This is a genomic window from Leptolyngbya sp. FACHB-60 (assembly GCF_014695775.1).
In the GTDB taxonomy this organism is placed as follows: domain Bacteria; phylum Cyanobacteriota; class Cyanobacteriia; order Phormidesmidales; family Phormidesmidaceae; genus Nodosilinea.
The window spans coordinates 1-57671 of record NZ_JACJOX010000030.1 but is presented as its reverse complement, the minus strand read 5'-3'; the positions used below and the strand labels follow the sequence as shown (position 1 = coordinate 57671).

Genomic DNA, 57671 nt, shown 5'->3' with positions numbered 1-57671 from the left:
GCCGCACAGTGCCTCGAAAGAACACTCGGTCTTCGGGGGGACGACGAAAGCGCAGCCCTTGAACCAGTTCCTCGTCACGAAGCGGGGTTTGAAACTTGAGGATAACGGCTTGATCGACGCCCCGATTATTGTAGAAAGGGAGCTTGAGGCTATAACGCACGCCGTAGTTGCCGTGGGCGCGGTAAGCCGTATCGGGGTAGCGGGCCACCATGGGAGCGCTCTGAATTTGCCCGGTGCCAAAGGTATTGCGATCGACGGAGCTAATCACGTAGGAGAAGGCATTGCCGGGAGCCGGAATCGTCAATACGTCGGTGTCAGGGGAGTCGGTGAGAGTAGCCTTCCAACTGGCACCCTTGGCAACGCCAGCCACTCGACCATAGTAAAACCGCCCAAACCGATAGGTCTCGGGGTCAGAGGGGGGAATATCGCGGGGGCCGGCTAGGTTGCCCTGCTTGAGCACCTGAAGCCAGTCTTGCAGGGTGGGCACACGCTCGTTGCCGTTGGGCATGACATCGGCATAGCGCGCCAGGCTGGCCACATGCACCGGGCCGCTGCTGGAGAGATACATCATGGCCGTGCGACCATTGCTGGGAATCGGGCGCGGTGCTAGGGGGCGGGGTAGTGCAGCAGCGCCATTTTCGCCAGTTTCAGGACTGATTTGAGCATCGGCGGCGGTCAGCGTAACGGGGCGCACGGGCGGCTTGGGAATCATGCTTCCCTGGGGATGGCTACCGTTGACCGGTACAGTGAGCTGCCGCAGCGGGATGGGGGTGTTCATCAGCAGTTGCACATGGCCAGGGGGCACTGTGATGCGATCGGGCCAGTGGGACTGGTTAGCCCCGCGCAAAATGTCGGTCGTGGTGCGGCTGCCAGGGCCAGCGTAGACATTGCCGTTAGAGCTGAGGCGAACGTCGGGCAGATTGATGAAGGGGGCCTCTTGGCTGAGGTAGCTGACTCCCTGGTGGATGGTGATGTCAATCGGTTCGCTGCCGGGGTTATATACCAAAACACCCATAAACAGAGTGCGGCGATCGTCAGCGTTTACCCCTCGGGCAATGTGGTGGGCAAAGAGATCAAATCGGCCGTTAAAGGCGTAGTTGAGATGGGCATCGGGGGATGTCATGCCATCTTTAGGAAAGGTGGACAGCAGAATGCCGTTCTGCTGCACAACTTCGGGGCTGTTGCTGTTGAACACAGGGGTTTCGTCTAGGCTGCCGGGAAGAGGGCGCACTTCCTGATAACGAATCACCTCGGCGTAGCTGCCATCGCGGGGAATGACGACGGTTTTAGCCTCGGGGGCTGGGGTAGTTGCACCCGGCGGTAGTTGAGCAAACAGCGGGGAAAGAGTGAAAGCGACTAACGCACTCAGCATGGATAACCCGTGGAACGACCAAAATACTAGTGAATTCAGTGTGCCCAGGTAAAACAGGCCTGAAGCAGTAGACGACCCTGGCAATGATCAACATTGGTAGTGGAGAGCAGTGTAGCCAACGCTGGGGTTGCCGGAAGTCTAAACAAAGGACAACGATCTATAGGCAACGGTGACAATGGCTATATTGCCCGATCCACAATAGCACCTTGGGGGGTGGGGTATTTCGCCACGTTTTTGGGAAAATCATTGAATCTTCATAGATCGGGATCGGGCCTATTGACCCCGCAGAGGGGCGTCTAGCACCTTAACGATGCGATCGCCCGCATCCTCTAGGTAGGCCAGGGTTGCCATATCGAGCCGCTGAGTGTGGCGGTTGAGGTGACGGGCGATCGCCTCTTGAAGCTGCCGCAGCTGATAGCGAGCCAACACCCGAGCTTCTTCAGGGGCACCAAAGGTGGCCTCTTGGGCGATAAAGCCCAAAAAGTCGGTGACGCCTTCGCCAGAGCCGTGGTTGCGCAGCACCAAGCTGGTGAGGGTGTTGAGGTGGTGGCGCTGTAGCCCCTGCCGCAGGCTAGGAATGGGCGTTGCCTCGGCGGGTGGATTTAGCACCTCGGCCCAAACTGTCTGGCTGAGGGTGTCGAATAGCTCAGCCAGAGTAAAGGGATCTGGCCCCCGCTGTTTGAGTTCGCTGTCGCGCAGGCGCAGCAGCCGATAGCCCTCCAGCAAATTGCTAAGCGTGAAGGCCTGGGTAGAGACGATGCGATCGTAAATCGGGTAATCGATGCGATCGCTAGACGGATCTTCTCCCCAGTGCCACCAGCGATCGGAAGCCAGGCGATTGACCAATTCGGGCGATAGGCTGAGGGCGTTGGGGGCAAATACCTGCTGGCTGAGGGTGGCTAGGGCGCGCCGCTGTTCCGTTGCCGGCACAAGTTCAAATGGGGGTTGCCCCCGCGAACTCCAGGGGTCGGTGCGAGTAAACCGCTGGCCACCGATGTAGTTGGCGATGGTATCGGCCTGACTACCGTAGTAGAAAAACACTAAATCCACCCGCTGGCGCAGCTGGCCGTAGCCCTCGCCGGGGTTCACCGAAAACCAGTCAAGACGCTCCCAAATGGCCTTGGCGATCGCTAGCTGACCCTCGGCGTAGCCCAGAGGGTCGTTGCTCATGTCCCAGGCGTTGGCCTTGGGGTCGACCCTGGTGTAGGCATCTTCATCGGTAGCGTAGGCCAGGGCGGGGTCTACCGCGCGATCGGCAATAGCCTGTAGCTCACGCTGGGCGGTGGCCCGACTAGTGAGCGGGCGATAGCCATACTCAATGGCCCAGCGATCATAGGGGCCGAGCCGGGTGGAAAAGTAGTCGCCCTGGGGCTGACCGATAGGGGCCAGGTTGGGAGGCAAATAGTCCATGACGGAGCTGGTCATGCCCTGAGCCTGGGTGATGGCTGGGTTGTTGAGGTCGGCGGGAGCTAGCAGAGTGCTGCCCAAAAAGTTGTGCCGCAGCCCCAGCACGTGGCCCACTTCATGGGCGGTCAGCACGCGCAGATATTGCGCTAGGTAAGCCGCCTTGGCTTCGCGGGTCGAAAACGGTGGCGCTAGGGTAGCGATCGCCAAAGGCCCAAAGGCATTGGTCTGGGAGGCTCGCAGGCTGGCGCAGTAGTCCAGGGTGCCAAACTGGGATGAAGCGGAGCGTCCAGCGTCCTGGGTAGCGAGCCGAGCCATCAGGCGATCGCCCAGGGGATGGCCGCACAGCGCCATTTCACCACTGGCGATCGCCCCCCGATCGGCTAGCGTGTCGTACTCCAGGGCCATGTCGCGCACAACGCTGGCGTCCAGCACAACGTCGGCATCGAGAATTTCGCCGGTCAGGGGGTTGACCCGCGAAGGCCCAAATCCGCTGGCCCAGGGATAGAGCGAGTCTGACCAGCGAATCACGTTGTAGCGCACATCGGCGGGGTCCCAATCGGCGTTGGCGGGCATTTGGCGCACCTCGATCGCCTGGGTAAAGCCAGCCTGCTCGAAGGCGGAATTCCACCACTCGATGCCGTCGCGAATGGCCGATCGGTATTCCTCAGGCGTGGTGTTCTCAATCCAGAAAACCAGCGGCGTTTTAGGCGGGGAGAGGGCAGCGGTAGGGTCTTGTTTTTCTAACTGCCAGCGTTGAATGTAGCGGACAAATGGGTCTGAGCTGCCAGGTCGGGTGGGGGCTCGGTAGGCGGTGATGAAGTAACCCACTCGCTCGTCAGCCAGACGAGGCTGAAAGGCGGGGTGAGCGGGAATGGCCGACAGACTGTAGCGCACCCGCAGGTTGAATCCCCGCCCGTCGGGAATGCTGCTGAGGGCCAAGGCAAAGGGGTCTGCACTACTGCTGCCGCCTGAGAAGCCCAGCACAGTCTCTAGCTCAACATTTTCGGCAAAGGCTTTGACCGGCCCCAGGTAGGAGGCATCGGCGTTGAGGGCGTAGCTGCCCAACACCCAGGGGAATTGGCCGGCTAGGTTAGCGGGGTCGCGGGCGATGAGAAAGTCTTTAAGGTCGATGAGCAGTTCACCCGTTTCACCGTGAATGGCCTGAATGGGTAGCGTCGTCAGCACCGAATCGCTAAAGGATTCTCGCAGCAGCCGCTGGGCTTGGGGCTGCGGATCGCGAAAAAACGCGTTGGGAATCGCCACCTGCAACCGGTTGTCGGGAATCTGGCGAAACTGCACCATAAAATCGTTTACAGGCCAGCCGCGAAACAGCCCGGCCTCACCCACTCCTGACTCTAGGGTGGCGATGAACAGCAGGTTTTGGTTGAGCTGGCTGGGCTTTAGCCCGAGAAAGGCTCGATTGCGCGGCAGGTCGTGGTAGACCGCAAACAACCCTTGCGAAACCGTCAGCCCCTTGACCGTATCCTCAAACGGCTTTAGGGTGGTGGGCTCTTGCAGTGTGGCCGAGGTGTCTGACTCGACGCTGGGGGTGAGATCGCCGGGGGGTGGCTCGCTCACTTGGGCGAAAAGTCTATCAGTGGTTGGGCCACCTGCCAAACCCTTGGGGGTCGCCCCCTGACTAGTTGAGCCTAGGGAAAGGGTCACCGCGATCGCCAGGCCCCAGAGAAAGACCAGTCCTAGCCGTATGCTCTGCTTCACCAACCGCGCTCCTTCGCCCCTAAGGTAGGGGTTTTTTATGTTGTCATATGATAGACCCGATTTCCCCGTTTCTTGAGGCCATGCCAGAGACTGCCCCTGCCCTGATTTCACCGCCGCTGCCCGAACCCTGGCCCCGGTTTGAGCAGCCCCTCAAGCTGGGGGTTATGGCCTCGGGCAACGGCAGCAACCTAGAAGCGATCGCCCAGGCCATCGAGCAGGGCGATCTGCACGCCCAAGTTCAGGTAGTGGTGTACAACAACCCTAAGGCTGGGGTGGCCGAGCGAGCAGACCGGTTGGGGCTGCCCACCGTGCTGCTCAACCATCGCCAGTACCCCAGCCGCGAAGCCTTGGACAACGATATTGTGGAAACTCTCCGCGCCCACGGTGCTGATTGGGTAATTATGGCGGGCTGGATGCGCTGCGTGACATCGGTATTAATTGACGCGTTTCCCCAGCGGGTGCTGAACATTCACCCCAGCCTGCTGCCCAGCTTTCCGGGGCTGCGAGCCGTAGAGCAGGCGCTGGCGGCGGGGGTAAAGGTGGCGGGCTGCACAGTACACCAGGTCGAGCTTGCGGTAGACAGCGGCCCGATGATTATGCAGGCAGTGGTGCCGGTGCAGCCCGGCGATACGCCCGCGATGCTCCAGGCTCGCATTCAGCAGCAGGAGCACCGCATCTATCCAGCGGCGATCGCCCTAGCGGCCCTGGGATGCAATGGTCACGACCAGTCCTGATGCCGCAGCCAAAAGTACCCGCTCGGGTGACGGCGACCCTAGGGCGTAAATTCCACAATGGGCCTAACCCCAACCATCAAAGGCACCTCCTTCTGGCAGGTGCGTAGGCCGCTGGGGCAAGCCGTATTTTTTGGTGAAATCAAGCTATGGAAATTACTACCTTTGAACTGCTGGTCAAGCGCATCGCCCCGCCCCCAGCCGACCCTACCGTGGCCCGCCGCGTGGTGCAGGGATATTTTCTGACCATTGCTAACTTAGAAGACCGCGACTTTACCTATCAGCTTGAGTTTCACGTCAGCCGCCCCACGCCGGTAGACCCCGATCGCACGCTAGCGGGCAACGCTGTAGTCGCCTTTGATATTGCCGGAACAAACACCCCGCTGGCTTTGACTGCGGTCAACCCCAGTCCGGTTACTCCCGTCTTCACCACCCGGTTTAGACTACCGGCGAAGCAGACTGCCTCGGTGCAACTGCTGCCTGACCTGACGCGGCCCGGCCTGCTTGGTGAGGCCAACCCCGATGTCGAAATTCGTGGCTTTGTGCGCCTGCGTCTACCCGCCCTGCGTCAGGGGGTGTTCCTAAGACCCCAGAGCAATAGCCCAGTCAAGGTTCTGCTCAACCCCGAGGTACGCGGCACCTTTTTGCCCAACGACCTCACGGCTCGCAGCGGCGACTTTGACCAGATCAACTATCCGCTAGAACTCGCCAGCGGTAAGGGCCTCAATGAGGTGGAGCCCGATCGCGGCTTCTTCCCCATCGATCCCGTCATCGTGGCTGAGGTGGCCAGCGATCGCCCGGTGCTGCCCGACCTGATCAATCCCCCCATGATTGACCTATCGCTGCTCAGCCCCACGGCTCGGGCCGAGGTTTTGGCCGAAACCCTGGCCCAGGTAGACCCCAGCGCCGAAAACCTGAGCACCGTCAGCGACCTGCTCTCCAAGCTGGAAATTCCTATCCGCATGGAGCCGACCAATCGGTAGGTGCCGCCTAATTCTGATGCCCTCAGCCCTGGTAGCTTTGCCTGCCTGCGGCTGAGGAACGCTATGGAAAATTGCCGTAACGCTAAGTATTTAATGAAACCTTTTACCTTTCAGCCGGTTTCCTTTAGCTGGGTGGCGCTGCATCCCCAGCCCAAAGGGGTGATTCAGTTTATTGGTGGAGCGTTTTTTGGCTCGTTGCCGACCCTGTGCTATCGCCACCTGCTGCGCGAGCTGTATGATGCTGGCTACACCATCGTAGCTATGCCCTTCCGCTTCAGCTTTCGCCACTGGGGCATTGCCCTCAGCCTGCTGGAGGAACAGCGACGACTACAAACCTATCTGCCGCAGTTTGCTGCCGAGGTTGGGTACGACACTGAGGTGTATAACCAGAGCGATCGCTACGCTTGGCTGGGCCACAGTCTGGGCTGCAAATACATTGCCCTGCTAGAACTGCTGTGCGGTGTCGAGCTAGACCCAGTGGATACTACCCTTGATGAGGTGATTGGCGTTAGGAATGCCCAGTGGTTGCGCGATCGCCTGGCGGCTTCCCCCAGCATCTGGAACCAACCCGCTCAGCTCTTGGCTCCCGACATTAGCGATACCACCAACGCAGTGCCGCTCAAATCGTTGGCGCACCTGCTCGATCGCTTAGGCCTGGGAGTACAGCCCACCCGCCAACAAACCCTCGATCTGATCGATCGCAGTCGCCTCTTTAACCTGACGGCCATGGTTTCCTTCACCTGCGATACCGTAGCGGGAAGCATACAAGACCCTTGCCCCGCCACCAGCGATGTCCTCTGGCTTTACCAACATTTGCAAGCCAAACAGCTGATCCATGCCGAACTGGCAGGCAAGCACCTCGAACCTCTGGGGGTAAAGGTTGGGCCTTGGCTGGTGGATCTCAACCCGCTAGACAAGTTTGTTAAGCCGCTGGCTTGCTGGGCTACCGGAAAAACCGTGCTGAAGTTTTTTCATCAGCTCCAGCATCACGAAACTGAGTCAGAGACAGTTTTAGAGGATCTAAAACCAGCCCTAATCGAACGTTAGAGCCTTGATCGGAACCAGGACTGTTCAGCGCTGAGCCATCGGGTTTAGCAATTGATTCGCCGGAAACCGAGGGTCAAGTTGAAGCACAATCTGGCGCTGGTCAATAGTTAGCCAGCCTTCGACCTTAAAGTCTTTCAGGAGGCGAGTCACGGTGACGCGGGTAGTGCCGATGGCGGTGGCCAACTGGTGGTGCGTCAGCCGCATGGGAATGCGAATGCCGCTTGGCTCAACATGGCCAAAGTCTTTGGCCAGCATCAGCAAAAAGTGCTTGAGGCGATCGGCCACCAGGCGCTTACCCGAGAGCGCCAGCCAGGCTTCGGCCTGCTGCATTCTTAGGGTCAAATTGCGAAACATGCCCGCCATCAGCACCGACGAGCCCTCGATTTCGACCATGGGCAGAGACAGCACATCGACATCGGTAAGGGCGGTGGCCCAGTAGGGGTCAACGGTGGTGAGGGGTAGCCCAATGGGCATCGATGGCCCAGCTAGGCCCAGCAGCGTTTCGCTGCCGTCGTGCTGAATAGTGAACAGCTGCACAATGCCCCGACAGACAATCAGCACCTCATTGCTGCGCAGGGGAATGGGCCGCCCTGCCGCAAAGGGCACGAGGGCTCGCTCACGATAGAGCTGCTCTAGAAGCTGGATAAAGGTTTGATGTTTGCGGAGATCAATGGTGGCATTGAGGGCAGCGGAGGTTGCGATTGCAGACACGGGGGTACCTAGAGTTCGCCCGGGTAGGCTGCCAGCGAGAAGAGGGGGATTAGAACGGCCCTTAGGGGCGATCGCAATATCCAAGAACCAGGCATCCTGAATGGCTGGATTCTGGCTAACGCTAGCAGCCTTCCCAGCCCCATCTTCGGCGGCTCAAATTAAGGAACCCCCCAGCCAAGGTTAAGCCCAGGCAAATAGTTCGTTAACGTTTGTGATCTACCGCACTAACCGCTGAATATTTGGCTAAGTGCAATACCTTTGTTCCAGGATTATGGATGGGTAGGGATCCCTAAAGGTCATCTATATAAAATAGGTGAGCTGTTAGACGGGCAACAAATAATCGCGCACGTCCGTCACCTGCCCGGCCAGCGCCGCCGCCGCTACCATCGCCGGACTCATCAGCAAGGTGCGGCCCGAGGCCGACCCCTGGCGTCCTTTAAAGTTGCGGTTAGAGGATGAGGCGCTAATCTGGCGGCCCTGAAGCTTGTCGGGGTTCATCGCCAGACACATAGAGCAGCCCGCCTCGCGCCACTCAAAGCCCGCAGCGGTAAACACCTGGTCGAGCCCTTCGGCCTCGGCTTGCTGCTTCACCCGCTCAGAACCGGGTACCACAAAGGCTTTGATGCCCTCGGCTACTGTCCGACCCTGAACCACTTTTGCCGCTTCCCGCAGATCGCTGATGCGTCCGTTGGTGCAGCTGCCGATGAAGCACACATCAATGGCGGTGCCCTTGAGGCTCTGGCCAGGGGTGAAATCCATATAGGCAAAGGCGTCTTGGGCCAGCACCTGCTCTTCGTCGGGCAGGCTGTCGGGCAAAGGCAGGGTTTCGTTGATGGCAATGCCCTGGCCGGGGGTGATGCCCCAAGTGACAGTGGGGGCAATGTCGGCAGCGTCGAACATCACCACATCGTCGTACTCGGCATTGGCGTCGCTGCGCAGGGTATTCCACCAGGCCACGGCCTCATCCCAGGCGGTCCCTTTGGGGGCGAAGTCGCGCCCGTTTAAATAGTCGTAGGTGATTTGGTCAGGGTTGACGTAGCCGCAGCGCGCGCCCCCTTCGATCGCCATATTACAGAGGGTCATGCGCTCTTCCATCGACATGGCCTCGATCGCACTGCCGGCAAACTCGTAGGCATAGCCCACGCCGCCTTTTACCCCAAGCTTGCGAATGATGTGCAGCACCACATCTTTGGCGTAAACGCCGGGTTGTAGGCCGCCATTGACCTCCACACGGCGCACCTTGAGCTTGCCGAGGGCCAGGGTTTGGGAAGCCAGCACGTCGCGCACCTGGCTGGTGCCAATGCCGAAGGCGATCGCCCCAAAGGCCCCGTGGGTCGAGGTATGGCTGTCGCCGCAGGCAATGGTCATGCCGGGCTGGGTCAGCCCCTGCTCGGGGGCAATCACATGCACAATGCCCTGACTACCCGAGCCAATGTTGTAAAAGCGAATGCCGTGCTCTTGGCAGTTTTGGTCTAGAGCCTGCATCATCGCCTCGGCTAGAGGGTCAGCGAAGGGGCGAGCCTGGCTTTCGGTTGGCACGATGTGGTCAACAGTGGCAACAGTGCGCTCGGGATACATCACCGTGAGCTGGCGCTCGCGCACCATGGCAAAGGCCTGGGGGCTGGTGACTTCATGCACTAGGTGCAGCCCAATAAACAGCTGGGTCTGCCCCGAGGGCAGGGTACCTACGGTATGTAAATCCCAAACTTTGTCGAACAGCGTACCCTTGCTCATAGCAGACCTGTAGGCAAAAACGGTGAAACTAAAACTGGTTGGCGGCGAAAGGGGCGGCGAATGCGTTGCCAGTGTTCTATCTTATCCCAAAGCCCCTGCCCCACAGCTGATGGAAATATCTCTGGAGGCTGAGTTAACAACTGTACCCAGCGGCCCTTGCTGTCCCCTTATCGATTCTTTACGATCACTGGGTAAGTTTCAGCGTGGTGTGGCTACTGCACAGGGTAAAACATTGAACGTTTGACCAGAGTTGGCCTGCACCAGGCAAAAAGATTCGATTTATTAGGAGATATGTCATGGGTTTTCTAGGCAAGCTGTTCGGCAAAAAAGAAGAAGAAAAAGCTAAGTCTTCCCCCAAAGTTAACGTCAAGCAGGCTGCCACTACGGCCAAAATTGACGGTGCCAAGGTGGGCATTGATGGCCAGTTCGACGAGAGCGGTCTAGCGAAGCGAGTGGCCCTAGCGTTTGATCAAGCCGGGCTATCTGACAGTGTGGGCCTGTGGGTGGCCCAAACCGGCTCCACCGTGGTGCTGAAGTACAACCCCGATGCTCAGGGTGTGCTAGAGCAAGCCAAAAAAATTGCTATGACTGTGGATGGCGCGACCAACGTCACGGCTCAGCCCAACTCGTAGAGCCATCCTCAGTACAATTGTCAACCGTTACCGGTTGACATCAACGCCAGCACCAGCGCTAAGTCCTTGGTGCTGACGTTTTTGATGCTTAGAACGAGATTCACCTAGCGCTGGCTCAATGAGACTGGCTGCGAACCCAATTGAGGCAACTTTTCGGCTAGCAGCCGAGCACTGGCGGCGGGAGACAAACCACGGATGTCAACCTGGGGAATAACCCGACGACGGCGCTCTAGATCGTGGCGGTAGGTGCGATCGTAGTAGTCCAAAATGATGGCGCAGGCGGCGCGCAGATTCCCCGACTGAATGTGCCGTACGGCAGACTGGGTGCGATCGCCTCCTAGTCGCTTCCCAATTCGCTCCGTTGCCTCCACCAAACCCTCCGTGGATGCTTCGCCATAGATCTCGACTAGCAGGTCAAGGCGTTCGTCGAGCGATCGCACCACCTCCACCGCCGCAGCCGCAGCCATCTGCGCAAACAGCTCGTCGGGAATCCGGCAGGTGCCCACCCGGCGACTTTCAGCCTCCAGCCAGATGGGGCGTTGGCCCTTTGGGGCCAGTCCTTGACTATCGCTCGGAAATCTTGCCCACTGGTCCGCCAACAAATTCTCGTAGTGCTCCGTGGAAGGCTGGGGCGGCAGCAGCAGCGACCCAAAGCTGCTGCCCCGGTGGTTGGCCAAACCTTCTAGATCTAATACTGACTCCCCCAAAGCCGCTAGCTCCTGGAGAATCAGCGTCTTACCGCTGCCCGTCATACCGCCCAAAATCACGATTGGTTTGGGCGTCGCTAGGGTCTCCCGCACCCAGTGCCGGTAAGCCTTATAGCCGCCATTGAGGAGGTGGACGGTAAACCCCGCCAATTCCAAAATCCAGCCCATGCCGCCGCTGCGCATGCCCCCCCGCCAGCAGTGAATTCGCAGGTGGCGATTAGGGGCCAATGCCTTGGCCGCACGCACAAACTCACCGCATTTAGGGCCAGCAATGTCAAAGCCCAGCTCTACCGCCGACTCTCGCCCCACCTGCTTGTAGCAGGTGCCCACCTGGGCACGCTCTGCATCGGTGAATAAGGGAAAGCTAATCGCGCCAGGGATGTGCCCCTGCTGAAATTCCCCTGGGCTGCGCACATCAAGAATCGGGCCAGAGCCTTGCAAAAAGTCATTGCTGTCGAGGGGCTTTGGCATGGGTGAATGGACAAAATTTCAGGGTTGGCTAAGGTTTTAGTGTAGCGGTTTGAGTAGGAGCGTTAACCGGAGCGGGGACGACGATATAACCCTCGGTGCGATCGCCCAGCACCCAATTTCGCTCTACGCCCCAGGTCCACCAATGAGCGGCCACGTAGGCGCAGGTGAGGCTGTCGAACTGGTCTTCTACCGCTTTTAGGGCCGCTCCAGTAAACGGAATATTGGGTAAATCGGATTCCTTGAGATCGAGGGCAGGCTCTAGCGAGGGCAGTACTGAGAGCTGATACTGCCGCAGCTTCTCTAGCTCAGGGCGGCGTTGGGCTAAGGTGCCCTTTTTATACTTGAGAATTTTGCTCAGACCAAACAGGTGCACCGTCGCTGGGTGCGGAAACACCTCTAGCTGAAACCATCCTTCTGGCTGGGGCTCGCTGTGGGGTTGGTGCCGAAAGCCCAGGGATTCGAGCGCTAGACCAAAAGCAATTAATTTTTCGGCGAAGGGGCGGCCCAGGTTGGCGGGGTAGCAGCCCGCGTCGTAGCGGCCAAAGTGCTTGTGGGCAAGACGATCGGGCGATCGCATTCCGGTTTCGTTAGGAATTAAAGTAGGGGCATCCACCGCGACGACAGCGTTGGTAGATCCCTCGGTCCAGTGAGAGATCCACGCCAGGATTTCGTCTACGGTCTGAAGGCGATCGAGCGCCACCAGCCGCAGCTTGCCCCCGTCTCCGTGCAGACAGCAGAGCCCAGTAGGCCCAGTTTGCCAGCCCAAGTCAACCCCAAGAAAACGGTAGTAGACGGAGCAGTTGGCGGGTGGATACGCGTTCGGGATTGACGCTCGAACACTAGGTGAATCGCTCATTCCGCCAAATCCACATAGTCGCGTTGGTCGCCTCGCCGGTACAGGCGGGTGTTGGCCCTGGGATAATCGCAAATGTCAAACTCCAGCCGCATGCCGCCGACCAGGTACACTAGGTCTTCCGTAAAGGGATTGCTCAGGCTGTGGGCCAGCCCGTCGGCAGCAAAGCCCATAAAATCACCGGGCCCAACCTCCACGGTCTCGTCGCCGATTTCCGCCAGCCCGCGCCCCGAGAGAATGTAGATAAACTCTTCCTCGGCCTGGTGGCGGTGGTACTGAGTCGAGTCGTGTCCCGGCTCGACCCGCACCAAGTGAACGCCAAGGTGCTCAAACCCTACGGCATCGCCCAGCGACCTGCCATGGCGGATTGCTTTAGGATTGAGGGGATGGATGAAGCGGGCCTCGGGCAGGGCAGCGATCGCAGCGGCGGTCATTAAGGGGTGAGCACGGTGCATAGGCCAAGCAAAATTTAGGGACTATTTGGAGCGCAACGGGGTTAGAACACACCATGAAGTCTACACTTGCACAACTTACCGCCCGGTTTGACCAGGCTTTGGTCACCGCCTTTGGTGCAGATCTGGCTGGCACTGACCCCATGCTTGTGGCCACCAGCAATCCCAAGTTTGGTGACTACCAGGCCAATTTGGCCATGTCGCTGGCCAAGCCGCTGAAGCAAAAGCCCCGCGACATTGCTACGCAGATTGTCGAAAAACTCGATATCAGCGACCTCTGCGAACCGCCCGAAATCGCTGGCCCCGGCTTTATCAACCTGCGCTTCAAAACCACCTATTTAGAAGATCAACTGCGGGCGATGCAGGCCGACCCCCGCCTAGGGGTAGCCCCGGCTAAAGAACCCCAAAAGGTAATTGTCGATTTCTCTAGCCCCAACATTGCTAAAGAAATGCATGTCGGGCACCTACGATCGACCATCATTGGCGACTCCATTGCTCGGGTGCAAGAGTTTATCGGCAACGACGTGCTGCGGCTCAACCACGTGGGCGACTGGGGTACCCAGTTCGGCATGCTGATCACCCATCTCAAGGAAGCCTGCCCAGAGGCATTAGAAGCTGGTTCCAAGGTCGATATTGGCGACCTAGTAGCTTTCTACAAGCAGGCTAAAAAACGCTTCGATGAAGATGACGACTTCAAAACCCGCTCCCGCGAGGCGGTAGTAGGGTTGCAGGCGGGGGATGCGATCGCCACCAAAGCCTGGAAAGCCCTTTGCGACCAGTCCCGCCACGAGTTCCAAAAACTCTACGATCGCCTCGATATCCAAATCCAAGAGCGCGGCGAATCCTTCTACAATCCCCTGCTAGCCGACGTGGTGAAGGATTTGGCATCCCTCGGGCTGCTGGTAGAAGACCAGGGGGCCAAAGTGGTCTTTGCCGACGGGTTTACCAACAAAGACGGTGACCCGCTGCCGCTGATCATTCAAAAGACCGACGGCGGCTACAACTATGCCACCACCGACTTAGCCGCCATCCGCTATCGCACCCAGCAGGACGGGGCTGAGCGAGTGCTCTACGTGGTGGATGCGGGCCAGGGCAGCCACTTCGCCCAGGTCTTTCAAGTCGCCGCCAAAGCGGGGTGGATTCCGGCGGGCGTCGAGCTGACCCATGTGCCCTTTGGCGTGGTGCAGGGCGAAGACGGCAAAAAGTTTAAAACCCGCTCCGGGGATACGGTGAAGCTGAAGGATCTGCTGGATGAAGCCGTTAGCCGCGCCCGCACCGACCTAGAAACCCGCATTCAAGCCGAAGAGCGGCAGGAAACGGAGGAATTTATTCAAGATGTGGCCGAAGCGGTGGGTATCGGGGCTGTCAAGTACGCCGATCTGAGCCAAAACCGCACCAGCAACTACATCTTTAGCTTTGACAAAATGCTGGCGCTGGCGGGCAACACTGCCCCCTACATGCTCTACGCCTATGTGCGGGTGCAGGGCATTAGCCGCAAGGGCGACATCGACTTTGACCACTTGCCCGCCGAGGCCCGCATTCACCTAGAAGACGACAGCGAGTTTGCCCTAGCCCGCCACCTGCTCCAGCTCGACGAGGTGCTGGGAGAGGTAGCACAGGATTTATACCCCAGCCGGCTCTGCCAATACCTATTTGAGCTGAGCCAGAAGTTCAACCAGTTCTACGATCGCTGCTCAGTGCTCCAGGCCGCAGAACCCCAGCGCACCTCGCGACTGCTGCTCTGCGATCTAACGGCCAAAACCCTGAAACTGGGCCTTTCGCTACTGGGCATTCGGGTGCTAGAGCGCATGTAGATTGGAGCGAGCACCGGTGGCATCTTCCTAAAGAGAGGGGGCAAACATTTCAAAACATGTTTTCCTCAAGATAGGGGCAAAGCTACGGAAGATTCGGCCTTTATGCTGAATGTATATTTTTAGGTCAAAACGATAATTTAATTCTCTATAATCAACCACTGCTTCTCTCTACGAAAGGCATGACAACCCTTAAAATTGGGGAGTTGTGGTGTGTTCATTTACTTAGCTAAAGCTCGGTTTATCGAAATTTTGCAATCCCGAAAGAATTGTGCTCTCCGACACAACAGAATGGTGAGGATACAGGGAGTTCGGGAAAGATAAAAGTGCATCTAGGCAATTCCATGTTTAGTCTTCGGTTGAAACTACCACGATGGCCTATACGGTTGTTGGTCACTACAACGCTGGTTTAGTCTGCTTGTCTTTTGGGATTGCAATTCTCGCCTCATACACCACGCTGAGTCTGGGGCAGCAGATTTTGGCCGCAACGGGATGGCGGCAGTGGCCTTGGCTGACGGGCGGTGCCCTAGCTATGGGTACCGGCATTTGGGCTACCCACTTTGTAGCCATGTTGGCCTTTGAGCTGCCGCTGCCGGTCAACTACGATCTGCTCACTACCGGTCTCTCGTTAGTGTATGCGGTGCTGGCGGCGGGGATTGCCCTGGGGTTGGTCAGCCGCGCGAGATTTAGCTGGTTGAGTCTGAGTGCAGCGGGCATTGTGATGGGGCTGTCGATCGCCTGGATGCATTACACCGGCATGGCCGCAATGGAGATGCCCGCCCACCTGAGATTTCGGTGGCCCCTGATGGGGCTATCGATAGCCGTTGCCGTCATGGCCTCGATCGTTGCCCTGGGCTTAAGCCTCCAGTCGCGCCGCCGCCCCAAGCAGGGCGATCGCTGGCTCACCCGCTTGGCAGTGCTAGTTCTGAGCTTGGGGATCGGCGGCCTGCACTATATTGGCATGGGAGGGACAGTGTTTTTAGTCAGCTCTACCCCCATAGAACCGGCTGGAGTTTGGCCAAATTTAGAGGGGCGTTGGCTGGCGTTAGCAGTCGGGTTGGGGGCCGGGCTGATTTTGCTAGGCATTCTCATCACCCTGAGAATTAACCAGCGCCTCACTCAACAGCGCCTGCAAAAGGAGGCGTTATCCCAGAGTGAACACCGCTTTCGCACCCTGATTCGCGAGATGGGGGTGGGGGCGCTGCTGCTCAATCCCAAAGCCGAAATTTTGATCAGCAACCGGGCGGCTCAACAGTTTTTGCTGCTGCCCGAAGCCAATGGTGCTCCTCTAGTATTTGGTCAAGCAGGGATAATTTGCCGCGAAAATGGCACCCCCTTTGCACCTGCCGACCTGCCGGTGCAGCAGGCTATTGCCCAAAAGGCCCCAATTGGAGACGTGATTATGGGGGTAAGCGCTGCGATCGGCAACTCACCGCGCTGGCTGCTGGTCAACGCTGACCCCCAGTTCAACGAGGTCGGCGGCATCGAACGGGTGGTCTGCACCTGTAGCGACATCACCATTCAAAAGCAAGCCGAAGACGCCGTGCGTGCGGTGGCCAACCGGGAAAAGGCGGTCATCCGCATTGTGCAGCGCATGCGCCAAACCCTCGAGCTAGAAACTATTTTTGCCGCCACTACCCAAGAGCTTAAGCAGGCGATTAGCTGCGATCGCGCCTGGATCTACCGTTTTAACGAAAACTGGAGCGGCTCTGTCGTCGCTGAAGCCCTTGCTGACCCCATGGCCCTCTCGACGGTGACTGATTCAACGACGGGTGAGTCGCTTATCGAGCGTGATGCCTGTAGTACTCGCCAGATGCAAAACAGCAGCTTTGATGAGGGCTATCTGCTGCTAGAAGACACCTACCTCCAAGAAACCCAGGCCGAAACCTTCCGCCAAGACCGCAGCTATCACCGTGTTAACGATATTTACGACGAAGGGTTCGACAGCTGCTATCTAGAGTTTTTAGAGCGTTGGCAGATCCGCGCCTACGTTATCGTGCCCATTTACGCTGGCAGTCAGCTCTGGGGGTTGCTGGGGGTTTATGCCCACCACCAGGTTCGTTCTTGGACTCGCCATGAGGTGAAAATGGTGCTCCAGGTAGGAGCGCAGTTGGGCACTGCGGTACAACAGGCCAACCTGCTGCGCAAGACGCAGCAGCAGGCCCAGGCCTTAGAAATTGCCAAGCGCGCCGCCGATGCCGCCAGCCAGGCTAAGGGCGACTTCCTGGCCAGCATGAGCCATGAACTGCGCACGCCCCTCAATGCCATTCTAGGTTTTACCCAAATCTTGCATGACGACGACGGCCTCAGCGATGACCACCGTGACTTGATTGCCATTGTGAACCGCAGTGGCAACCACCTGCTGGGGTTAATCAACAACGTGCTCTCCCTGGCCAAAATTGAGGCTAACAAAATCAGCCTTGATGAAGCGGTGTTCGATCTACACTATCTCCTCCAGTCTGTAGACGACATGCTGCAGCTCAAGGCCGAGGCCAAAGGCATTCGACTGGAAGTCATTCAACCGCCGCCGCTGACCTATCGGCTGTGGGCTGACGAGGGCAAACTGCGACAAATTCTGATCAACCTGATCAGCAACGCCATTAAATTTACGGCCCTAGGCTGCGTCACGGTGCGATCGCAGCTGCGGAGCAGTGCCCTGATGCTCGATAGCGGCAACAGCAAAACTCACTGGCTCGAGATCACGGTGCAAGACACCGGCGTTGGCATCGACGCCGACGAGCTTTCCTGCCTGTTTCAGCCGTTTGAGCAAACTCAATCGGGGCGCCACTCCGCCGAGGGTACAGGGCTAGGACTATCTCTCAGCAACAACTTTGCCCAGCTCATGGGGGGCACCATTGTGGTCACCAGCCTGCCTGGCAAGGGCTCGACCTTTACCTTAAGCATCCCCGTCGGGGCGGTTACCACGGCCCTGATCGAACCCGCCAAGCCAGAACGGTCAATTGTGCATCTAGCCTCCAATCAGCCCCATTACCGCATCTTGGTCGCCGACGACGTGGCCGAAAGCCGCCTCCTTATGCGCCACTGGTTAGAAGGGGTTGGGTTTGAAGTTCGAGAAGCCAGCCAAGGGGAAGAAGCGATCGAGTTGTGGACAAACTGGCAGCCCCACCTCATTTGCCTCGACATGCGAATGCCCGTACTCGACGGCTATGGCGTAGCTCGCCATCTGCGCCAGCTGCCCGACGGCAGCGCTACGGTAATCGTTGCCGTCACCGCTAGCGTGTTTGAAGAGCAGCAGTCTGACTGCATCGCGGCGGGCTGTAATGCTGTGTTGCCCAAGCCCCTCCAGCGCGATCAGCTGTTAGAACAAATTGGTTGCAGCCTTGGCATCATCTACCAATACGCCGAAGTCGTGCACGCCGACGATAAAACAGCCGCGGTTGGCCCACATGGCGTTAACGGACAAAGCTCAGGTAAAGACCAGCGCCCCCTTACCCAAGCCGATTTTAAGGCTTTGGCTCCCGACTGGCTGGCTCAAATTCACCAGGCAGCTCAGGCTGCCAACGATCGGCAGGTTCGTCAGCTGATTGCTCAACTTCCTGCCGAGCAGAAGGTTCTGGCTCAACGGCTAGACCGCCTAGTGAACGATTTTCGTCTCGATGTCATTATCGACCTGACGGCTGTTCCTACCGCACCCGTTCCCCTGTAGCTCCACCTATGATTACCGCCGAACCCCACGCCAACCAGGATGTAGATATTCTGCTGGTAGACGATATCCCTGACAATCTGCGGGTGTTGTCCACCATTCTTGAGATCGAAGGCTACCGCTGTCGCAAGGCTATTAGCGGGGCTTTAGCCCTCAACGCTATTGCCATTGCCCCTCCCGATCTCATTTTGCTCGACATCACCATGCCCACTATGGATGGCTTTGCCGTGTGTCGCCACCTCAAAGCCGACCCAGCCACCCAGAACATTCCAGTAATCTTTCTCACGGCTCGCGACGCGGAAGCCGAAAAAGAACAGGCCTTTCAACTGGGGGCAGCGGATTATATCGTCAAGCCTTTTATGGCCTATGAGGTACTGCTGCGGGTCAAGCATCAGCTGGCCCTGCGTCGGCAGCAGCTGATGCTTGAGGCTCAAAATCAGCAGCTCCAGGCCGAAATCAAAGAGCGCCTGCTGGCCGAGGCTGAACTGCGTCGCCAGCGCCAGCGCTCCGAAGAACTGCTGACCAACGTGCTGCCCTTTCAAATTGCTCAGCGCCTGAAGGAACGGGAGCAGGCGATCGCCGATCAGTTCGACGGTGTCACCATTCTATTTGCCGACATTGTGGACTTTAGCACCGTGGCAGCCAAACTCACCCCCTGCGAACTGGTGCAGCTGCTCAACCGCATGTTTTCTCGGTTTGACGAGCTGGCCTCCCTCCACAAGCTCGAAAAAATCAAAACCATTGGCGATGCCTACATGGTGGCAGCGGGGGTACCCACACCGCGCCCTGACCATGCCCAGGCAATCGCCCGCATGGCCCTCGATATGCAGATGACCATCCGCGACTTTTGTCGACCCGATGGTCGGCCCTTTGAGTTACGCATCGGCATCAACTCGGGCAGCGTAGTGGCCGGAGTGATCGGCATTCGCAAGTTTATCTACGACCTCTGGGGCGACACCGTCAACATCGCCAGTTTTATGGAAACCACTGGCGAAGCAGGGAAAATTCAAGTGTCAGAGCTGACCTATTCCCACCTTAAAGACCAGTTCACCTTAGAGCCACGCGGCCCTATCCGCCTCAAGAGTGGCGATAGCATGACTACTTACTGGCTGGTCAAACAAGACCAAGATATCTCCTGCGGTCCCCCGGTGGTCGCGCTAGAGTATCCCACTAGCTCAGCACTCTGCTGCGGTTAGGGCTGCCCAGTTCCACACTCCAAATGCTCTTAACCGCCCAGCGCCGATCTTCGCTATAGAACGGGTATAGCCGAGTGTCTATACCCGTTCTATAGCCCTGAATGCGGAGGCCAGAATGTTCGCCCTAATGTCGTTCACACAAGCCCACGTCATGGCCATGGCGGCAGCGCTAGGCTGATCGCCCATGACCAGCGAACCGATGATTTAACCCTCTACAGTCGCCCCAACTTCCAGCGGTGCCAGAGTGTGTGACACTGTGGTTCCAAGGGCCGCATTGACGAAGCCTAAAAACAGCGGGTGGGGGGCGCTGGGGCGCGACTGAAACTCGGGGTGAAACTGGCTAGCAATAAAGAACGGATGGCTAGGTAGCTCAATAATTTCCACCAGACGACCGTCAGGGGAGGTGCCGCTGACTTGATACCCCGATTCCAGAAATAAGTTGCGGTAGGCGTTGTTAAACTCGTAGCGGTGACGATGGCGTTCGTAGACCACCTCTTCGCCATAGAGACGGCTTGCCAAGGTGTCAGGAGCAAGACGGCAGGGGTATAGCCCCAAACGCATGGTGCCACCCAAATCAACCACGTCCTGTTGCTCAGGCAGTAGGCTAATCACCGGGTTGGAGGCCTCGGGGGAAAATTCCGAGCTGTCGGCACCTTCCAAATGGGCAACGTTGCAGGCCCACTCCACCACTGAGCACTGCATGCCCAAGCACAGCCCTAAAAAGGGAATGCCTCGCTCTCGGGCATACCGAATGGCCTGCACCTTGCCGTCAATACCCCGAGAGCCAAATCCCCCCGGCACCAAAATGCCGTTGACACCGCTCAAATGAGCATCTGGGCCATTGACCTCAATATCTTCAGAGTTGATCCAGCGCACGTTGAGGGCAGCTCGATGGGCGATCGCCGCGTGACGCAGTGCTTCCACCACCGACAGATAAGCATCGTTGAGGCTGACGTACTTGCCGACGATAGCAATATCTACCGGGCGACTGGAGCTGTAGAGCCCTTCTACTAGAGATTCCCACTGACCCAGGTGGGGCTGACGCTGGTCAAGGGCAAGAATCTTGATAGCCTGGTGGGCCAACCCCTCGTGCTCTAGCTTGAGGGGCACTTCGTAGATGCTGCTGGCATCCTGGCAGGTGATCACCGCCTCGGCGGGCACGTCACAGAACTCGGCAATTTTTTCTTTCATCGGCTGGGGCAGAGCGCATTCGCAGCGGCACACCAAAATATCGGGCTGGATGCCGATGGAGCGCAGCTCCTTCACCGAGTGCTGAGTGGGCTTGGTCTTAAGCTCTCCCGCCGAGGCAATCCAAGGTACTAGGGTAACGTGCATATAAAGCACGGCTTGACGGCCCACGTCTTTACGAAACTGGCGAATTGCTTCTAAAAAGGGCAGTGACTCAATGTCACCCACGGTGCCACCGATCTCAGTAATCACCACGTCGGGGTTGGTGTTGCGAGCCACCCGATGAACTCGCTCTTTAATCTCGTTGGTGATGTGGGGAATCACCTGCACCGTGCCCCCCTGGTAGTCGCCCCGCCGCTCGCGGTTGATCACCGCCTGGTAGATCGATCCAGTGGTGACGCTGTTTAGCCTCGACATAGCCGTGTCGGTAAAGCGTTCGTAGTGGCCTAGGTCGAGATCGGTTTCAGCCCCATCTTCAGTAACAAACACTTCCCCATGCTGAAAGGGGCTCATGGTGCCGGGGTCAACATTGATATAGGGATCGAGCTTCAAGATGGAAACGGAATAGTCGCGCGATTTGAGCAACCGCCCCAGGCTGGATGCCACAATGCCTTTGCCGATGCTCGACACCACGCCGCCGGTTACAAATACAAACTTCGTCATAGCAGCTCAACCCAGACCCCAGAAGCGTGAACCCGTTAATTGTGCCACAGGCACCAGGCACCCCGCCCACCTTTAACGCCGGATCGGGAACGTTGTTAAAGGCTAGGGGCACCGTCGCTGCTGTCAGGCTGCACTCGCCGCCGCACTGAGTCACCGTGGGAGGGGAGTCCTTCGGTTTCAGTAAGCACAGCGATCGAATCGGCCACTCCCCGCAGCGCCTCCGGCGAATACTGCATCAGGCTAGAGTGCTTCATGAAAGTTTCAGTGGATAAGGGTGAAGCATATCGGGCGGCCCCAGAAGTAGGCAGGGTATGGTTAGGCCCAGCCAGGTAGTCACCCACCGCTTCTGGGGTCGAGTGCCCTAAAAAGATTGCTCCAGCGTGGCGAATATGCTCCAGCAAATCCCAAGGTTCGGCGACCTCAAGCTGAAGGTGTTCGGGCGCAAAACCATTGGAGAGGTCAGCGGCTAGCTCCAAGCTATCGACAACGACAGCTAGACCATAGTTTGCGATCGCCTTCTCCGTCAGCGTCTGGCGCGGATGATCCATGAGCTGTCGATCTACCTCAGCCGCCACCGCCTCAGCTAAAGTAGCACTGGTAGTAATCAGAATCGCAGCGGCGATCGGGTCATGTTCAGCCTGAGCCAGCAGGTCAGCCGCCACATGGGCTGGGTTGGCGGTATGGTCAGCAATCACCAAGACTTCCGAAGGCCCTGCTAACGAGTCAATACCCACCGTCCCGAACACCAGTTTTTTAGCCAGAGTCACATAGATATTGCCGGGGCCAGTAATCACATCCACCGCCGGGATTGTCTCTGTCCCATAGGCCAGAGCCCCGATCGCCTGAGCTCCTCCAACCCGATAAATCTCTGTGATTCCAGCCTCTTGGGCCGCGACCAACACGGCTGGGTTGACCGTGCCGGTTTTGCTGGGCGGCGTCACCATAACTATTCTGGGCACCCCAGCCACCCGCGCCGGAATAGCGTTCATAATCACGGTGCTTGGGTAGGAAGCGCGCCCACCAGGCACATAAAGTCCAGCTCGGTCAATGGGGGTATAGCGCTTACCGAGTACCACCCCGTTGTCCTCAAACCGCACCCAGCTTTGAGGCACCCGCTGACGATGAAATGACTCTACATTTTTACAAGCTAGACGAATTGCATCCAGTAGACCCTTGCTGACTTGTTGGTAGGCCGTATCCAGCTCCGCTCCCGAAAAGCGCAAACCCTCGGCAGCTAGAGTAACACCGTCAAAATCCGCTGTGTACTGCAACAGCGCTTGGTCTCCCTGGCGACGAACCGCGTGCAAAATTTCTCGAACTGTTGCTTCCTTATGAACGACCTGGTCGTCGTGGGTGCGGGCACAGATGCGTTGCAGCTCTGTTCTTGCCTCAGTTAGCTGATGAGTGATGCGGAGCATTACAGCTAGGAATCCCGATAAGCCAGCAAGGTGGAATTGGCTAGGTTGGCCCTCAAAGGGAGGTAGAGTATCCCTGAAAAGCAGTCAACGCCAGTGTTCTAACATCCTAGTCGATCTAAAGACTAATTTGGCAGAAAACCAAGGCATTCAATTACACCATTAGTGCCGTTAGGTGCTAACATGTTTTATCCAGTCAATATAATCTTGTTAAGCTAGGGCGAACTGTGGCAAACATTAAGTCTGCACTGAAACGAATTGAAGTTGCCGAGCGCAATCGGCTCCATAACCGATCTTATAAATCGGCGGTTAAAACCCTAACCAAAAACTACCTCGCTGCGATCGAGGCTCATCAGGCTGACCCTAGCCCCGACTCCCTCAAACAGGTCGAATCGACTATGGCCGCCGCCTACAGCAAGATCGATAAGGCCGTTAAGCGTGGTGTGCTTCACCCCAACACAGGGGCGCGCAAGAAATCGCGTATAGCGCGAGCACTCAAGGCTCAGGAGGCGGTAGGGGCTGCGTCTTAGGCGCCTTTAGGTTGACCTACGCTGCCTGCCGTTTTTGTCGCTGCATACCCTATGCCTCTGGTTGATACCCACGTACATCTCAACTTTGAAACGTTCGCTGGGGATCTCGACGAACTAACCCAGGCCTGGCGACAGGCCGGGGTTTTGGCTTTGGTACATTCCTGTGTAGAGCCAGGCGATTTTTCGGCAATGCGCTGCATTGCCGATCGCATCCCGGAGCTGTTTTTGGCTGTGGGGCTCCATCCCCTCGATATGGATAAGTGGAGTAGCGCTACGGCAGATCAGATCGCTCAGCTGGCCGCCTCTGACAGTCGAGTCGTCGCCATTGGTGAAACCGGCCTCGACTTTTATAAAGCCAGTGATGAAGCAGTACAGCGCGAAGCCTTCTGGCAACAGTTGACCATTGCCCATCGCCAAGGTCTACCGGTTATTGTTCACTGTCGAGATGCGGCCTTGGCCACTGCCGAAGTGATTCGAGAGTTTCAGCTCACCGTTGGGCCTGTCACTGGTGTGATGCACTGCTGGGCAGGCACGCCAGAAGAAACCCAAACGTTTTTAGATTTGGGTTTCTACATTAGCTTTAGCGGCATCGTGACCTTTAAGAATGCCCATCAGGTTAAAGCTTCGGCCCAGATGGTGCCTAGCGACCGACTGCTAGTCGAAACCGACTGTCCCTTTCTTACCCCTGAGCCTTGCCGCAAGGAGCGCCGCAATCAGCCAGCCTTTGTGTATCATGTGGCGGCTCACCTAGCCAAGCTGCGCCAGGTTGAATTCGAGATTTTAGCCCAGACCACTACTCATAACGCTGTGACGTTGTTTAACCTACCCAAGTCCCTTGTATCTTCCTCCGCTGATGCCGATACATTTCGTCTTCCGACCCCAGCGGGCGGTTAGGCCGTTAGCTTAATCAGGCAAGGCAGTTCGTTCGCTATTGCCTGCTGTTCCAGACGCGTCGTTGATCTTGGCCACCTGCACTTGGCCAACCTGCACTAGGAGACCCATGACTGAAACCACCGTTTACCAAGCTCCCCCTAACTTTGTCCTGCCTGACCTGGTAGAAATTCAGCGGTCTAGTTTTCGCTGGTTCCTAGAAGAAGGGTTGATCGAAGAGCTGGAAAGCTTTTCTCCTATTACCGACTATACCGGCAAACTTGAGCTGCATTTCCTCGGTAAACAGTACAAGCTCAAAAGCCCCAAATACGACGTTGATGAAGCCAAGCGGCGGGATGCCACCTACGCCGTGCAGATGTACGTACCGACCCGGTTAATCAACAAAGAAACCGGGGAAATTAAGGAACAGGAAGTCTTCATCGGCGACCTGCCTTTGATGACCGATCGCGGCACCTTTATCATTAACGGTGCAGAGCGAGTCATCGTTAACCAGATCGTACGTAGCCCTGGGGTCTACTACAAGGCTGAAACCGACAAAAACGGTCGCCGCACCTACAACGCCAATCTGATCCCCAACCGGGGGGCCTGGCTCAAGTTTGAAACCGACAAAAATGACCTGGTTTGGGTTCGCATTGACAAGACCCGCAAGCTATCGGCACAGGTGCTGCTCAAGGCGTTGGGGCTAACCGACAACGAGATCTTCGACTCTCTGCGTCACCCCGACTACTTCCAGAAAACTATTGAGAAAGAGGGCCAGTTCAGCGAAGAAGAGGCTCTGCTAGAGCTTTACCGCAAGCTGCGTCCCGGCGAACCGCCCACCGTGGCGGGCGGTGAGCAGCTGCTACACTCGCGATTCTCTGATCCCAAGCGCTACGACTTGGGTCGGGTGGGTCGTTACAAGCTCAACCGCAAGCTGCGCCTCAACGTGCCTGACGCCACTCGGGTGTTGACTCCCACCGACATCCTGTCGGCGATTGACTACCTGATCAACCTCGAATTTGATATTGGTTCCATCGACGATATCGACCACTTAGGGAACCGCCGGGTGCGTTCCGTGGGTGAGCTGCTGCAAAACCAGGTGCGGGTGGGTCTTAATCGCTTAGAGCGCATCATTCGGGAACGCATGACCGTTTCTGACTCAGACTCGCTCACCCCAGCATCTCTGGTCAACCCTAAGCCTCTGGTGGCTGCTATCAAGGAGTTCTTTGGCTCCAGCCAGCTCTCCCAGTTTATGGATCAAACCAACCCTCTAGCGGAGCTGACCCACAAGCGACGCATTAGCGCCCTCGGCCCTGGTGGTCTTACCCGCGAGCGTGCCGGTTTTGCCGTGCGAGATATCCACCCCTCCCACTACGGACGTATTTGCCCCATTGAGACTCCGGAAGGCCCTAACGCTGGCCTGATAGGCTCTCTAGCTACCCACGCCCGGGTTAATGAATTCGGCTTCATTGAGACCCCCTTCTTCAAGGCTGAGAACGGTCGAGTCTTTAAAGATGTCGAGCCCATTTACATGACCGCCGATGAGGAAGACGATCTGCGGGTTGCTCCTGGTGACATCGCCACCGATGAAAACGGATACATCATTGGCAGCACAATTCCGGTGCGCTATCGCCAAGACTTCACCACCACCGACTCCACCGAGGTGGACTATGTCGCGGTATCGCCCGTACAGATTATCTCTGTAGCTACCTCGCTGATTCCTTTCCTAGAGCACGACGACGCCAACCGAGCGCTGATGGGTTCTAACATGCAGCGCCAGGCGGTGCCTCTGCTTCAGCCTGAGCGCCCCTTAGTAGGTACTGGTCTAGAAGCCCAGGCCGCCCGTGACTCGGGCATGGTGATCATCAGCCGCACCGACGGGGAAATTGTCTACCTGGATGCCGATCTGATTAAGGTTCGCGATCCTGAAGGCAATGTCCACGAGTACGAGCTGCAAAAATACCAGCGTTCTAACCAAGACACCTGTCTGAACCAGCGCCCCATCGTATTCCCTGGGGAAAAAGTTCAGTCGGGTCAGGTGCTCGCCGATGGCTCTGCAACCGAGGGCGGTGAGCTGGCTCTGGGGCAAAACGTTTTGGTCGCCTACATGCCCTGGGAGGGCTATAACTACGAGGACGCTATCCTGCTTAGCGAGCGTCTGGTGTACGACGATGTCTACACCTCCATTCACGTGGAGAAGTTTGAGATCGAAGCGCGCCAGACCAAGCTTGGCCCCGAGGAAATCACCCGGGAAATCCCCAACGTTGGGGAAGATGCCCTGCGTCAGCTTGACGAAACTGGGATCATTCGCATCGGGGCCTGGGTAGAATCGGGCGATATTCTGGTGGGTAAGGTCACGCCTAAGGGCGAGTCTGACCAGCCTCCTGAAGAAAAGCTGCTGCGGGCCATCTTTGGTGAAAAAGCTCGAGATGTGCGCGATAACTCCCTGAGAGTGCCCAACGGAGAGAAAGGCCGAGTCGTCGATGTGCGGGTGTTTACCCGGGAGCAGGGCGATGAGCTACCCCCTGGGGCCAACATGGTAGTGCGGGTCTATGTGGCCCAAAAGCGCAAGATTCAGGTGGGCGACAAGATGGCCGGTCGCCACGGCAATAAGGGAATTATCTCCCGCATTTTGCCCATTGAAGACATGCCCTACCTGCCCGATGGCACTCCCATTGACATTGCCCTCAACCCGCTCGGGGTACCTTCCCGCATGAACGTGGGGCAGGTGTTTGAGTGCCTGCTGGGCTGGGCTGCCGACAACCTTGATTGTCGCTTCAAGGTGATTCCCTTCGACGAGATGTACGGAGAGGAGGCCTCTCGAAACTCTACCCACGGCAAGCTGATGGAGGCCCGAGAAACCAGCGGCAAAGACTGGATCTTCAACCCCGACGACCCCGGCAAAATTGTGCTGCGGGACGGTCGTACCGGTGAAGCTTTTGATAAGGCGATTACCGTCGGTAGAGCCTACATGCTGAAGCTGGTGCACCTGGTCGACGACAAGATCCACGCCCGCTCTACGGGTCCTTACTCTCTGGTGACTCAGCAGCCTCTGGGCGGCAAGGCCCAGCAGGGCGGTCAGCGCTTTGGAGAAATGGAAGTTTGGGCCCTAGAAGCTTTTGGAGCAGCCTACACTCTCCAGGAGTTGCTGACGGTCAAGTCGGACGATATGCAGGGGCGTAATGAGGCGCTAAATGCGATCGTCAAGGGTAAGTCGATTCCTCGGCCGGGTACCCCTGAGTCCTTCAAGGTGCTGATGCGAGAGCTTCAGTCCCTCTGTTTAGACATTGCGGTGCACAAGGTAGAAACGCGGGAAGACGGCACTAGCCGCGATACCGAAGTAGATCTCATGGCCGACGTTAACAGTCGCCGTACCCCTTCTCGCCCCACCTATGAGTCCATCGCCCGGGATGAAGAGCTAGAGGAAGTAGAAGACTAGCCTGTCCCTAATCCGACCCCGGAATTGTATCTGACCCAGTTCCGGAGGTTGGCCTAACCTGCATTGATTAGACCGAGCGCGCTTACAAGGAAAATAACCCAGCATGGCCAAGCTAGAACAACGGTTTGACTACGTCAAAATCGGATTAGCCTCCCCGGAACGCATTCGCCAGTGGGGGGAACGTACCCTGCCCAACGGGCAAATCGTGGGCGAAGTAACCAAGCCTGAAACCATTAACTACCGTACTCTTAAGCCTGAGATGGACGGGCTGTTTTGTGAGCGCATCTTTGGCCCCGCCAAGGACTGGGAATGTCACTGTGGTAAGTACAAGCGTGTGCGCCATCGCGGTATTGTGTGCGAGCGCTGCGGTGTAGAGGTGACTGAATCGCGGGTGCGTCGCCACCGCATGGGCTATATCAAGTTGGCTGCTCCGGTGGCCCACGTGTGGTACCTAAAGGGCATTCCCAGCTACATCGCCATTTTGCTCGACATGCCCCTGCGGGACGTGGAGCAAATTGTCTACTTCAACGCCTACGTGGTGCTGGACGCGGGTAATGCCGAGAATCTCAGCTATAAGCAGCTGCTGACTGAAGATCAGTGGATTGAAATAGAAGACCAGCTCTACGACGAAGAGACTGAGCTAGCTGGGGTAGAGGTCGGCATTGGTGCTGAAGCCCTCCAGAGGTTGCTAGAGGATCTGGAGCTAGAAGCCACGGCGGAAAAGCTGCGGGAAGACATCGCTAACTCTAAGGGCCAGAAGCGGGCCAAGTTGATCAAGCGCCTGCGGGTGATCGACAACTTCATCGCCACCGGTTCTAAGACTGAGTGGATGGTGCTAGACGTGATTCCAGTGATTCCGCCGGATCTACGGCCAATGGTGCAGCTTGATGGCGGCCGTTTTGCGACCTCTGACTTAAACGACCTGTACCGCCGGGTGATCAACCGCAACAACCGACTAGCTCGCCTTCAGGAGATTCTGGCTCCTGAAATTATCGTCCGTAACGAAAAGCGGATGTTGCAAGAGGCAGTGGATGCGCTGATCGACAACGGTCGCCGGGGTCGCACCGTGGTGGGGGCCAACAACCGTCCGCTGAAGTCGCTCTCCGACATTATCGAAGGTAAGCAGGGGCGATTCCGACAGAACTTGTTAGGAAAGCGGGTTGACTACTCTGGCCGTTCTGTGATTGTTGTGGGGCCTAAGCTACAGATTCACCAGTGCGGTCTGCCTCGGGAGATGGCGATCGAGCTGTTCCAGCCTTTTGTCATCCACCGGCTGATTCGCCAGGGGCTGGTCAATAACATCAAGGCGGCGAAGAAGCTGATTCAGCATAATGACCCCAGCGTGTGGGACGTACTGGAAGAGGTGATTGAGAGCCACCCGGTGATGCTAAACCGGGCTCCGACTCTGCACCGTTTAGGGATTCAGGCCTTTGAACCCATCCTGGTTGAAGGGCGAGCGATTCAGCTGCACCCGCTAGTGTGTCCGGCCTTCAACGCTGACTTTGACGGTGACCAGATGGCGGTACACGTGCCGTTGTCCCTTGAGGCGCAGTCGGAGGCACGGCTGCTGATGCTGGCTTCGAATAACGTGCTGTCGCCTGCTACTGGCCAGCCCATTATTACCCCGTCCCAGGATATGGTGCTGGGCTGCTACTACCTGACGGCGGAAAACCCTGACGCCACCAAGGGCGAGGGCCATTACTTCGGCAGCATGGAAGACGCCATTATGGCTTTCGAGCAGGGCTTGGTGGATCTTCACGCTAAGGTCTGGCTACGGTTTGACGGCGAGGTAGAGTCTGACCAGCCCAAAAACACGGCTCCCGAGCGGATGGAATCTGAGGATGGCAGCATCACCGAAATTTACCCCGATCGCCGAGTGCGGGTAGACAGCGAAGGCCAGTTAATCTCCCAGTACATTAAGACGACTGCGGGCCGCATTATCTACAACAAGGCGGTGCTCGACGCGATCGCAGGCTAAGGGGCCACACCACAACACCGACACAGCACGAACATCACTAACACAAGGGCGAAACCTATGGCTGAGCAAGGGGCACCTCAAACCTCTCTGACCTTTCGGAACCGAATTATCGATAAGAAGCAGCTCAAAAAGCTGATTTCCTGGTCGTTTACCCACTACGGCACCGCCCGAACGTCGCAGATGGCTGATCGCATCAAAGAATTGGGCTTTAAGTACGCCACTCGGGCTGGAGTTTCCATTAGCGTGGAAGACCTCCAGGTGCCCGAGCAAAAGAAGGCCATGCTGGCCGCTGCCGAAGAAGACATTCGGATTACCGAAGAGCGGTACACGCGGGGTGAAATCACCGAAGTAGAGCGTCTCACTAAGGTGATCGACACCTGGAACGACACCAGCGAAGAGCTGAAAGACCAGGTGGTGAAGAACTTCAAGGAAAACAACCCCCTCAACTCGGTGTACATGATGGCCTTCTCGGGAGCCCGAGGAAACATCTCCCAGGTACGCCAGCTGGTGGGCATGCGGGGTCTGATGGCAAATCCCCAGGGGGAAATTATTGACCTGCCCATTAAGACCAACTTTCGCGAGGGGCTGACCGTTACTGAGTACGTGATCTCCTCCTACGGTGCCCGGAAGGGTCTGGTAGATACGGCGCTGCGAACCGCTGACTCGGGCTATCTCACCCGCCGTCTGGTAGACGTTTCCCAGGATGTCATCATCCGGGAACACGACTGCGGCACGACCCGCGGCATTCCCCTGCGCAGCATGACCGACGGTGAGCGGATCCTGATTCCTTTAGAGAATCGTCTGCTGGGCCGGGTGGTCGCCGAAGATGTACCGCATCCTAAAACTGGTGAGGTGCTGTTGGAGAAAGACCATCCCGTGTCTCCAGAAACGGCGGAAATGCTGGCTGAGGCTGGGGTTGAAGGCGTAGTGGTGCGATCGCCCCTCACCTGCGAAGCCACTCGCTCCGTGTGCCGCCTCTGCTACGGCTGGAGCCTGGCCCACTCTGAAATGGTTGACCTAGGCGAAGCCGTGGGCATCATTGCGGCCCAGTCCATCGGTGAGCCTGGAACCCAAATGACCATGCGCACCTTCCACACCGGCGGTACCTTTACCGGCGAAGTGGCCCCCCGCATCCGGGCTGGCAAGGACGGCACCGTGAAGCTGCCTAAAAACCTGAAGACCCGCGCCTTCCGCACTCGCTACGGCGAAGATGCGTTGATGATCGAGTCGAACGCTGATGTGGTGATTGAGGGCAGCGGCAAGAATAAGTCTGAATCGTTGCCCCAGGGCACGATTCTGTTTGTCGATGATGGTGAGACCGTCCAAAAGGATCAGCTTTTGGCTGAGCTTCCCTCCGCAGGGCGCACGCGTAAAGTGACCGAGAAGGCCACCAAAGACGTGACCTCTGACCTGGCTGGGGAAGTAAAATTTGCCGGCCTAGTGCAGGAAGAAAAAACCGACCGTCAGGGCAACACAACTCGCTTAGCCCAGCGGGGCGGTCTGCTGTGGGTGCTAGCCGGTGACGTCTACAACCTGCCTCCCAGTGCAGAGCCGGTGGTGCACAACGGCGACTACGTCAACGCCGATGACACCCTAGCCGAAACCAAACTCACCACCGAACGGGGTGGTTTGGTACGTTTGCCCGAAGCCGACGACGAAAAAGGCACTCGCGAGGTTGAGATCATCACCGCCTCCGTCATGCTTGATCAAGCCCATGTACGCAAGGAACAGGGTCAGGGTCGGGAGCACTACTTTATCGAGACCGCCCATGGTCAGCGGTTTTCTCTGATCGCCACACCGGGGGCCAAGGTCACCAGTGGCCAAGTAATTGCCGAACTCGAAGATGATCGCTTCCATACCCAAACGGGCGGCATCGTCAAGTTTGCTGGGGTCGATGTAGCCAAAAAAGGCAAGGGTAAGCAAGGCTACGAAGTCGTTCAGGGCGGTACCCTGCTGTGGATTCCTGAGGAGGCCCACGAGGTCAACAAAGACATTTCTCTGCTGATGGTGGAAGACGGCCAGTACCTGGAAGCAGGCACCGAGGTCGTTAAAGATATCTTCTGCCAAAACAGCGGCGTGGTTGAAGTTACTCAAAAGAACGACATTCTGCGCGAGATCTTAGTCAAACCCGGCGACATTCACATGGTGGATGCCCCCGAGGATGTGATGGATCGCGATGGCACCCTAGTCAATGCTGGGGAAGAGGTGATGCCGGGTCTGGTGGCCGACGCCCTGCGCTACGTCGAGTATGTCGAAACCCCCGATGGCCCCGCCCTGCTGCTGCGCCCGGTGGAAGAATACGTGGTGCCCAACGAGCCCGCCGTACCTAGCCAGGACAGTGCCGCCGACGCCACCGGTTCGATCAAACTGCGCGCCATCCAGCGGATTCCCTTCAAAGATGGGGAGCGGGTGAAGTCAGTGGTTGGAGTTGAGCTGCTGCGCACTCAGCTGGTGCTCGATATTGAAGACGAATCACCCCACGTAGTGGCTGACATTGAGTTGGTACCTGATGACAGCGATGCCGACCTGATGCGGCTGCAAATGGTGGTGCTCGAAACCCAGGTGATTCGCCGTGATGTAGTGGCTGACCAAACCCAAGGCAGCACCGTCACCCGATTGCTGGTGGAAGATGGCCAGCAGATTGAGCCAGGGGCCGTAGTGGCCCGCACGGAGATTCGCTGTAAAGAAGCGGGTGAGGTGCGCGGTATTCGCGAAGGGCAAGAGGCCGTTCGCCGCGTGCTGGTCGTGCGCGAGTCTGACCGCATGAAGGTCGATCTCCAGGGCAAAGAACCGACGGTGAAGGTGGGCGATCTGGTGGTGGCCGATACTGAACTGGCTCCTGGTTTGACCCACGAAGAGTCAGGCCAAGTAACCGCCATTGACGGTGGCCAAATTGCGCTGCGGCTGGCTCGTCCCTACCGGGTATCTACCGGTGCCGTACTGCATATTGAAGACGGTGACCTCGTACAACGGGGTGATAACCTGGTACTCCTGGTGTTTGAGCGAGCTAAAACCGGCGACATCATCCAGGGTCTACCCCGGATTGAGGAACTACTGGAGGCCCGCAAACCCAAGGAGGCCTGTGTGCTGTCTGAGCGCCCCGGCAACGCTCAGGTGGTGTATAGCGATGACGAGACCGTAGAGGTCAAAATCATCGAAGACGATGGCGTGGTGACAGAATACCCGATTAGCCCCGGCCAGAATGTGATTGTCTCGGACAGCCAGCGGGTAAGCACCGCTGAGCACCTCACCGACGGCCCTGCCAATCCCCACCAGATTCTAGAGGTGTTCTTTAAGTACAACCTCAGCCTGGGTATGGGCATCCACGATGCGGCGCTTGGGGCCTTGCAAGAGGTGCAGTCGTTCCTGGTGAACGAGGTGCAGTCAGTGTACCAGTCCCAAGGCATTGAAATTTCCGACAAGCACACCGAGGTCATTGTGCGGCAGATGTCGTCGAAGTGCCGCATCGACGATGGCGGTGATACCACCATGCTGCCCGGTGAGCTGGTGGAAATCTACCAGGTGGAGCAGGTCAACGAGGCCATGGCAATCACAGGCGGTGCTCCGGCGGAATACACGCCGGTGCTGCTAGGGATCACCAAAGCTTCGCTGAACACCGATAGCTTCATCTCCGCTGCTAGCTTCCAGGAAACCACCCGGGTGCTGACAGAAGCGGCGATCGAAGGCAAGTCGGACTGGCTGCGCGGCCTGAAGGAAAACGTCATCATCGGTCGTTTGATTCCGGCAGGGACGGGCTATAACGCCTATGAGGAGTCTCCAGCGCCAGAACTTGACCCAGCCTACGAGTCGGCCATTTTGGACGACGACCTAGTGCTTCAGGACGTGGTGCTAGATGATTTCACCGCCCGCACCTATGACCTTGAGGGCAACCTCAGCATGCTCAATGACGATGAGATGATCGGTGGCATGTCGTTGGACGATGGCGGTACTCGCGCCGCAGGCAACGGCGACTTCGCCGGGCTGGGCAACGGTGCTGAGCTGGATGATGACCTGCTGATCGACGATCAAACCGAAGCTCTCTAGGTAAAGCTTTAGGGCAATCGCTTCAAATTCCCGGCTGAGCTAGCTCAGCCGGGAATTGGTTTTTTGGTGTTACAGCACTGGAGAAGGGGCAACTGAAGGAATTGTGGCCCAGGGAAAAAGCTTGATTGATCGCTGGGAGAGCTAGGTCAGCGCGGTGGTTAAAAGGGCTGTCCATCGCTGCTGTTTTAACGCAGCGTTTCTACTCTGGGGCTTAAACTATTAACAAGAGGGAGGTAGCGCAGGTGGTTGCGGATTGGTTTTGCCAATCTGAGGAAAGTCCGGGCTCCCGAAAGACCAGACCTGCTGGGTAACGCCCAGTGCGGGCAACCGTGAGGAGAGTGCCACAGAAACATACCGCCGATGGCTTCGGGAATTTTTCCAGGAGCACAGGTAAGGGTGCAAGGGTGCGGTAAGAGCGCACCAGCAGCATCGAGAGGTGCTGGCTCGGTAAACCCCGGTCGGGTGCAAGGTCGAGGGGCAAGGTTGGTCTTTTTCCAGCCCCGCTGTTACGTACCGCAAGAGGCGTTTGGCAACAAACGTCCCAGATAGATAACCGCCCCCCTGGCAACAGGGGAACAGAACCCGGCTTATGTCTACCTCCTTCCCTCTATCTTCTCCCTACTGACGATTTGTTGACTGTGACCGATCTCCCCCCATCTCGGCAGCGCCAGCTGGAGCAGTGGGTGCAAAAGTCTGCCCTACCCGCCGCTGACACTCCCAACTGGGTACGCCTCAACCAGGCTTTGACCCACAAGTCGGTAGACGCGGCCGATAACTACGAACAGCTTGAGCTTCTGGGAGATGCGGTGCTGCGATTGGCGGCGACGGAGTGTCTGCAAGAAAATTTTCCCAACGCTTCGGTGGGGGAACTGTCGGCGGTGCGATCGGTGCTGATTAGCGATCGCACCCTTGGCCAGCTGGCCCAAGAACTAGATCTAGCCGCCTATCTCACCGTTGCCCCCGGAATGGCGGTTGGCCCCACTCACCTAGCCGATGCCCTAGAGGCAGTAGTGGCCGCGCTCTATTTAGAAACCCATGCTTTAGGGCCAGTACGCACCTGGCTAGACGACTCTCTACTACGACTGGCGACCATAGTGCGCCAAGACCCAGCCCGACAAAACTACAAGGTAGCCCTACAGGAACTAACCCAGGCTCACAGCAAAACCCTACCTCAGTACCGCACCGTAGAACAGCAGCCGGTGGATGGCGCCCCCCAGCGCTATGCCTCTACCGTTTGGTTTCGGGAAACCTGTTGGGGAAGCGGTCACGGCCCCACCAAAAAACAGGCTGAGCAAGCCGCCGCCGCCACCGCCTACGATCGCCTTCGTCAAACCCTTACCGATGAGTCCTCCCCATCCCCTTAACCTGGCTATTTTCGGGCTGGGCCGCTGGGGCAGCCACCTGTTGCGCAACTTTTTGGCCCTACCCGCAGCGCGAGTGGTTGCGATCGCCGATCCTGACCGGCAGCGGTTAGACGAGTTGCGCGATCGCTTTGCCCTAGGCGACACCGTAACCTGCTACGACGACTGGCTCCAGGCCATGGCCCACCCAGGCCTAGAGGCCGTAGTAATCGCCACCCCGGCCAGCACCCACTACCCTATGATTCAGGCGGCACTAACAGCCGGCCTACACGTGCTGAGCGAAAAGCCCCTCACACTAGACAGCAACCGCAGTGCTGCTCTTTGTCAGCTGGCCGCTACCCAGCAGCGACAGCTGATGGTCGATCACACCTACCTGTTTCACCCAGCGGTGCAGCGAGGCCGCGAGCTGTGCCAGCAAATTGGTGCCCTGCGCTATGGCTATGCCGCCCGCACTAATCTAGGGCCAGTGCGCTCCGATGCTGACGTGTTCTGGGATCTAGCCATCCATGACGTTTCCATTTTAAATTACTGGTTGGGGCAGAGTCCTCTGGCCGTCGCCGCTTGGGGGGCAGTGTGGCTGCAAACTGAAGCAGAGGCCAAGCTGCGAGATGTGGGTTGGCTACGGCTGGTATACGCCAACCCAGTTAGCTACACTCCGCTAGAGGTAATAGTGCATGTGAGCTGGGCCAACCCCGACCGGCAGCGGCGACTGGCTCTGGTGGGCGATCGCGGTACCCTAGTCTTCGACGAAAGCCCCCAGGCTCACCCTCTGACCCTTTATGCTGGGCACTTTCAGTCCCAGGAGCCCCCTTTTGTACCCAGTAGTCCCAGGGTTGAAGCTGTGACGATCGCCCCCCTAGAGCCGCTGCAACAGATGTGCGTTCACTTTCTAGACTGCGTTGCCAACAATACGCCCTCACCGATATCGGCAGGGGCGATGGCCGCTGACCTGGTTAAAATTGTAGAAGCGATCGCGATTGCCGCTGAGACAGGCCAGCAAGTAGATATCTAAATCTAGATTTGAGGATTTAGGTCCTGACTCCTACCCCACTACTATTTCATTCGACTGAAATAGTGGTAGTTTTTTGCGCAGGCTGGGCAAGCTACCCCCACGGGCCGATGCCTGTTTCCATTATATTTTGAGAGATTTGTTTTAGTTGCTTCACAACATCAGCAACTTCATGAACTCAGAATAAGTTTGCTTTGCCAATTTAATTAGGCGGGCTATACCTGAAACAGCTCGTCGCCTTTTTGTCAGGGAAAGGGTTCGAGTTCCTAGCCGTCAGCCGTCAAAACCCCTCACCTACACAAGACCCATGTACTATTCATACTGGCTTACAGCAGCAACCGTTCTAGGCCTTTGCTTTCTTCCAAGTCAAGCTCTAGCCGCCCCCCAAGACTTGGAAACAACACCCCAGACCATGGCTGACGCCCTTGCCGTTGAACAGCGTGACCAAGACAGCCTCAACCGCATAGCTAATGAATTAGATCAGCAAGTAGGTCGCCAGGAAAGCAGTGGTATTACTGGTCTAGCTGAGTCTTTAAATTTACCTATACTCAATAACCTGGTAGACGAATCTGGAGAAGTAAAGCTGCCCCTAGGTCTCACCGTTTACGATGCCATGGGCACAACCTCCGTCGGCTTTGGCTCTAAGTTTTAGTTTGCGCCCAGAGCTGTCTATGACTAAGTCAAGAGTCTGACTTGTTGCCCCAGCCCGGTATACTACCAAAGAAAGAAATTGGAACACCGGGCCTTGGGCGTCGATCTTCGTAGCTACGTTTTTATTGACAATCTCCAGCCCCAGCATGCAGCCTACATGGGTACTGTCTCGCTGGGGTTTTTGCCGTTGCCCGGCGATGCCTCACTGTGGATAGAAATATCTCCCGGCATTGAAATCAACCGCATCCTCGACATCGGGCTCAAAGCCGCCGTGGTGCGTCCTGGGACCCTCATCGTCGAACGTCTCTACGGTCTGCTTGAGATCCACGCTAGCAACCAGGGCGAAGTGCATGCCGCCGGTGGAGCCATGCTCGATGCCCTAGGACTCACCTACCGAGAGCGGCTCAAACCCCGAATTATCTCTAGTCAAGTGATTCGCAACCTTGACCCTCACCATGTTCAGCTAATTAACCGCAGCCGCCGCGGCAACATGATTGTGGCAGGTCAAACTCTCTATGTGTTCGAAGTAGAACCTGCGGCCTATGCTTCTTTAGCCGCCAACGAAGCCGAAAAAGCAGCGCTGATCAACATTCTGCAAATTAGCTCAGTAGGTAGCTTTGGCCGTCTTTACCTAGGTGGTGAAGAACGCGATATTCTAGCTGCCCAGAGAGCCGTTATAGCCGCTTTGGAAGCCGTGCCTGGGCGAGTCCAAAGCAGTAGCCAGCGTCACGAGTAAATTTCTTTGAAGTTGGATGGAGCTAACCAGGTTGAGATAAGCAAAAATCGTTGGTTGCTGTTTGATGTTGACACTCTGAATAGGTCAACATCAAAACGCATCTTTGGTTATTCGCCTAGCAGTTTGTCCCAGCCCAAACCTCTGCATTGCCCGATCGCCCCTTGATTCGTCTCTCTAGCGACATAGGCTCTTGGGAGAAATTGCTCGATCGCGATCGCACCGACCTCGTGCTTCGCTGAGCCGCCGTTGTTAACCAAGTTTTCGCAATCAGGAAAAAGCGAGCAAGTATTGTTCTCACCTATCAGCTCCAACTTTGCGTATATCCTGCATTTCAATGTATAAATTAGCAATTCTACTACTGTTTTCTTGGCTGACCCGCACAGGTGCTGTTAGTTAGCGCGAGGGGAATTGCTATTTTTTTTCTTTTTTGGGGAACGAAATAATTCTATCGGAGGAGGGATAGTTGACTCTTAGGACCGTGTTACAACTCTTCAGGTCTGGTTAAGCTATGTAACGCTGTTAACCAGGCCTTTGTAACACTTGTTAGGACGTAACTTTTCATGACTCCGAACACTCTTCGCATTGCTCTAGGTCTAATACTTTTCGGTGCCGCTCCTGCTGCTATCGCTGCGTTTCCTCAGCAGGCTATCTCTGACACCTACAAGCCTCAAGCCGAGCAACCTGCTGCTATGGAGATGGAGGAACCCACTGACGCTGAGCAGCCCGGCGCTATGGAAGAAGCCACTGATGCTGAACAGTCCGGCGCTATGGAAGGAACCACCGATGCTGAACAGTCTGGCACTATGGAAGAGCCTACCGATGCTGAGCAGCCTACTGCTAGCACCGAGCAATCGATCGCTGAAATTGCCGCTGGTAGCGAAGATTTTGAGATTCTGACCGCTGCGATTGAAGCGGCCGGCCTGACTGAGGCCCTGAACAACAGCGAACTATCTATCACCGTGTTTGCCCCCACCGACGAAGCTTTCGAGGCCCTGCCCGAAGGGACTTTAGAAGAGCTGCTGCTGCCCGAAAACCGCGATCAGCTGGCGGAGTTGCTGACCTACCATGTGGTAGATGGCGAAGTCCGCTCCACAGATTTGACCTCCGGCGAGGTGGATACTCTGACCGGCGCTCCTGTGACCGTGACTGTGGGTGAAGAGTCTGTCACCATCAACGAAGCAAACGTGGTAACAGCTGACATCAAGGCCAGCAATGGCATCATCCACGTCATCGACACAGTGCTGCTACCGATGTAGCTAACCACGAGATAACCTTCTGCACCACGCTTTGAGGTGTGTAAGGTTGCGATAATAGTCAGGTGTTTGCCTCATTGCAGCGCAGAGACTTGACTACAGCAAGCGGTCGTCCTAACGTTGGGGCGATCGCTTGCTGTTGAGGGCAATTATTGAGATTGACAGTAGCTCTAAGCTACAGCAGTGGCCCTTGGAGGGCGATCGCACGCGGATATCAGTTTGTTGAAGTATCATCAGCAGTAAGCACTAGCCTTTTAATCACGGTTGGAGGGGTAGGGCGAAGAGTTCGCGGTGCTGCGTTATTCACAGTGTGAGTGCACCGGGCCTTTAAGGGCATACTTAACCCCAGGGGCATACTTAGTTCTAAAAATGAGTTAATCGCAGTGACTGTCAAAGCATGAAGGATTCAACCCCAGGCGATCAGAAGCAGCTTCTGTTAATTGACGATGACCCAAACCTGATCTTGTTAGTCAAGGACTATCTTGAGTTCCGTGGCTATGAGGTGAAGACGGCGGGCAACGGTCGAGAAGCCTTGGATATGCTGGCAAACACCACCCCAGACATGATCATCTGCGACGTGATGATGCCTGAGATGGATGGCCACGCCTTTGTGCGCCACGTGCGCGAAAATCCCTCCACCGAGTGGATACCGATTTTGTTTCTCTCTGCTAAAGGCCAAAGCCAAGATCGCGTCAAGGGGCTCAACACCGGGGCCGACGTGTACATGGTTAAGCCCTTCGAGCCTGAGGAGCTAGTTGCCCAGGTAGAGTCTTCCCTAAAGCAGGCCTCTCGGCTGATCAAACAGCAAATCAAAGGTGGTAGTAGCCCAGCCATCCAGGTTCCCTTTGATGTAGAGTTGACGCCCACCGAGCTGCGGGTGGTGCAATTTGTGGCACGGGGCATGGCCAACCGCGAGATAGCCAACGAGCTTCAGGTTAGCCAGCGCACCATTGAGAGCCACGTCAGCAATATGCTGGGCAAGACTGGCCTAAACAACCGCACAGAGCTGGCTCGCTGGGCCATTGAGAACAATAAGGCCTAGAAAAGGGTTCAAGGTACAGAGTGTGAGGTTAAAGGAATTGCCTTGTACCTTAGACCATGAACCCTAAACCCTGCTTTGAACCTGGCACAATCAGGGTAGTGACCTAATCGCATGCCCTGATTTATGACAACTGCTCCCCTCAGCTGGTCGGCCCTGGAAGAAATGGCCGATTTTTCTGTTGACTACGTGAATGGCCCTACCAATGCTCAGTCTCGGCTACGCCTGTTTGGCCAACCTGAGTCGGCGGTGCGGGTCACCCTCTATCGCGATAACCACGCTTGGTGCCCCTACTGTCAAAAAGTATGGCTGTGGCTTGAAGAGAAGCAGGTGCCCTACCGCATCGAAAAGGTCACCATGTTTTGCTACGGCGAGAAGGAAGCCTGGTACAAGCGCAAGGTACCTTCGGGAATGCTGCCTGCCCTGGAGTTAGACGGGCGGATGATTACCGAAAGCGATGACATTTTGCTAGCGCTGGAGCAGGCGTTTGGGCCGCTGCAATGGGGGATGAAAGACCCGGCGGTGGTGCCCCTGCGACAGCTAGAGCGCCTGCTGTTTCGGGCCTGGTGCATGTGGCTGTGCCAGCCAGCGCGATCGCCTGCGGCAGACCAGCGCGCTGGCGAACAGTTTGTGGGGGTGGTGCAGCGGGTAGAGCAGGCCTTGGCTGCTACTCCTGGCCCCTTCTTTTTGCCGGAATTTAGCACTGCCGATGTGGTATTTGTGCCCTACGTAGAGCGCATGAATGCCAGCCTTTACTACTACAAGGGCTACTCACTGCGGGAGGAGAATCTTCGTTTCAAGAACTGGTTCGATGGGTTGGAGAGTCGCTCTACCTATTGCGGTACCCAGAGTGACTTTCACACCCACGTGCACGACCTGCCACCACAGATGGGGGGCTGCTACGAGAATGATTTGCCCCAGACCCGGCGCAACCAGGCCCAGGTTGATCTCGGCCCCTGGTTTGGCCTACCCGACGCAGCTTACCCAGAGCCAGAAACCTCCCGTGTTGAGGCTCTAACTCGCGTGGTGAAGCACCGAGACAATATTATCAAGGTGAATCCGGCTGCCAGCGATGCGATTGATCCGGCCCTGCGCTGTGCGTTGACTTATCTTATGACGGGTGAACCCTGCGAGCCTCCGGCAGAGGCTGAGCTGGGGCTGCGATATCTGCGCGATCGCATCAATGTTCCCCGCGATATGTCGATCTACGCTGCCAAGCACCTGCGCGAAGCCTTAGAGGCCACCGCTGCCCTAATTGGGGAGGCTCAGCCCGATCCGCTGCCCGTTCGTCACCGCCGCGACCAAGACCCAGTGAATTTTGCCGCCTAGGTGACGGGCATTAGCTAAGGCACCCGCTTCCTTCTGGGCAACCATCAAGCTCTTGTAGGCAACGCAAAAGGGATCAGGTGACTGACTCCGCCCTAAATGCCGTGGCTTTTGCCGATCACCCAGCTGCGGCGGAAGAAGCGGGCCAGGCTGGTTTCGCTCAGCGTCAGGCAGATGGGTCTGCCGTGGGGGCAGGTACGGGGGTTGCGGGTTTGCTGCCAGTCGTCGAGCAGGGTTTGCAAGGTGACCAGATCGAGCGGGGTGCCGTTGCGGATGGCGGTGCGGCAGGCGATCGCCACCTGAGCCGTGTCTAGATTTCCGCCGAGGCTGAGTTCTAGCAGAGTATCAGGAAGGTCGTCGCGATCGCGCAGGGGGGCTGGGGCAGTTCGCACAGCCCAGCGATTGGGTCCAAATTCTTCAGGGTTCAGACCCAGTCTTTGGAGCTGTTCAAGCTGCTTTTCAGTCAGCCCTTCCAACACGACTGGCATGGTTAATGGCACCAGTTGCCACTGGGCTTGCAGACGTTCGTAGAGGACGCGCTCGTGGGCGATGTGTTGCTCGATCAGGCAAAGCCCGTCGGTCTGTTCGGCCAAAATGTAGCGGTCATGAACTTGGGCGATCGCCCGTAGACTCCCGGGACGCTCGCGATAGGGCAACTCATCGGACAATTCAGCAACGCCATAGGTGCTGCTGGGTTCCGCCGTCTTGAGTAGTTGAATAACGCGCTGCTGACTGGCATCGGCCAGGGTTTCGGCCTGCTGCCCTAAAAGCATGGCCACGTGGCTTTGGCAGAGTGCGGTCCAGTCTTCGAGCCGGTGTAGGTAGAGGGTCGATTTGTCGGGGCGGCGGTTCCAGTCGATGTCGCTGGGCGAAACGGTGAGGTGCACAAACGCCAGGGGGTAGCGGTGGCGAGGCAGGGTATGGCGAAATGCATTCAAAATACCCTGCTCTAGCTCAGGCACCGTTACAACCCGCCCATTAACTGCGACTTTTACCCAATCGGGTCGGGGGCGATGGCAGCGATCGGGCAGGCCAATCAAACCATAGATCCCCGCTTTTAGAGGAAGATTCCCTACAAGATTGTCTTTCCCCTCGGCCCAGGGAGTAGCCTGCCAGCCGTCTTGCAAATCGCTTTCGCTCACGGCTCGCAGCAGTTGAGGAATGAGCCCTTTAGCGGTGGGGCTGGGGGTGAGGGCCAACCAGGGGCGATCGCTCACTTGCACCGCCCAAGTCACCGTTGGATGGGCCAAGGCACAGTGGTGAATAACGCGCTGCACCTGGCTAAGCTGGCGAGCTATCGTGGGCAATCGCCCGCGGCGAGCAGGCCAGGCCCCAAAGAGATCGGTAATCGTCACCACCGTGCCCTGGGCAAGGGCGGCTGGGGCTATCTCTAGGGGTTCCCCTTGGGCGGAGTAAGTGACGCGCCAGCCCGATTCTGCGCCGGGGGGACGACTGCAAATCTCTAGTTGGGCAACCTGGGCCAGGCTGTGCAGGGCTTCGCCTCGAAAACCTAAACTACTTACCTGCCACAGGTCTGCCTGGGTGCGAATCTTGCTAGTGCTGTGGGGGATAGCAGCCTGGTGCAAATTCTCTAGCGCCATGGCAGCGCCGTTGTCGGCCACCTGCACACGGCCCTGGTCGGGCCAGAGGGCGAGGGTGATGTGCGTAGCCTGGGCATCGAGCGCGTTTTCAATCAGCTCGCGGACAACCGCAGCCAGAGAGTCGATTACCTCTCCAGCGGCGATGCTGTGAATGACCTCCCCAGGCAGCAGTTGAATGGGGAGAGGCACTAGATTAGAAACGCTGTTCGCAGGGATGGGGAAGGGGCTCCGAGGCAACTGATTCTATGCTACTGCGCGGGTAGGCACTGGAACAAAGGATCTAGTGATGGTCATAGACCCAAGGTGCATGGCGCTGACTCAATGCTGGTGGGCAGTGCCTACCCTACGGTATATCAAGGCTTTCAGCGTTCTTTGGAGCCTGTGCCAGTAACATTCGACCTGGGGGCTGAGGTTTGACCCAAGGAAGTTCATTGAAAATTTCAATTGATATAGGCAAAGGAATGGGTTATGTTGTCTACTATTTTCAATAAAAGTTTGCGCCCCCTATTAAGGTTTGTTACATTGCAGGAGAACGCCTTCTCCCAGGATTCTCCTCACCATGAAACGCTTTTTTGGCTTCTTGCCTAAGCCTTCGCCTTTGCGGCCCGAGTCTCGTGTCTACGATCTCAAGGAGCGGTTGGATTGGGGAGAACCAGCGCTAACCATTATCGACGTCCGCGATCGCGCTGATTTTAACGAAAGCCACATTACTGGCGCAATTTCGATGCCCGTCGACTCGCTGCTCACCACAGCCGCCAGCTGCTTTGAGGTCAGCCGTGATCTCTATGTCTATAGCAACACCGATAATGAAGCCGCCGCTGTAGCCGAGCAGCTGCGGGAGGCGGGTTTCTCTAAGGTTGCCATTGTGCGCGGCGGAGTTGCAGCCTGGAAGGCGGCGGGTTTTCCGGTGGAAGTGGTAACGGCGGAAGTGGCTTAAACTCACCTAAACTGGCGGAGTTAGAGCAATGGCGTTGGTATGGATCAGGCTAGGGCAGTTGATTCGCGCAGCGGTTTGTTAACGCAGAATGGGTCGCATCGAGTGGTGACCTACAGCCGGGCCTATACTGTGGTGCCCACCTACGAATGCTTTAACCGCTGCACCTACTGCAACTTTCGGGTTGACCCTGGCCAGTCACCCTGGCTGAGTTTAGAGCATGTGGCTCAACGGCTCCCTATCCTGCGCCGTCAGGGAGTGTGCGAGGTGCTGGTGCTCAGCGGTGAGGTGGCCCCCAACAGCCCCCGCCGCGACGACTGGTTTCGCCACATCTACCAAATCTGTGCGCTAGCTCTAGAGGCCGGGCTGCTGCCCCATACTAATGCAGGCCCCCTGAGCCGCGACGAAATGGCGCAGCTGCGGCAGGTAAATGTGTCGATGGGCCTTATGGTCGAGCAAGTGACGCCGAAGTTGCTCGACACCGTTCACCGCCATGCTCCTAGCAAACGGCCTGAAGTGCGGCTGCAACAGTTGACTTGGGCTGGAGAGCTAAGGATTCCCTTCACGACCGGGCTGCTATTGGGGCTGGGGGAGAGTGAGGCTGACTGGGTAGATTCGCTGCGGGCGATCGCCGCCCTCCAGACCCGTTATGGCCACATTCAAGAAGTCATTTTGCAGCCCCACAGCCCTGGGCAGCAGCAGCTTCAGCCGGGTATGGCACTCGATGAAGCCGCGCTAGTGAGAGCCGTGCATCTGGCGAGAGAGTATCTGCCCCCGGAAGTCGCTATTCAGATTCCGCCCAATCTGGTCAGTCACAACGGACTGCTGGATTGTTTGACCGCAGGCGCGCGCGATCTGGGCGGCATTAGCCCGGTGGATGAGGTGAACCCAGATTACGATCACCCGACTCCAGAATCCTTAGGAGATACGATCGCCCCCTCCGGCTGGCAACTTCAGCCCCGCCTGCCCATCTATCCCCAATACGATACTTGGCTACCCGATCCGCTGCGGTCTCTAGTTAAAACCTGGCGCACCTCACTCAGTAATCCTTGAACTCATCCACCCATCCACTCACCCACCCCAACAGGGTAAAATCCTCACAGGTTAACTGAGGTTTTGCCATGGCTGCTCCCCAAACCTGTCCTGTGTGCGGCGTCAAAATTATGGTGGGTATGGTGGGGGGCGATCGCGTACTCTTCTCGGCTGGCCCGCCAGGCAATCGGGCCCGGCTCTACGCAAGGGTTTGCCGCTACGTCGATAAGGCTGGCTGCATTAATAAAGACGGCGGTAGCCAAGCAGTAAACCCCAACGATTATTACAAACCCGATGCGCCGCGGTAGGGCTGCGATCGGTTGTATATGGGGATGGATCGGAACTGGTGGGCAGTGCCCACCCTACGGTAGCTCTGGTAGGGTGGGCGCTGCCCACCATTAACCTTCAGGCTTGGCTAACTGCGCTTTCGCCTGCTGCCACAGTGCTTCTAGTTCGTCGATCGCATAGTCTCCGAGGGGTTTCTCTGCCACCGCCTCCACCAGCTCAAAGCGCTTGATAAATCGGCGGTTGGTGCTTTGCAACGCCTCAGCAGGGTCGAGGTCGTACCAGCGGGCCAGATTCACCAGGGTAAATAACAGATCGCCCAGCTCCGCCTGCTGATTTTCCTTAGGTTCATTCGCTAAGGCTTCGCGAAACTCGTCTAGCTCTTCGTGAAATTTATCCCACACGCCGTTAATGTCGTCCCATTCGAACCCGGCTTTGGCGGCTTTGGCGGAGATTTTGCTAGCGGCCATCAGCGGCGGCAGGGTGCGGCTATATTTGGTCAGCTTGGGCGACAGCTTGTGGGGCTCGTGGGCAATGCCTTTTTCTTCGGCTTTGATGCGGTCCCAGTTTTGGCTGACTTCTTCGGGAGTCTCGCCTGAGGCATCGCCAAAGATGTGGGGATGGCGGCGCACCAGCTTGTCGGCAATGCCGGTGGCGACGGTGCCCAGGTCAAAGTCGCCGTTGTCGCTGGCCACCTGGGCCTGAAGTACCACCTGGAGCAGCAGGTCGCCGAGTTCTTCTGCGATCGCCTCCTTTTCCCCCACCTGAATTGCATCGACTACCTCATAGGCTTCTTCAATCACATAGGGAATCAGGCTGGTGGGGGTTTGGGCTAAATCCCATGGGCAGCCGGTTTCGGGATGGCGCAGCTGGGCGATCACATCAATCAGCCGCTCTAGGGCAGCGAGAATGGCGGCGCGATGGCTAGGGGAAGGTTTTTCAGAAGACAGGGGCGCAGAAACCATGGCGAAACCGCGTTGATGACAATGTTCTTTAGCATGGCAGCAAATTGCGGCAGTGGGTATAGCGACTGCTTCCTAGGCAGAAAATGCGCTAAGCAGATCTCCCTTGCAATCTTTTTGCGAGCAATATAGGTTGTGGCTTTAATTTCAGATTTGGAAGCAGCAAAAAATAAGTGATGCCGCTAATCTGGCGGCATCACTTAGCAGTATTAAGAAGAGAGTTTGTTTAAGATGCGATGCTGTTGGCATCGTCGGTTTTGAGGCGGGCTACAGTGCTACGGCGCACGCGATCGCGCTTGCGGACGCCCCCGGCCATTTGATATTCGGTGCTGTCGTTGCCATATTCAAAGGCCACGCCCAGCAGCATTTGGGCCGATAGGGCACCGAGAGCTTTTTCCTGGTCTTGAATTTGGCTGCGTAGCGAGTCGATCGCCGTTAAGGCGGTGTTGTAGACGTTAATCTTGGCCTGGAGCTGGCTAATTTGAGCGTTTAAGTTGCTCAGCGATCGTTCGCCGCCAAAATCCATTGCTGGGTCAATGGCTTCTAGCCCAGCGGCGCGGACTTCGGCCTGTTCGAGAATGCGGGTCGATTTGCGTTTGCGATAAACCATAATGGCTACCCCGAGAATATATGGATAAGGTAAATACAGCCCAGCACCAGTGGGGGTTCTGGCGGTTTGAGATGCTTTTCTAACTGTAGTGTTGAGATATTGGGCGTGCCCCCAGCACAACTGCTGAACGACCCCGGTACAATGGTTAGGCAAATTCTGGTTTAAATACGTAGGTTTGGCGATCGCTCAGGTAGCAAAAAGAACAAGAAATGCTGCGATCGCCACTGCAAGCTTGGTTAGCCCCAACGCAAGCTTGATTAGTCACAACACAACCTTGATTAGTCCCATCGCAGGCTTGGTTAGACCCAACACAACCTTGGTTGGTCGCATCGCAAGCTTGGTAGCCACAATGCAAGCTTGATTAGTCACAACACAACCTTGATTAGTCCCATCGCAAGCTTGGTTAGCCTCAACACAACCTTGGTTGGTCACATCGCAAGCTTGGTTAGACGTAGGTTGAGTGAAATGAAGACGGCTAAATGTAGCGTTTTTAACTTGCGCCCGATTAAAGGATGGGGTATTTTTGCTGGATGGCTGTGTGCGTGCAGCTTTGCTTCCCAAAAATTTGGTCAAACGCCACTGGAAGGTGCTACCAACACCAACCAGCGGCTAACCCCTTCAACAGGTACAAGCTGTCTCGGAGGCTAGGGCTATTATTGCCCAGGCCGTCCTGAACTGCACCAGTTTAGGGCGGCCAAGTTTTTGGGATTCCTTACCCACCCTCAAAAAAGGAATCCCTCAACTATGTTGTGTTTTACCCGTCAAGATCTCCGGTTTCTTCAAGAAACCGGGGATCTGAATCCCCTGCGCTTGGCAAACCCCAGCCCCCAGCCGGGGCGCGAGCGATTGCGCCATCTGGTGATTGGCTCGCCGGATGGAGTGCGGGCAACGATTAACCTGCTGCATGTGCTGACCTATGCCGAGCAGCGGGAGTGGAGTCGGTTGGTGACGATACCAGAGTCGGGAATTTTGATTACGCCGGAGCAGGGGGAGGTGTTTAGTCTGCTGAGGCGCGATCGGCCCCAAGGAGCGGCCCTACAGGACCAACGCTAGATTGCTTTAGGGATTGGGTGCCTGTTAACTGGCTGATTCAGGCTGATGGGTTGTAAAGCCATCCGATCCCTAATCCAACTTCCCCAAATTCTCCCGACACCGTACTGTCCAGGGGTGCTCAGCCCCCAGTTTGGGTTCAAGGATGGCGAGGGCCTGCTGGTAGAGCGATCGGGCTTCTTCCGGGTGACCCTGGGCGGCACGGAGGGTGGCGAAGTCATCCAGAAAGCGTCCTTTTAACTCGTGATTTTCTGGCAAGGCCTTCTGGGCGATAGCCAGGGCTTCCTGGCAGAGTGCTTCGGCGCGATCGTAGTCAAATGTTTCGCGATAACATCGAGCCAGGTTGTTGAGACCGCTAGCCAGATTGGGATGATCGCTGCCCAGTGACTGTCGCCATAAGTTTATGGCTTCGAGTAAAAGCGGTTGAGCTTCCCCATAGCGCCCCTGCTTTTGGTAGAGCATCGCTAGATTGTTGAGGCTTTTGGCCACAAGGGGATGCTTGTTGCCCAACAGCCGTTTCCGCAGCGCCAAGGCCTCTAAATAGAAGGGTTCGGCCTCGCTGTAGCGCTTTTGATTATTGTAGAGTATTGCCAGTTGGTTAAGGCTAATGGCCACATTGGGATGCTCTTGTCCTAAAAGCTCTTTATCCAAATTGAGAGTATCGAGGAGAACTTCTTCTGCCTCTTCAAATCTTCCTTGATCTAGGTATATACTGCCCAAGACGTTTAAGCCATCAGCAATTAATGGATGCTTTCGGCCTAAAAGTATTTTTTTGATTTCCAAGGCTTTAATACAAAGATTCTCAGCTTCTTCAAAACGTTTTTGATGAGCTCGCAAAAGTGATAGGTTATGAATATCTGTCGAAAATTCTAAACTTCTTTCTCCGCAAACAGCCTTGTCTATTTCAATTGCTTCCATGTAAAGAGGATCTGCTTCCTCCAGTCTCCCTGAATCTGTGCATAGTAATGCTAAATTATTTAAGGTTTCTGAAATATGCTTGTGTGGAGCTTTATGGTGTCTCCGACGTATCAAAAGGGCCTCTTTATACAATTCTTCTGCTTCTGAAAATCTGCTAGACAAACGATAAGATTCAGCAAGGCCGTTGATGCTACTGGCTGTCCAAAGTTCTTCACCTAGCAACCGCTTTCGCATTGCTATAGCCTTTTTGAATAGGATTTCTGCGTCACTGTAGCGCCCTTGAAGACTATGAGATGCAGCACATCGATCTACGCTAGATGCAATATCTTCGTGTTCGTCCTTTAGAAGTCTTTGACGCAGCTCTAAAGCCTTCTGCAATAGCGGGTCAGCCAAAGCGTACTGTCCCCGTTGCAGCAGATATTTCCCCATAGCATGAAACACATCGGCAGCATCGGTAGAGGCGATTTCCCGCTGTTGGCAATGGTTCGCTAGTTCCTGAACAGGGTTCACCAAGAGTGCCAAGGTAGGCCAATCCTGGTATTCAGCCCCTTTGCCTTTCGCTGGCATCAGTCGCCCCATCGCTCTGAACAGTGGCTCCACCCAGGTCTGGCACCTGGCCTCTCCCAGTTCTGCCCGTATCACCTCCTGCACCAGGCGATGCAGGCTCAAGCTTTGGCTCTCTGGCTCCACACGAATCAGGGAGTAGCGGCACAGCGGGTCCAGCAGGTCGTAGAGTTCCAGCGGGTCGTCGGCTGCATCGGCCAGGGCTGTGGCCAGGGGTTCCCCCAGTGCTGCCGCCCCCTGGGTAAACAGGGCAAAGGGAATCCCGTCTGGGTGCAGAAAAGCGCAGTAGTTCAGCAGAGCCGCAGCGGCGGGGGCGGTTTTCTGGACTTCCTTCAGGTTTAAGGCCCAGGTGGTGGCAATGGAGTCGGGGTAGTTGCCCAGCTTGGGTTTGGCTTTTTCCAGCCGCTTTAGCCGCTGTTTGCGGTAGCTGGCCAGATAGGCGGCAAAGGGCACCCGGTTGGTGACCATGTAGGCGGCAGCCTGTTCTAGGGCCAGGGGCAGGTAGCCCAGTTCGGCGGCAAGGTCGGTGGCGGCTTGATATTCGGGGGATTGTTGGTCCGGGGCAATCCTACCGGTGCGGGTTAGCAAAAAGGCGATGGCCTCCTGGGGGCTGAGGGTTTCCATCTCCAGGGGTTGCACAATACCCAGATCCTGAAAATCCTGGGCGCGGGAGGTGACGAGAATATGACCTTTAATTTCCCGAGGCAAAAAGGGCTGCACCAGTTCAGGGCGGTCGGCGTTGTCGAAGATCAGTAGCCAGCCCTCTTCGCGGCTCAGCCACACGCGCACCGACTGCACGGTTTCATCCTGGTTTTCGGCGTTTTTGAGGGGCAGGTCCAGGGTCTGGGCAATGGCCACGTAGCTGTTGGTCAGATCCAGTGCTGTGTCGGCATGGACCCAGAACACGTAGCGGTAGTCGTCGCGGTAGCGGTAGGCGTATTCCACCGCCGTCTGGGTCTTGCCGATGCCCCCCAGCCCACTGATGGCCTGGGTCTGAGAAATTGCTGCTGTCCGCCCCTCATGCAGTTGCTGGTATAGCGTCGTCAGCACCTCATTCCGCCCGGTGAAATAAGGATTGCGGCCATAGGGCACCATCCACGGTGGCTCCTTCCCGTCGTCCTTATCGCCCTTACCTTCCCCATCCACCAATCCTGGACAAAGCTGCTCCATCACCTCATAGAGATGCTCCAGCCCACAGCCTGTTGCTCCTTCCACCCAGCTCAGCAACGCCGCCACCCGGTTGCCCTGAGCCGCCACACCTTCGGGCACAATTCCCGGTGGTGGATTGAGGGTAAACCGCAGTTGCTCAAACTGGGGGGCAGGTAAAGCGCTGAGCGTTTGAAACAGCGTCAGCCTAGGGTAGGGCATGGTGGGGGTGGGGCAAATACTGAGCTAATCCTAGCCGAAGATGTTGATGAGAACGTTCAGTTGGCAACAGACTCAAATCTTTGCACCCAGTTTCATCCTCAACTCGCTCAGGTAGGGCCGTGCACCAGTTAAATGATTTGACTGAGGCCCTGTGGTTGCGCTGCATCAATATGGCCAATCACGTCGAGGCCGTTAAGACGTTTCAGCGATCGCTGCTGCAATAAGCTAGGCTTTTTCTGGGAGTAAGGCACTGGTATACCCTTACTGTTGTAGCGTTGAGGCAACCCAATGGTCAGGGTGACAATTGATGAAATGCAGCACGATCCGTTGAAGTACCTGCACCAGGTCGAAGCTGGAGAAACGGTGGTGATTATGCGGTCTGAACAACCCATTGCCGAACTCAGGCCCATTGCCCCTCAACAGCAATTGCGGCCCTTTGGTCTGTGCGCGGGAGAATTCACTGTTCCAGACAACTTTGACGATCCTCTGTCAGAAGACATTCTCACTATGTTTGAAGGCAAATGAGAATTTTGCTGGATACACATATTTTTCTGTGGTTTATCTCCCGTGATGCTCGATTGCCCGCCGACCTCCGAGATACAATCCGTGATCCCAAAAACGAAGTTTACCTAAGCGCAGTTTCGGTGTGGGAAGCCATGGTTAAATATCAGCTAGGCAAACTACCCCTGCCCGAAAATCCTGGTACGTATCTGCCCAAACAGCGTGAGCTGCATCAGATAGCCAGCCTCGCTTTGGATGAAAAGAGCGTGGTTCAACTAGTAGTTTGCCAAGGTAATTATGACAGGTGGAATAGGGATGAGAAACTGAGAAAAACTTTAGTAGTCCCATGCCCACCAAGTACACCGTCAACTTAACGCCTGGCGAACGAAACGATCTCGACCAACTAACACGCCAAGGTACTCTGTCCTCTCGCAAACTGAAGCGGGCGCAAATTCTGCTTCTTGCTGACGAGGGTCACGACGACGCCACGATTGCCCAGATGTTGCACGTTGGGGAATCCACCGTCCATCGCATCCGCCAACGCTGTGTGGAGGAAGGCCTAGCCCTGGCCTTATCGGAACGCCCGCGGCGGGGTGGTCAGCGCAAACTCGATGGCAACGGTGAAGCCTTCTTGGTGGCGACTGTCTGTAGTGATCCGCCCACAGGCCGGGAACGGTGGACGATGCAACTGCTGGCCGACCGCCTGGTTGCCGTTGAAATGGTCGAGAGCATTTCGGACGAAACGGTACGCAAAACGCTGAAAAAAACAACCTTAAGCCCTGGCTAAAAGAGCAGTGGTGTATTCCAACGGTGGGGGCCAATTTCGTGTGGCGGATGGAGGATGTCCTTGAGTTGTATCGCCAACCCTACAGCCCGAGTGCTCCGGTCGTCTGCTTTGATGAACGTCCCGTACAGCTGATTAGCGAGACCCGCACCCCTATCCCTGCTGAACCCGGCGCTGCCCCGGAGCGCTATGACTACGAATACACCCGTGAAGGCACCTGCAATCTATTCGGCTTCTTCCAACCCTTGCAGGGCTGGCGGCACCTCAAGGTCACAGAGCATCGCATGAGTGAGGACTTTGCCCTGTGTATGCAATACCTCGTCGATGTCCTGTTCCCTGACGCCACTGACATTCAGGTTGTCCTCGACAACCTCAACACCCATACTCCAGCGGCCCTGTATCGGACCTTTTCACCCGAGGAAGCCCGGCGAATTCTTGACCGAGTGCAGTTCCACTACACCCCTAAGCACGGCAGTTGGCTCAATATGGTCGAACTTGAATTCTCCGTGCTCGCGCGACAGTGTTTGAACCGTCGCATTCCCTCCACTGATGTCCTGAAGCAGGAAGTCTCGGCGTGGGAAGAGGCTCGCAATGCCCAACGGGCTACTGTCAACTGGCAGTTCTCAGCCGCCGATGCTCGCTCCCGATTGGCTCGACTTTACCCAACTCCTAGCCTGTCATAATTACCTTGGCAGACTACTAGCCAATCTACCCTTGCTACATCGTGATCCCTTTGACGGAATGCTGATTTGCCAAGCATTAGAGAGCGGGTTAACGATCGCGACCGTAGATTCAGCCATTCGATCTTACTCGGTTAGCGTTGTATAGCGTGCGGCCCAGCTGCCAGCTAACCAGATGTCATCAGATCTTGCTAAATCGCCGTAGTGCAGGGCGGGCAACTCCATATAAGATAGCCATGGCCAGAGCGTCACCGTTCTATTCAGAACCACAGGCTTTGGCTCATTTAGTGAGTTGTCCGCTCAGAACGACTGTTAAACGAATCGTCTAACGAAAGTAGGGAATTGCCCATGGGTCGCGCAGAGAAAGTTGTCTTAGCCTATTCCGGTGGCGTCGATACCACCGTCTGTATTCCCTACCTGATGAATGAGTGGGGCGTAAAAGAGGTGATTACCCTGGCGGCAGACCTAGGCCAGGGCGACGAGCTAGAGCCCATCCGCGTCAAAGCGCTGAATGCCGGGGTGAAGGAATCCCTAGTGGTCGACCTAACGGAAGAATTTATTACCGATTACGCCTTTCCGGCCATTCAAGCCAACGCCCTATACGAAAACCGTTACCCCCTTTCCACTGCCCTAGCCCGCCCGCTAATTGCCAAAGCACTGGTCGAAGCCGCCGATCGCTACGGGGCCGATGCCGTCGCCCACGGCTGCACCGGCAAGGGCAATGACCAGGTGCGCTTTGACGTGGCGATCGCCGCCCTCAACCCCAGCCTCAAGGTGCTAGCCCCCGCCCGTGAGTGGGGCATGGGCCGCGAAGAAGCCATTGCCTACGGCGAAAAGCAGGGTCTCAGCTTTCAAGTCAAAAAATCTAGCCCCTACAGCATCGATCGCAACCTGCTGGGCCGCAGCATTGAGGCCGGGCCGCTCGAAAACCCCATGACCGAGCCGCTGGAAGAAGTGTTTTTGATGACCGAGGCGATCGAAAACACCCCCAACGAACCGGAATATATCAACATCGGCTTTACCAAGGGCCTGCCCACCAGCCTCAACGGCGAAGCACTGAGCCCAGTGGAGCTGATTACGCAGCTAAATGCGATCGCCGGTCGCCACGGCGTAGGCCGCATCGACATGATCGAAAACCGTCTGGTAGGCATCAAGTCGCGGGAAATCTACGAAGCTCCTGCCCTGCTAGTGCTAATCGACGCTCACCGCGATCTGGAGAGCCTGACCCTAACCGCCGATGTCACCCAGTACAAGCGCGGCATCGAAGAAACCTACAGTCGCCTGGTCTACAACGGCCTCTGGTATAGCCCCCTGAAGCTGGCGCTGGATGCTTTCATTCAGCAGACCCAGGAGCGGGTCAGCGGCACCGTGCGGGTGAAACTGTTTAAAGGCACCAACCGAGTGGTTGGCCGCGAGTCTAACCTCGCTCTCTACAGCGACGCCCTGGCCACCTACAGCTCTGACGACGCCTTTGACCACAAGGCCGCTGAGGGCTTTATCTACGTATGGGGCCTGCCCACCCGCGTCTGGTCAGAGAAAATGCGCGGTTAGTAGGTCAGGTAGATTGAAAACAATCTCTCCTGACAAGATCTAGCCCTCACCCTAAATCCCTCTCCCAAGCTGGGAGAGGGACTTTGAAAGGTTCTCTGACTCCCCTCTCCCAGGAAGGAGAGGGGCTGGGGGTGAGGGCTAGGTAGAGCGCCAGCGGCACCTAACAGGTGGACTTTGTTGGGTTACACTGCGTTTCACCCCATCTAATCGCGTCAATCTATGGTGTTTCCGGTTTATTTGGGGGTAGGAGCGTTTAAGCTCCACCCCCATTTTGTGTTCGAGGTGGTGGCCTATGGGGTCGCCATGGGGCTGCTGCGCCGCAACGTCAGCAGCGACTCTATTCCTTTGAGTCAGCGCAGCTCGGTGGTGGTGGGCGGGCTGATTGGGGCGCTGGTGGGAGCAAAGGTTTTGGTGCTGCTTCAGCATGTAGATCTGCTAGGAAGCGATTGGCGATCGTGGCTGCTGCTGGGCTTGCAGGGCAAAACGGTGGTGGGAGCGCTGCTGGGCGGGCTAATCGGTGTGGAGCTGACCAAAAAGTGGATTGGTTTGACGCGATCAACCGGCGATGCTTTTGTGTTTCCGCTGCTGGTGGGGACGGCGATCGGGCGGGTGGGGTGCTTTTTGACCGGGCTGAGCGATCGCACGTACGGCACCATCACCGCCCTACCTTGGGGCATCGACTTTGGCGACGGCCTGCCCCGCCACCCCACCCAGCTCTACGAGGTGGGGTTCTTGATTATTTTGGGGTTAATTCTGGCCTGGTATCGTCAACGCGATCTTTCCAACGGTAGGCTGTTTCAGCTCTATCTAGTCGGCTACCTTGGCTTTCGCTTTGCTGTTGATTTTCTCAAACCCGACTTTCAGCCGCTCTTGGGGCTAAGCTTTATTCAACTCGCCTGCCTGCTAGGTGTTGCCTATGGGCTGCGCCAGCTTTCGCGGCGAGAGGTCACAGTTTCGTAGCAGCGCCCCCATGCCCACCCGCCCTTACCTGTTCTACGCCCTGACCAACAGCCTGTGCTCTCGCTGCCTGGGCAAAGTTGAGGCCAAAATTGTCTTTCAAGACGGGGGCGTGTATCTGATTAAGCACTGCCCCACCCACGGGCGCGAAGAGGTGCTGATCGCTGACGACGAAGAGTATTATCGGCAAACCCAGGCGTTTATTAAACCAGGGGATATGCCCCTCAAGTTCAACACCCCGATTCGCTACGGCTGCCCCTACGACTGCGGCCTCTGCCCCGACCACGAGCAGCACAGCTGCCTGACGCTGATCGAACTGACCGATCGCTGCAACCTGAGCTGCCCCATCTGCTACGCCGACTCCGGTGCCGAGGAGCACAACGCTGCTGAGCAGCCCCGCCGCCACCGGTCCCTAGCCGAGATCGAGCGCATGTTGGATGCAGTCGTCGCCAACGAGGGCAGCCCCCAGGTGGTGCAGCTCAGCGGCGGCGAGCCCACCCTACATCCTGAATTCTTTAACGTGCTGGAGTTGGTCAAGGCCCGACCAATTCAGCATTTGATGATCAACACCAACGGCTTGCGCATTGCCCAAGATGCGGCATTTTGCGATCGCCTCGCCCAGTACAAAACCGGCACCGAAATCTACCTCCAGTTCGACAGCTTTGAGGAAAAAGCCCTGCGCGAACTGCGGGGGGCCGACCTGCGCGCCACGCGGCAGCAGGCGATTGATCGCCTCAACGATCTCAACCTCTCGACCACTCTGGTGGTCACACTCAAGAAAGGGCTCAACGATCACGAAATTGGCAAAATCATCGACTACGCCCTGGCCCAGCGGTGTGTGCGAGGGGTAACGTTTCAACCCATTCAGGCGGCGGGACGGCTAGAGGGGTTTGAGGCGAGGCGCGATCGCTACACCCTCACCGAAGTGCGCCGCGCCATTCTCGACCAAAGCCCCCACTTCAAACCGCAGGACATTCTGCCGGTGCCCTGCCACCCCGACTCGCTGGCGATGGCCTACGCCATCAAGGTCAAAGGCCAGGTGATTCCGCTGACGGGCATGTTCTCAACGCCCACCTTTGTGGAGATGATGCCCAACTCGGTGCTCTACGAGCAAGACCCCCAGCTCAAGCAAAAAATCTTTGAGCTGTTTTCTACTAGTCACTCGCCCACTACGGCCGCCAATGCGCTGAAGCAACTGCTCTGCTGCCTGCCCCAGGTACCGGTGCCCAGCGGCATCTCCTACGAGAATATTTTTCGCATTATGATTGTGCAGTTTCTCGATGCCTACAACTTTGATGTGCGATCGGTGAAGCGATCGTGCATTCACATCGTGCACCCTGATGGCCGCATCATCCCCTTCGACACCTACAACCTGTTTTACCGGGAGGGCAGTGCCGGAGCCGCTAAACTGGCCGAAGTTCAGTCTGCTACCTCAGCCCCATGACTAACCCCACCGATCCCACACCTCAAAACGACCCCACGCCCCAAAACGAAATCTTGGAAATTGTTAAGGGCATGCTACTGCTGCTGGGCTGCCATGCCGTAGCAGGGGCACTGATATTTCTTTTAGGTTTGTTGGTGGCCGCAGTTGGCATCGGCGACTACGCGTTTGCTGTTCCTTGGGTAATTGGGGCGGCGGGTTTTTTATTCTGGCAGCTGCTCTACGTAATTCCGTTAGTGATTACCCTTCGGCGGCGAGGGCACACCGCCATGGCTAAAGGGGTGATCATTACCGCCGTGCTGACTGCCCTGGTCAACGGGGCATGCTTTGTCTCTATGTTTGGCTTTGTGTAGAACTGGATGGAGCTATTCCAGGGAACCGCCACCCATCCACCCACTGATTCACTCCCCGCAATAGGCGATTAAATCAATCTCCACATCCCCATAGCCCGCTAAAGCCGTAACACCCACCGTTGTGCGGCTGGGTTGAGGAGCGTCGCCAAAGTAAGACTGGTAGATGGCATTCACCGTTTCGTAATAGCGAAAGTCGGTGACAAACACCCTTGCCATGACCACTTTGTTGAAACCGCTGCCCGCATGGTCGAGCACTAGGGCCAGATTATCCATCACCCGCCGGGTCTGGTCTTCAATTGGGCCTTTGACAACTTCGCCTGTGGCCGGATCTTCCGCTAGCTGCCCGGTAACAAACAAAAAATCTCCCGCTCGCACCGCGTGGGAGTAGGGAGCCACCGGAGGCAGCAGGTTATTGGGCAGGGTCATAAACTCCAACATAGGGGTAGTTCTTGATAACGACAGCCCTAAAGTTTAAATCAACCTGCGATCGCAGCGTGAAGGTTTTACGCTTTCGCTAAAACAAATTGCTCTGTGGTTAAGCCGCTAGGGAAAAAGCTAAAGCAAGAACAAAAAAGCGCCCCCCTTGCGGAGAGCGCTCTTTGCTAATCAATCAGTAGGGTAGCCGCTAGGGACTAGCCGATGATTTCAGGGGCCTCAGCCGTAGCAAGGTCGAGGGGGAAGTTGTGAGCATTGCGCTCGTGCATCACTTCCATACCCAGGTTCGCCCGGTTGATCACATCCGCCCATGTGCCAATCACGCGACCCTGTGAGTCCAGAATCGACTGGTTGAAGTTGAACCCGTTCAGGTTGAACGCCATGGTGCTGATGCCCAGGGAGGTGAACCAGATGCCAATCACAGGCCACGCACCCAAGAAGAAGTGCAGTGAACGGCTGTTGTTGAAGCTGGCGTACTGGAAAATGAGACGACCGAAGTAGCCGTGGGCCGCCACGATGTTGTAGGTCTCTTCTTCTTGACCAAACTTGTAGCCGTAGTTCTGAGACTCGGTCTCGGTGGTCTCACGCACTAGTGACGAGGTCACCAGTGAACCGTGCATGGCGGAGAACAGAGAGCCACCGAACACACCGGC

At 56.8% G+C, this 57671-nt stretch carries 41 protein-coding genes, 1 other RNA gene and 4 pseudogenes (1 of these 46 running past the window's edge); 31 read left to right on the top strand and 15 right to left on the bottom strand.

All coding sequences use genetic code 11. The features are described from left to right. Both H6F57_RS12530 and H6F57_RS12525 read right to left on the bottom strand, forming a co-directional pair. Window positions 1–1372: the 5' portion of a DUF3370 domain-containing protein gene (locus tag H6F57_RS12530; protein WP_190629016.1), read on the bottom strand. It extends 257 nt beyond the left edge of the window; 1372 of the gene's 1629 nt are visible here — the first part of the coding sequence; the start codon lies at window positions 1370–1372; its stop codon lies beyond the left edge, outside the window. A gap of 273 nt (window positions 1373–1645) precedes the next feature. Beyond that, window positions 1646–4498: a zinc-dependent metalloprotease gene (locus H6F57_RS12525; protein WP_190629013.1), complete on the bottom strand. Its 2853-nt coding sequence runs from the start codon at window positions 4496–4498 to the stop codon at window positions 1646–1648. Window positions 4499–4578: 80 nt separating this feature from the next. Between H6F57_RS12525 and purN the strand changes: the two genes are divergently transcribed. The 3 genes from purN (at window position 4579) to H6F57_RS12510 (ending at window position 7259) form a co-directional block, all read left to right on the top strand. After that, window positions 4579–5232, top strand: coding sequence for a phosphoribosylglycinamide formyltransferase (gene purN / locus H6F57_RS12520; RefSeq protein ID WP_199289826.1), 654 nt, complete (start codon window positions 4579–4581; stop codon window positions 5230–5232). Window positions 5233–5378: 146 nt separating this feature from the next. Next, on the top strand, window positions 5379–6212 hold the full coding sequence (locus H6F57_RS12515; RefSeq protein WP_190629009.1) for a hypothetical protein: 834 nt from the start codon (window positions 5379–5381) through the stop codon (window positions 6210–6212). Between the two features lie 63 nt (window positions 6213–6275). Beyond that, complete coding sequence (locus H6F57_RS12510) at window positions 6276–7259, top strand: DUF1350 family protein (protein ID WP_190629007.1); 984 nt, start codon at window positions 6276–6278, stop codon at window positions 7257–7259. Between the two features lie 24 nt (window positions 7260–7283). On the opposite strand, the gene H6F57_RS28375 is transcribed toward H6F57_RS12510, so the two are convergent. Then, complete coding sequence (locus tag H6F57_RS28375) at window positions 7284–7970, bottom strand: Crp/Fnr family transcriptional regulator (protein ID WP_313933623.1); 687 nt, start codon at window positions 7968–7970, stop codon at window positions 7284–7286. A 321-nt stretch (window positions 7971–8291) separates the two neighbouring features. After that, window positions 8292–9704, bottom strand: a complete 1413-nt coding sequence (leuC, locus tag H6F57_RS12500; protein ID WP_190629005.1) for a 3-isopropylmalate dehydratase large subunit — start codon at window positions 9702–9704, stop codon at window positions 8292–8294. Window positions 9705–10000: 296 nt separating this feature from the next. Between leuC and H6F57_RS12495 the strand changes: the two genes are divergently transcribed. Further along, the gene (locus H6F57_RS12495; protein WP_190629003.1) at window positions 10001–10336 is read left to right on the top strand and encodes a hypothetical protein; all 336 of its coding nucleotides are present in this window, start codon (window positions 10001–10003) and stop codon (window positions 10334–10336) included. 104 nt (window positions 10337–10440) lie between these two features. Here the strand turns inward: H6F57_RS12495 and mnmH are convergent, their stop codons facing one another. From mnmH to H6F57_RS12480, 3 genes are read right to left on the bottom strand one after another with little or no spacing between them, the layout of a single operon-like run. Continuing rightward, on the bottom strand, window positions 10441–11514 hold the full coding sequence (mnmH, locus tag H6F57_RS12490; RefSeq protein WP_190629001.1) for a tRNA 2-selenouridine(34) synthase MnmH: 1074 nt from the start codon (window positions 11512–11514) through the stop codon (window positions 10441–10443). Between the two features lie 28 nt (window positions 11515–11542). Then, on the bottom strand, window positions 11543–12370 hold the full coding sequence (locus tag H6F57_RS12485) for a DUF429 domain-containing protein (protein ID WP_190628998.1): 828 nt from the start codon (window positions 12368–12370) through the stop codon (window positions 11543–11545). Then, window positions 12367–12822 (bottom strand): cupin domain-containing protein, encoded by a 456-nt coding sequence (locus tag H6F57_RS12480; protein ID WP_190628996.1) that lies wholly within the window; start codon window positions 12820–12822, stop codon window positions 12367–12369. The genes H6F57_RS12485 and H6F57_RS12480 overlap by 4 nt, the downstream gene beginning before the upstream one ends. A gap of 53 nt (window positions 12823–12875) precedes the next feature. Between H6F57_RS12480 and argS the strand changes: the two genes are divergently transcribed. The 3 genes from argS to H6F57_RS12465 all read left to right on the top strand — a co-directional run bounded on the left by argS (window position 12876) and on the right by H6F57_RS12465 (window position 19490). Then, the gene (argS, locus tag H6F57_RS12475) at window positions 12876–14633 is read left to right on the top strand and encodes an arginine--tRNA ligase (RefSeq protein WP_190628994.1); all 1758 of its coding nucleotides are present in this window, start codon (window positions 12876–12878) and stop codon (window positions 14631–14633) included. Between the two features lie 370 nt (window positions 14634–15003). Next, complete coding sequence (locus tag H6F57_RS12470) at window positions 15004–18297, top strand: MHYT domain-containing protein (RefSeq protein ID WP_190628993.1); 3294 nt, start codon at window positions 15004–15006, stop codon at window positions 18295–18297. Window positions 18298–18305: 8 nt separating this feature from the next. After that, window positions 18306–19490, top strand: a complete 1185-nt coding sequence (locus H6F57_RS12465) for an adenylate/guanylate cyclase domain-containing protein (RefSeq protein WP_190628991.1) — start codon at window positions 18306–18308, stop codon at window positions 19488–19490. Between the two features lie 204 nt (window positions 19491–19694). Here the strand turns inward: H6F57_RS12465 and H6F57_RS12460 are convergent, their stop codons facing one another. After that, on the bottom strand, window positions 19695–21341 hold the full coding sequence (locus H6F57_RS12460; protein WP_190628989.1) for a CTP synthase: 1647 nt from the start codon (window positions 21339–21341) through the stop codon (window positions 19695–19697). A gap of 95 nt (window positions 21342–21436) precedes the next feature. Next, window positions 21437–22759 carry a histidinol dehydrogenase gene (hisD, locus tag H6F57_RS12455; protein ID WP_190628987.1) on the bottom strand — a complete coding sequence of 441 codons (1323 nt, stop codon included), beginning with the start codon at window positions 22757–22759 and terminating at the stop codon, window positions 21437–21439. Window positions 22760–22983: 224 nt separating this feature from the next. Between hisD and rpsT the strand changes: the two genes are divergently transcribed. From rpsT to H6F57_RS12390, 12 genes and pseudogenes are all read left to right on the top strand, one after another. Next, window positions 22984–23286: a 30S ribosomal protein S20 gene (gene rpsT / locus H6F57_RS12450; protein ID WP_190628985.1), complete on the top strand. Its 303-nt coding sequence runs from the start codon at window positions 22984–22986 to the stop codon at window positions 23284–23286. A 51-nt stretch (window positions 23287–23337) separates the two neighbouring features. Further along, complete coding sequence (locus H6F57_RS12445; protein ID WP_190628983.1) at window positions 23338–24180, top strand: TatD family hydrolase; 843 nt, start codon at window positions 23338–23340, stop codon at window positions 24178–24180. Window positions 24181–24286: 106 nt separating this feature from the next. After that, entirely contained in the window at window positions 24287–27595 is a 3309-nt protein-coding gene (rpoB, locus tag H6F57_RS12440; protein WP_073607786.1) for a DNA-directed RNA polymerase subunit beta, read from the top strand. Window positions 27596–27698: 103 nt separating this feature from the next. Next, a pseudogene (locus tag H6F57_RS12430) lies at window positions 27699–33617 on the top strand (DNA-directed RNA polymerase subunit beta'); the annotation flags it as partial. A 229-nt stretch (window positions 33618–33846) separates the two neighbouring features. Then, window positions 33847–34222: RNase P RNA component class A (gene rnpB / locus H6F57_RS12425), an RNA gene on the top strand. A 33-nt stretch (window positions 34223–34255) separates the two neighbouring features. Next, window positions 34256–34981, top strand: coding sequence for a ribonuclease III (rnc, locus tag H6F57_RS12420; protein ID WP_313933622.1), 726 nt, complete (start codon window positions 34256–34258; stop codon window positions 34979–34981). Then, window positions 34959–35990 carry a Gfo/Idh/MocA family oxidoreductase gene (locus H6F57_RS12415; RefSeq protein WP_190628975.1) on the top strand — a complete coding sequence of 344 codons (1032 nt, stop codon included), beginning with the start codon at window positions 34959–34961 and terminating at the stop codon, window positions 35988–35990. Before rnc ends, H6F57_RS12415 begins: the two co-directional genes overlap by 23 nt. A 409-nt stretch (window positions 35991–36399) precedes the next feature. Then, window positions 36400–36639: a hypothetical protein gene (locus H6F57_RS12410; protein ID WP_190628972.1), complete on the top strand. Its 240-nt coding sequence runs from the start codon at window positions 36400–36402 to the stop codon at window positions 36637–36639. A 93-nt stretch (window positions 36640–36732) separates the two neighbouring features. Continuing rightward, window positions 36733–37374, top strand: a complete 642-nt coding sequence (locus H6F57_RS12405; RefSeq protein WP_190628970.1) for a hypothetical protein — start codon at window positions 36733–36735, stop codon at window positions 37372–37374. Window positions 37375–37934: 560 nt separating this feature from the next. Then, window positions 37935–38630: a fasciclin domain-containing protein gene (locus H6F57_RS12400; RefSeq protein WP_190628968.1), complete on the top strand. Its 696-nt coding sequence runs from the start codon at window positions 37935–37937 to the stop codon at window positions 38628–38630. A 394-nt stretch (window positions 38631–39024) separates the two neighbouring features. After that, window positions 39025–39669: a response regulator transcription factor gene (locus tag H6F57_RS12395; RefSeq protein ID WP_190628967.1), complete on the top strand. Its 645-nt coding sequence runs from the start codon at window positions 39025–39027 to the stop codon at window positions 39667–39669. Window positions 39670–39792: 123 nt separating this feature from the next. Next, window positions 39793–40995, top strand: coding sequence for a glutathione S-transferase family protein (locus H6F57_RS12390; RefSeq protein ID WP_190628965.1), 1203 nt, complete (start codon window positions 39793–39795; stop codon window positions 40993–40995). A 92-nt stretch (window positions 40996–41087) separates the two neighbouring features. Here the strand turns inward: H6F57_RS12390 and mutL are convergent, their stop codons facing one another. After that, window positions 41088–42782: a DNA mismatch repair endonuclease MutL gene (gene mutL / locus H6F57_RS12385; RefSeq protein WP_190628962.1), complete on the bottom strand. Its 1695-nt coding sequence runs from the start codon at window positions 42780–42782 to the stop codon at window positions 41088–41090. Window positions 42783–43152: 370 nt separating this feature from the next. Here mutL and H6F57_RS12380 point away from each other — a divergent pair, with 370 nt between their 5' ends. The 3 genes from H6F57_RS12380 to H6F57_RS12370 all read left to right on the top strand — a co-directional run bounded on the left by H6F57_RS12380 (window position 43153) and on the right by H6F57_RS12370 (window position 44867). Further along, window positions 43153–43530, top strand: a complete 378-nt coding sequence (locus H6F57_RS12380) for a rhodanese-like domain-containing protein (RefSeq protein ID WP_190628960.1) — start codon at window positions 43153–43155, stop codon at window positions 43528–43530. A 39-nt stretch (window positions 43531–43569) separates the two neighbouring features. Further along, entirely contained in the window at window positions 43570–44580 is a 1011-nt protein-coding gene (gene cofG, locus H6F57_RS12375) for a 7,8-didemethyl-8-hydroxy-5-deazariboflavin synthase subunit CofG (protein ID WP_190628957.1), read from the top strand. Between the two features lie 68 nt (window positions 44581–44648). Then, on the top strand, window positions 44649–44867 hold the full coding sequence (locus H6F57_RS12370; protein WP_190628955.1) for a hypothetical protein: 219 nt from the start codon (window positions 44649–44651) through the stop codon (window positions 44865–44867). Window positions 44868–44957: 90 nt separating this feature from the next. Here the strand turns inward: H6F57_RS12370 and mazG are convergent, their stop codons facing one another. Next, window positions 44958–45809: a nucleoside triphosphate pyrophosphohydrolase gene (mazG, locus tag H6F57_RS12365; RefSeq protein WP_190628952.1), complete on the bottom strand. Its 852-nt coding sequence runs from the start codon at window positions 45807–45809 to the stop codon at window positions 44958–44960. Window positions 45810–46032: 223 nt separating this feature from the next. After that, window positions 46033–46416, bottom strand: coding sequence for a hypothetical protein (locus tag H6F57_RS12360; protein WP_190628950.1), 384 nt, complete (start codon window positions 46414–46416; stop codon window positions 46033–46035). Between the two features lie 744 nt (window positions 46417–47160). Here H6F57_RS12360 and H6F57_RS12355 point away from each other — a divergent pair. Continuing rightward, a complete protein-coding gene (locus H6F57_RS12355; RefSeq protein WP_190628948.1) occupies window positions 47161–47469 on the top strand; it encodes a hypothetical protein in 309 nt (102 codons plus the stop codon). A gap of 69 nt (window positions 47470–47538) precedes the next feature. Here the strand turns inward: H6F57_RS12355 and fxsT are convergent, their stop codons facing one another. Continuing rightward, window positions 47539–50316 carry an FxSxx-COOH system tetratricopeptide repeat protein gene (gene fxsT / locus H6F57_RS12350; RefSeq protein WP_190628946.1) on the bottom strand — a complete coding sequence of 926 codons (2778 nt, stop codon included), beginning with the start codon at window positions 50314–50316 and terminating at the stop codon, window positions 47539–47541. Between the two features lie 288 nt (window positions 50317–50604). Between fxsT and H6F57_RS12345 the strand changes: the two genes are divergently transcribed. The 8 genes and pseudogenes from H6F57_RS12345 to H6F57_RS12320 all read left to right on the top strand — a co-directional run bounded on the left by H6F57_RS12345 (window position 50605) and on the right by H6F57_RS12320 (window position 56583). Beyond that, entirely contained in the window at window positions 50605–50841 is a 237-nt protein-coding gene (locus tag H6F57_RS12345) for a type II toxin-antitoxin system Phd/YefM family antitoxin (RefSeq protein WP_190628944.1), read from the top strand. After that, window positions 50838–51095, top strand: a pseudogene (locus H6F57_RS28370) (type II toxin-antitoxin system VapC family toxin); the annotation flags it as partial. The gene H6F57_RS12345 and the pseudogene H6F57_RS28370, both read left to right, overlap by 4 nt. 68 nt (window positions 51096–51163) lie before the next feature. Then, a protein-coding gene (locus H6F57_RS12340) for an IS630 family transposase (RefSeq protein WP_190628942.1) occupies window positions 51164–52284 on the top strand; the annotation gives its coding sequence in 2 pieces (ribosomal slippage) (window positions 51164–51575 and window positions 51575–52284; 1122 coding nt in all). Window positions 52285–52300: 16 nt separating this feature from the next. After that, a pseudogene (locus H6F57_RS28365) lies at window positions 52301–52429 on the top strand (type II toxin-antitoxin system VapC family toxin); the annotation flags it as partial. A 200-nt stretch (window positions 52430–52629) separates the two neighbouring features. Further along, complete coding sequence (locus H6F57_RS12335; RefSeq protein ID WP_190628940.1) at window positions 52630–53832, top strand: argininosuccinate synthase; 1203 nt, start codon at window positions 52630–52632, stop codon at window positions 53830–53832. Window positions 53833–54051: 219 nt separating this feature from the next. Beyond that, complete coding sequence (locus H6F57_RS12330; RefSeq protein WP_190628938.1) at window positions 54052–54792, top strand: prolipoprotein diacylglyceryl transferase family protein; 741 nt, start codon at window positions 54052–54054, stop codon at window positions 54790–54792. A gap of 10 nt (window positions 54793–54802) precedes the next feature. Beyond that, a complete protein-coding gene (locus H6F57_RS12325; RefSeq protein ID WP_190628936.1) occupies window positions 54803–56233 on the top strand; it encodes a radical SAM protein in 1431 nt (476 codons plus the stop codon). Further along, window positions 56230–56583, top strand: coding sequence for a hypothetical protein (locus tag H6F57_RS12320; protein ID WP_190628935.1), 354 nt, complete (start codon window positions 56230–56232; stop codon window positions 56581–56583). The genes H6F57_RS12325 and H6F57_RS12320 overlap by 4 nt, the downstream gene beginning before the upstream one ends. A gap of 48 nt (window positions 56584–56631) precedes the next feature. On the opposite strand, the gene H6F57_RS12315 is transcribed toward H6F57_RS12320, so the two are convergent. Both H6F57_RS12315 and H6F57_RS12310 read right to left on the bottom strand, forming a co-directional pair. Continuing rightward, entirely contained in the window at window positions 56632–57021 is a 390-nt protein-coding gene (locus tag H6F57_RS12315; RefSeq protein WP_190628933.1) for a RidA family protein, read from the bottom strand. A gap of 194 nt (window positions 57022–57215) precedes the next feature. Beyond that, a pseudogene (locus H6F57_RS12310) lies at window positions 57216–57671 on the bottom strand (photosystem II q(b) protein); the annotation flags it as partial.

What these genes read in the sequence shown, in the direction of transcription:
- H6F57_RS12390 (WP_190628965.1), top strand. Translation starts at nt 39,793, where the DNA reads ATGACAACTGCTCCCCTCAGCTGGTCGGCCCTGGAAGAAATGGCCGAT.
- H6F57_RS12360 (WP_190628950.1), bottom strand. Translation starts at nt 46,416, where the DNA reads ATGGTTTATCGCAAACGCAAATCGACCCGCATTCTCGAACAGGCCGAA.
- H6F57_RS12355 (WP_190628948.1), top strand. Translation starts at nt 47,161, where the DNA reads ATGTTGTGTTTTACCCGTCAAGATCTCCGGTTTCTTCAAGAAACCGGG.
- argS (WP_190628994.1), top strand. Translation starts at nt 12,876, where the DNA reads ATGAAGTCTACACTTGCACAACTTACCGCCCGGTTTGACCAGGCTTTG.
- H6F57_RS12400 (WP_190628968.1), top strand. Translation starts at nt 37,935, where the DNA reads ATGACTCCGAACACTCTTCGCATTGCTCTAGGTCTAATACTTTTCGGT.
- leuC (WP_190629005.1), bottom strand. Translation starts at nt 9,704, where the DNA reads ATGAGCAAGGGTACGCTGTTCGACAAAGTTTGGGATTTACATACCGTA.
- H6F57_RS12320 (WP_190628935.1), top strand. Translation starts at nt 56,230, where the DNA reads ATGACTAACCCCACCGATCCCACACCTCAAAACGACCCCACGCCCCAA.
- H6F57_RS12330 (WP_190628938.1), top strand. Translation starts at nt 54,052, where the DNA reads ATGGTGTTTCCGGTTTATTTGGGGGTAGGAGCGTTTAAGCTCCACCCC.
- H6F57_RS12485 (WP_190628998.1), bottom strand. Translation starts at nt 12,370, where the DNA reads ATGAGCGATTCACCTAGTGTTCGAGCGTCAATCCCGAACGCGTATCCA.
- H6F57_RS12370 (WP_190628955.1), top strand. Translation starts at nt 44,649, where the DNA reads ATGGCTGCTCCCCAAACCTGTCCTGTGTGCGGCGTCAAAATTATGGTG.
- H6F57_RS12315 (WP_190628933.1), bottom strand. Translation starts at nt 57,021, where the DNA reads ATGTTGGAGTTTATGACCCTGCCCAATAACCTGCTGCCTCCGGTGGCT.
- H6F57_RS12465 (WP_190628991.1), top strand. Translation starts at nt 18,306, where the DNA reads ATGATTACCGCCGAACCCCACGCCAACCAGGATGTAGATATTCTGCTG.
- H6F57_RS12415 (WP_190628975.1), top strand. Translation starts at nt 34,959, where the DNA reads ATGAGTCCTCCCCATCCCCTTAACCTGGCTATTTTCGGGCTGGGCCGC.
- hisD (WP_190628987.1), bottom strand. Translation starts at nt 22,759, where the DNA reads ATGCTCCGCATCACTCATCAGCTAACTGAGGCAAGAACAGAGCTGCAA.
- H6F57_RS12335 (WP_190628940.1), top strand. Translation starts at nt 52,630, where the DNA reads ATGGGTCGCGCAGAGAAAGTTGTCTTAGCCTATTCCGGTGGCGTCGAT.
- mnmH (WP_190629001.1), bottom strand. Translation starts at nt 11,514, where the DNA reads ATGCCAAAGCCCCTCGACAGCAATGACTTTTTGCAAGGCTCTGGCCCG.
- mazG (WP_190628952.1), bottom strand. Translation starts at nt 45,809, where the DNA reads ATGGTTTCTGCGCCCCTGTCTTCTGAAAAACCTTCCCCTAGCCATCGC.
- H6F57_RS12445 (WP_190628983.1), top strand. Translation starts at nt 23,338, where the DNA reads ATGCCTCTGGTTGATACCCACGTACATCTCAACTTTGAAACGTTCGCT.
- rpoB (WP_073607786.1), top strand. Translation starts at nt 24,287, where the DNA reads ATGACTGAAACCACCGTTTACCAAGCTCCCCCTAACTTTGTCCTGCCT.
- H6F57_RS12325 (WP_190628936.1), top strand. Translation starts at nt 54,803, where the DNA reads ATGCCCACCCGCCCTTACCTGTTCTACGCCCTGACCAACAGCCTGTGC.
- H6F57_RS12395 (WP_190628967.1), top strand. Translation starts at nt 39,025, where the DNA reads ATGAAGGATTCAACCCCAGGCGATCAGAAGCAGCTTCTGTTAATTGAC.
- H6F57_RS12460 (WP_190628989.1), bottom strand. Translation starts at nt 21,341, where the DNA reads ATGACGAAGTTTGTATTTGTAACCGGCGGCGTGGTGTCGAGCATCGGC.
- H6F57_RS12410 (WP_190628972.1), top strand. Translation starts at nt 36,400, where the DNA reads ATGGCTGACGCCCTTGCCGTTGAACAGCGTGACCAAGACAGCCTCAAC.
- cofG (WP_190628957.1), top strand. Translation starts at nt 43,570, where the DNA reads ATGGATCAGGCTAGGGCAGTTGATTCGCGCAGCGGTTTGTTAACGCAG.
- fxsT (WP_190628946.1), bottom strand. Translation starts at nt 50,316, where the DNA reads ATGCCCTACCCTAGGCTGACGCTGTTTCAAACGCTCAGCGCTTTACCT.
- H6F57_RS12495 (WP_190629003.1), top strand. Translation starts at nt 10,001, where the DNA reads ATGGGTTTTCTAGGCAAGCTGTTCGGCAAAAAAGAAGAAGAAAAAGCT.
- H6F57_RS12380 (WP_190628960.1), top strand. Translation starts at nt 43,153, where the DNA reads ATGAAACGCTTTTTTGGCTTCTTGCCTAAGCCTTCGCCTTTGCGGCCC.
- H6F57_RS12480 (WP_190628996.1), bottom strand. Translation starts at nt 12,822, where the DNA reads ATGCACCGTGCTCACCCCTTAATGACCGCCGCTGCGATCGCTGCCCTG.
- H6F57_RS12515 (WP_190629009.1), top strand. Translation starts at nt 5,379, where the DNA reads ATGGAAATTACTACCTTTGAACTGCTGGTCAAGCGCATCGCCCCGCCC.
- H6F57_RS12510 (WP_190629007.1), top strand. Translation starts at nt 6,276, where the DNA reads ATGGAAAATTGCCGTAACGCTAAGTATTTAATGAAACCTTTTACCTTT.
- purN (WP_199289826.1), top strand. Translation starts at nt 4,579, where the DNA reads ATGCCAGAGACTGCCCCTGCCCTGATTTCACCGCCGCTGCCCGAACCC.
- H6F57_RS12470 (WP_190628993.1), top strand. Translation starts at nt 15,004, where the DNA reads ATGGCCTATACGGTTGTTGGTCACTACAACGCTGGTTTAGTCTGCTTG.
- H6F57_RS12345 (WP_190628944.1), top strand. Translation starts at nt 50,605, where the DNA reads ATGGTCAGGGTGACAATTGATGAAATGCAGCACGATCCGTTGAAGTAC.